The organism is Bradyrhizobium sp. UFLA05-125 (assembly GCF_059803515.1).
In genome coordinates this window covers 1-50166 of record NZ_JBANBJ010000060.1, presented here as the reverse complement: position 1 = coordinate 50166, position 50166 = coordinate 1, and the positions used below count along the sequence as shown (strand labels likewise).

Annotated in this window: 45 protein-coding genes; 30 read left to right on the top strand and 15 right to left on the bottom strand. The window is 64.1% G+C overall.

The genetic code is table 11. The features are described 5' to 3' along the window. Positions 1-345 precede the first annotated feature (345 nt). Complete coding sequence (locus SO156_RS34555) at positions 346-1020, top strand: Crp/Fnr family transcriptional regulator (RefSeq protein WP_458149493.1); 675 nt, start codon at positions 346-348, stop codon at positions 1018-1020. A gap of 19 nt (positions 1021-1039) precedes the next feature. Here the strand turns inward: SO156_RS34555 and SO156_RS34550 are convergent, their stop codons facing one another. Then, on the bottom strand, positions 1040-2302 hold the full coding sequence (locus SO156_RS34550; RefSeq protein ID WP_498537893.1) for an MFS transporter: 1263 nt from the start codon (positions 2300-2302) through the stop codon (positions 1040-1042). Between the two features lie 331 nt (positions 2303-2633). Here SO156_RS34550 and SO156_RS34545 point away from each other — a divergent pair, with 331 nt between their 5' ends. Next, entirely contained in the window at positions 2634-5951 is a 3318-nt protein-coding gene (locus SO156_RS34545; protein WP_498537892.1) for an adenylate/guanylate cyclase domain-containing protein, read from the top strand. A 21-nt stretch (positions 5952-5972) separates the two neighbouring features. Beyond that, positions 5973-6653: a peroxiredoxin-like family protein gene (locus SO156_RS34540; protein ID WP_498537891.1), complete on the top strand. Its 681-nt coding sequence runs from the start codon at positions 5973-5975 to the stop codon at positions 6651-6653. Positions 6654-6657: 4 nt separating this feature from the next. On the opposite strand, the gene SO156_RS34535 is transcribed toward SO156_RS34540, so the two are convergent. Next, a complete protein-coding gene (locus tag SO156_RS34535) occupies positions 6658-7497 on the bottom strand; it encodes a uroporphyrinogen-III synthase (RefSeq protein ID WP_498537890.1) in 840 nt (279 codons plus the stop codon). 141 nt (positions 7498-7638) lie between these two features. Between SO156_RS34535 and purU the strand changes: the two genes are divergently transcribed. After that, entirely contained in the window at positions 7639-8502 is an 864-nt protein-coding gene (purU, locus tag SO156_RS34530) for a formyltetrahydrofolate deformylase (RefSeq protein WP_458149459.1), read from the top strand. A 126-nt stretch (positions 8503-8628) separates the two neighbouring features. Here purU and SO156_RS34525 read toward each other — a convergent pair whose 3' ends face one another. Continuing rightward, positions 8629-8913: a hypothetical protein gene (locus SO156_RS34525; RefSeq protein WP_458149458.1), complete on the bottom strand. Its 285-nt coding sequence runs from the start codon at positions 8911-8913 to the stop codon at positions 8629-8631. Positions 8914-9429: 516 nt separating this feature from the next. Here SO156_RS34525 and SO156_RS34520 point away from each other — a divergent pair. The 6 genes from SO156_RS34520 to SO156_RS34495 all read left to right on the top strand — a co-directional run bounded on the left by SO156_RS34520 (position 9430) and on the right by SO156_RS34495 (position 15303). Then, the gene (locus SO156_RS34520; RefSeq protein ID WP_458149457.1) at positions 9430-10608 is read left to right on the top strand and encodes an ABC transporter substrate-binding protein; all 1179 of its coding nucleotides are present in this window, start codon (positions 9430-9432) and stop codon (positions 10606-10608) included. 134 nt (positions 10609-10742) lie between these two features. Continuing rightward, positions 10743-11612 carry a branched-chain amino acid ABC transporter permease gene (locus tag SO156_RS34515; RefSeq protein ID WP_498537889.1) on the top strand — a complete coding sequence of 290 codons (870 nt, stop codon included), beginning with the start codon at positions 10743-10745 and terminating at the stop codon, positions 11610-11612. Positions 11613-11621: 9 nt separating this feature from the next. Further along, the gene (locus SO156_RS34510) at positions 11622-12650 is read left to right on the top strand and encodes a branched-chain amino acid ABC transporter permease (RefSeq protein ID WP_498537888.1); all 1029 of its coding nucleotides are present in this window, start codon (positions 11622-11624) and stop codon (positions 12648-12650) included. Then, positions 12647-13402 carry an ABC transporter ATP-binding protein gene (locus SO156_RS34505; protein WP_458149454.1) on the top strand — a complete coding sequence of 252 codons (756 nt, stop codon included), beginning with the start codon at positions 12647-12649 and terminating at the stop codon, positions 13400-13402. Before SO156_RS34510 ends, SO156_RS34505 begins: the two co-directional genes overlap by 4 nt. Then, positions 13395-14111: an ABC transporter ATP-binding protein gene (locus SO156_RS34500; protein WP_458149453.1), complete on the top strand. Its 717-nt coding sequence runs from the start codon at positions 13395-13397 to the stop codon at positions 14109-14111. The genes SO156_RS34505 and SO156_RS34500 overlap by 8 nt, the downstream gene beginning before the upstream one ends. Positions 14112-14184: 73 nt before the next feature. Next, a complete protein-coding gene (locus tag SO156_RS34495) occupies positions 14185-15303 on the top strand; it encodes a cobalamin-independent methionine synthase II family protein (RefSeq protein ID WP_458149452.1) in 1119 nt (372 codons plus the stop codon). Between the two features lie 262 nt (positions 15304-15565). Here the strand turns inward: SO156_RS34495 and SO156_RS34490 are convergent, their stop codons facing one another. Next, a complete protein-coding gene (locus tag SO156_RS34490; protein ID WP_498537887.1) occupies positions 15566-17275 on the bottom strand; it encodes a caspase family protein in 1710 nt (569 codons plus the stop codon). A gap of 84 nt (positions 17276-17359) precedes the next feature. Here SO156_RS34490 and SO156_RS34485 point away from each other — a divergent pair, with 84 nt between their 5' ends. From SO156_RS34485 to SO156_RS34465, 5 genes are all read left to right on the top strand, one after another. Beyond that, positions 17360-17551, top strand: coding sequence for a hypothetical protein (locus SO156_RS34485; protein ID WP_498537886.1), 192 nt, complete (start codon positions 17360-17362; stop codon positions 17549-17551). A 188-nt stretch (positions 17552-17739) separates the two neighbouring features. Next, the gene (locus SO156_RS34480) at positions 17740-19095 is read left to right on the top strand and encodes a hypothetical protein (RefSeq protein WP_498537885.1); all 1356 of its coding nucleotides are present in this window, start codon (positions 17740-17742) and stop codon (positions 19093-19095) included. Between the two features lie 60 nt (positions 19096-19155). After that, positions 19156-20352 carry a methionine adenosyltransferase gene (gene metK, locus SO156_RS34475; protein ID WP_498537884.1) on the top strand — a complete coding sequence of 399 codons (1197 nt, stop codon included), beginning with the start codon at positions 19156-19158 and terminating at the stop codon, positions 20350-20352. A 123-nt stretch (positions 20353-20475) separates the two neighbouring features. Further along, a complete protein-coding gene (gene ahcY, locus SO156_RS34470) occupies positions 20476-21897 on the top strand; it encodes an adenosylhomocysteinase (RefSeq protein ID WP_498537883.1) in 1422 nt (473 codons plus the stop codon). A 160-nt stretch (positions 21898-22057) separates the two neighbouring features. Continuing rightward, positions 22058-23518 carry a flavin-containing monooxygenase gene (locus SO156_RS34465; RefSeq protein ID WP_498537882.1) on the top strand — a complete coding sequence of 487 codons (1461 nt, stop codon included), beginning with the start codon at positions 22058-22060 and terminating at the stop codon, positions 23516-23518. A 12-nt stretch (positions 23519-23530) separates the two neighbouring features. Here SO156_RS34465 and SO156_RS34460 read toward each other — a convergent pair whose 3' ends face one another. Genes SO156_RS34460 through SO156_RS34450 form a run of 3 tightly spaced genes read right to left on the bottom strand, consistent with a single transcriptional unit; the run spans position 23531 to position 25765 of the window. Further along, complete coding sequence (locus SO156_RS34460) at positions 23531-24766, bottom strand: MFS transporter (protein WP_498537881.1); 1236 nt, start codon at positions 24764-24766, stop codon at positions 23531-23533. Positions 24767-24798: 32 nt separating this feature from the next. After that, positions 24799-25035: a tautomerase family protein gene (locus tag SO156_RS34455; RefSeq protein ID WP_458151001.1), complete on the bottom strand. Its 237-nt coding sequence runs from the start codon at positions 25033-25035 to the stop codon at positions 24799-24801. Positions 25036-25054: 19 nt separating this feature from the next. Next, positions 25055-25765 carry an SDR family NAD(P)-dependent oxidoreductase gene (locus SO156_RS34450; protein ID WP_458150993.1) on the bottom strand — a complete coding sequence of 237 codons (711 nt, stop codon included), beginning with the start codon at positions 25763-25765 and terminating at the stop codon, positions 25055-25057. A gap of 216 nt (positions 25766-25981) precedes the next feature. Here SO156_RS34450 and SO156_RS34445 point away from each other — a divergent pair, with 216 nt between their 5' ends. The 5 genes from SO156_RS34445 (at position 25982) to SO156_RS34425 (ending at position 29930) form a co-directional block, all read left to right on the top strand. Further along, positions 25982-26905, top strand: coding sequence for a LysR family transcriptional regulator (locus SO156_RS34445; RefSeq protein WP_498537880.1), 924 nt, complete (start codon positions 25982-25984; stop codon positions 26903-26905). Between the two features lie 134 nt (positions 26906-27039). Continuing rightward, positions 27040-28089 (top strand): alpha/beta fold hydrolase, encoded by a 1050-nt coding sequence (locus tag SO156_RS34440; RefSeq protein ID WP_498537879.1) that lies wholly within the window; start codon positions 27040-27042, stop codon positions 28087-28089. Between the two features lie 144 nt (positions 28090-28233). After that, entirely contained in the window at positions 28234-28389 is a 156-nt protein-coding gene (locus SO156_RS34435; protein ID WP_254104764.1) for a hypothetical protein, read from the top strand. 120 nt (positions 28390-28509) lie between these two features. Continuing rightward, positions 28510-29439, top strand: a complete 930-nt coding sequence (locus tag SO156_RS34430; protein WP_498537878.1) for an aspartyl/asparaginyl beta-hydroxylase domain-containing protein — start codon at positions 28510-28512, stop codon at positions 29437-29439. A 32-nt stretch (positions 29440-29471) separates the two neighbouring features. After that, positions 29472-29930: a YybH family protein gene (locus SO156_RS34425; RefSeq protein WP_498537877.1), complete on the top strand. Its 459-nt coding sequence runs from the start codon at positions 29472-29474 to the stop codon at positions 29928-29930. 9 nt (positions 29931-29939) lie between these two features. Here SO156_RS34425 and SO156_RS34420 read toward each other — a convergent pair whose 3' ends face one another. From SO156_RS34420 to galE, 5 genes are all read right to left on the bottom strand, one after another. Continuing rightward, positions 29940-30767, bottom strand: a complete 828-nt coding sequence (locus SO156_RS34420; protein WP_498537876.1) for an amino acid kinase family protein — start codon at positions 30765-30767, stop codon at positions 29940-29942. Between the two features lie 13 nt (positions 30768-30780). Further along, positions 30781-31593 (bottom strand): amino acid kinase family protein, encoded by an 813-nt coding sequence (locus tag SO156_RS34415; protein WP_498537875.1) that lies wholly within the window; start codon positions 31591-31593, stop codon positions 30781-30783. A 227-nt stretch (positions 31594-31820) separates the two neighbouring features. Next, entirely contained in the window at positions 31821-32522 is a 702-nt protein-coding gene (locus tag SO156_RS34410) for a fumarylacetoacetate hydrolase family protein (RefSeq protein ID WP_458150986.1), read from the bottom strand. A 33-nt stretch (positions 32523-32555) separates the two neighbouring features. Next, positions 32556-34364, bottom strand: coding sequence for an ABC transporter ATP-binding protein (locus SO156_RS34405; RefSeq protein ID WP_498537874.1), 1809 nt, complete (start codon positions 34362-34364; stop codon positions 32556-32558). A 117-nt stretch (positions 34365-34481) separates the two neighbouring features. Next, entirely contained in the window at positions 34482-35495 is a 1014-nt protein-coding gene (galE, locus tag SO156_RS34400; RefSeq protein ID WP_498537873.1) for a UDP-glucose 4-epimerase GalE, read from the bottom strand. Positions 35496-35622: 127 nt separating this feature from the next. Between galE and SO156_RS34395 the strand changes: the two genes are divergently transcribed. Then, positions 35623-36660, top strand: coding sequence for a glycosyltransferase family 4 protein (locus SO156_RS34395; RefSeq protein WP_498537872.1), 1038 nt, complete (start codon positions 35623-35625; stop codon positions 36658-36660). A 271-nt stretch (positions 36661-36931) separates the two neighbouring features. Beyond that, on the top strand, positions 36932-37219 hold the full coding sequence (locus SO156_RS34390; RefSeq protein WP_458150981.1) for a hypothetical protein: 288 nt from the start codon (positions 36932-36934) through the stop codon (positions 37217-37219). Positions 37220-37517: 298 nt separating this feature from the next. Here SO156_RS34390 and waaF read toward each other — a convergent pair whose 3' ends face one another. After that, on the bottom strand, positions 37518-38588 hold the full coding sequence (gene waaF, locus SO156_RS34385) for a lipopolysaccharide heptosyltransferase II (RefSeq protein WP_498537871.1): 1071 nt from the start codon (positions 38586-38588) through the stop codon (positions 37518-37520). Positions 38589-38805: 217 nt separating this feature from the next. Here waaF and rfaD point away from each other — a divergent pair, with 217 nt between their 5' ends. The 6 genes from rfaD to SO156_RS34355 all read left to right on the top strand — a co-directional run bounded on the left by rfaD (position 38806) and on the right by SO156_RS34355 (position 46764). Next, positions 38806-39786 carry an ADP-glyceromanno-heptose 6-epimerase gene (gene rfaD / locus SO156_RS34380; RefSeq protein ID WP_498537870.1) on the top strand — a complete coding sequence of 327 codons (981 nt, stop codon included), beginning with the start codon at positions 38806-38808 and terminating at the stop codon, positions 39784-39786. A 13-nt stretch (positions 39787-39799) separates the two neighbouring features. Next, positions 39800-41284: a D-glycero-beta-D-manno-heptose-7-phosphate kinase gene (gene rfaE1 / locus SO156_RS34375; protein WP_498537869.1), complete on the top strand. Its 1485-nt coding sequence runs from the start codon at positions 39800-39802 to the stop codon at positions 41282-41284. Further along, a complete protein-coding gene (locus tag SO156_RS34370) occupies positions 41281-42567 on the top strand; it encodes an O-antigen ligase family protein (RefSeq protein ID WP_498537868.1) in 1287 nt (428 codons plus the stop codon). The genes rfaE1 and SO156_RS34370 overlap by 4 nt, the downstream gene beginning before the upstream one ends. Positions 42568-42683: 116 nt before the next feature. After that, positions 42684-44594, top strand: a complete 1911-nt coding sequence (locus tag SO156_RS34365) for an SDR family NAD(P)-dependent oxidoreductase (RefSeq protein WP_498537867.1) — start codon at positions 42684-42686, stop codon at positions 44592-44594. A 2-nt stretch (positions 44595-44596) separates the two neighbouring features. Continuing rightward, on the top strand, positions 44597-45817 hold the full coding sequence (locus tag SO156_RS34360; protein ID WP_498537866.1) for a glycosyltransferase family 4 protein: 1221 nt from the start codon (positions 44597-44599) through the stop codon (positions 45815-45817). Further along, the gene (locus tag SO156_RS34355; RefSeq protein WP_498537865.1) at positions 45814-46764 is read left to right on the top strand and encodes an NAD-dependent epimerase/dehydratase family protein; all 951 of its coding nucleotides are present in this window, start codon (positions 45814-45816) and stop codon (positions 46762-46764) included. The genes SO156_RS34360 and SO156_RS34355 overlap by 4 nt, the downstream gene beginning before the upstream one ends. A gap of 13 nt (positions 46765-46777) precedes the next feature. On the opposite strand, the gene SO156_RS34350 is transcribed toward SO156_RS34355, so the two are convergent. Beyond that, positions 46778-47779, bottom strand: coding sequence for an MraY family glycosyltransferase (locus SO156_RS34350; RefSeq protein WP_498537894.1), 1002 nt, complete (start codon positions 47777-47779; stop codon positions 46778-46780). A 29-nt stretch (positions 47780-47808) separates the two neighbouring features. Then, complete coding sequence (locus SO156_RS34345) at positions 47809-48768, bottom strand: lysylphosphatidylglycerol synthase transmembrane domain-containing protein (protein WP_498537864.1); 960 nt, start codon at positions 48766-48768, stop codon at positions 47809-47811. A gap of 185 nt (positions 48769-48953) precedes the next feature. On the opposite strand from SO156_RS34345, the gene SO156_RS34340 reads away from it, so the two are divergent. Both SO156_RS34340 and SO156_RS34335 read left to right on the top strand, forming a co-directional pair. Next, positions 48954-49943: an NAD-dependent epimerase gene (locus SO156_RS34340; protein ID WP_458150999.1), complete on the top strand. Its 990-nt coding sequence runs from the start codon at positions 48954-48956 to the stop codon at positions 49941-49943. A 7-nt stretch (positions 49944-49950) separates the two neighbouring features. Then, positions 49951-50166, top strand: a 216-nt coding sequence (locus SO156_RS34335) for a sugar phosphate nucleotidyltransferase (protein WP_498537863.1), incomplete at its 3' end; no start/stop codon positions are given.

Below are 50166 nucleotides of genomic sequence, written 5' to 3'. Positions count from 1 at the left end.
GTTGCCACCAATAATTCCCTCCCCGGCGACGGCGCTTTGGCGCTCTTTCGTCCATTCCCTTGGACCGATCCTATATCGGCCGTTCGGACGAAACCATGCAGCCGATGGTCCCGGCCCGATCACGCCAGGCGGCGTTGTCCCCATTGGGAACAAAAGCCGCTATTCGCGCGAGGTGGTCCTCAATAGGGTAACGCGCTATTTTGAAATGTCTTGTGCCTGACAATTCGTCGGCAAAGTTTTTCGCGGGGGCGGGTCCGGCTTCTTTTGCCGCACGGCGAATGAGGCGAATTTGTTGCGATGCAGCAATCGAGCGGGGTGACGGTACGTGCGGTTGGCTTCGAGATCATGATTTCTGAGGATCAATTGAAGCGCGTCGCCGCATGGTCGCGCGAACTCGCGACACGTGAGATTGAGGTCGCCCGCGCCGGGATCGTCGAAAAATCCTACGTCAACGGCGAGACCGTCTTCATGCGTGGCGACAAATTCGACTATTGGGCCGGCGTGGTCAGTGGGCTCGCACGGATGGGCGGGGTATCGCGCGACGGCAAGGAGACGAGTTTGGCGGGGCTCACCGCGGGAGCCTGGTTCGGCGAGGGCAGCGTGCTCAAGAACGAGCCGCGGCGCTACGACGTGGTCGCGCTCCGCGACAGCCGCCTTGCACTTATGGAGCGCAGCACCTTCCTCTGGCTGTTCGAGAACAGCGTCGGCTTCAACCGCTTCCTGGTGCGCCAGCTCAACGAGCGGCTCGGCCAGTTCATCGGCATGCTCGAGGTCAACCGCACGCTGGACGCCACCGCACGCCTTGCACGCAGCATCGCTTCACTGTTCAACCCGATCCTCTATCCGGATTCCAAGACGCATCTTGAGATCACGCAGGAGGAGATCGGCGCACTGTCTGGCATGTCGCGGCAGAACGCGAACCGCGCGCTGAATCGGCTCGAGAAGGAGGGGCTGCTGCGGCTCGAATATGGCGGCATCACCATCCTCGATGTCGAGCGGTTGCGCGGGTATGGGGATTAGGGCCTGGGGCGCCGTCCCTTCATCGCGCATTGGCTGGCGCGTGTGCCGGCCACAGATCGTCGCGCCAGCGCACTGCAATCGCCATCATCGCAATGAACCCCGAGATCGCATACAGCGAGCCTGTCGCCGAATAGCCGATGCGATCGATCAAACTGCCCGCCGCGAGCAACCCGAGCGGCAAGCCGTAGATCACCATCATGCGCACCCCCATCACGCGGCCCCGGAGGTGCGCGCTCGCCGCGCGCATCAGGATCACGGCGGCGGCAATCATCGACATGCTCTGGGCGATGCCGGCGAGCACGAGGCAGGCCATGGCGACCGGCATCGTCCTCAGTCCGACGAACACCAGCAACATCGCGTACCAGGCCAGTGTTGCGCCGATCAGAAGCCGGGCGATGCGCAAGCCGCCCACTAGGCTCAGCGTGATGGAGCCGATCAGCGAGCCTACGGCGAAACTCGCCGACAGATAGCCTAGACCGGTCTGGTCGGTATGAAAGATGTCGCGCGCGACGAAAGGCAGTAATCCGTTCGTCAGCGGAAATGCCGTGAGATTGGCCAAGAATGCGACGCAGAGCGCCGCCCTCATCCCGGGGCCATTCCAGGCATAAACCACGCCTTCCTTCAGGTCGCGCAGCAGTCCCGTGCCGGCGCGGCCGTCCACCGGGCGGTGGCTTGCAGCAGAGGACTTTGCCTGTCGGGTCAAGCCGAGCATCAGGATCGCGGCAACGAGATAGAGACTGGCAATCGCCACATAGACGAGGCCGATGCCGAGCGCGGCGAACAGTCCGGCGCCGGTCAAGGCGCCGGCGATGCGCGCGCTATCCTGGGTCGTGCGCGACAGACTTATGGCACCAACCAGTTGTTCGGCCGGCATGATGCTGGCGAGCAGCGCGCTGCGCATGCCGAGATCCGAAGGGCGGATCAGGCCCATGACCGCGACGACGATCATCACATTGAGTGGCGCCAGATGGCCGGTGAGGGCCAGCGCCATGATGGTCGAAGACAGCGCCGTATAGGCAAGGCGCATCGCGACGAGAAGATCCCGGTGACCGATGCGGTCTCCGACCATCCCGAACACCGGCGCAATCAGTGTCCCGACATATTGCAGCGATGCCAGGATGGTGAGCAGCAGCACCGAGCCGGTCTCCACCATGATGTACCAGCCAAGCACCAGTGTCTCCACCTCGAATGCCCAGGAGGTGAGCAGATCGGATGGCCATTGAAAGCGGTAGTTGCGGATGCGGAACGGCGCGAGTGCGGAAGGTCGTACGGCTGTGCTCAAGATGCGATGACGGGTTTCACGGCGATTCCCTGCCCTTATTATTTGTTCTGTTCGCCAGCGTAGTGCCGGCGATGCACGTGTCAATTGACGCTACCGCATGCCGCCATGCCCGCCGACATCAGGCAATGTGCCACGCGCTGTGCAACCCGTTTCGTGGACGGATAGATGAACCGCCGCTTGCTCTTCCGGCGTGCCGAGCCCATTCTGGTCCGCACCCCAGACCCATTCGGCGGGGCCAGGGGATCGCGCCATCGCGGTGTACGCGAGCGTCTGGGACCATGAAAGGTCTTGGACAGGGTCTTGGACAGGGTCTTGGACAGGGTCTTGGGCCATGAACTGCTCGGGTTGCGGTTTCGAGGTTCAGAGCGGCTTTGCCTTCTGCCCGAAGTGCGGCACGAAGCAGCCGAGCGCGTGCCCTGGCTGCGGCTTTCCATGCGCGCCGGATTTCGCATATTGCCCGAAATGCGGCGTCCTCGTCCGTGAGGCTTCCAAAGGCGGCGGGGAGGCATCGGTGCGGACGAGCCCGACGACAATTCCGATCAGATCCGCCTCGCCGCCGCTCGCGCCGGCGGTCGAGCCTCAATACGCGTTTCGACCGCAGTCGGACAAAATCGATGGCGAGGCAAATCGTCGTACCATCACCGTTCTGTTTGCTGATCTCAGCGGCTTCACTTCGATGAGCGAGCGGCTCGACCCCGAGGTCATGCAGACGCTTCAGAACGAACTGTTCGAGGAACTGACGGCCGCGGTGCAGAGCTTTGGCGGCTTCGTGGACAAGTTCATCGGCGATGCGCTGCTTGCTCTTTTTGGTGCGCCGGCCGCGCACGAGGACGATCCGGAGCGGGCGATCCGCGCTGCCCTGGACATGATCAGCCGGACGGCGCGCCTGAGCGAACGCGCGAAGGCGTATGCTGGTTCGCCGCTGCTGCTCCATGTCGGCATCAACACCGGGCACGTCGTTGCTGGAGGGCTGGGTGTGGGTGTTGCCAAATCCTATTCGGTGACCGGCGACACGGTGAATACCGCACAGCGATTGCAGTCGATGGCGCCTCCGGGCGAGGTCCTGGTCGGGCCGCTGACCCACCGTCTGACGCGGCATGCGTTCTCCTATGACTCGCTTGGCGAGGTCTCGCTCAAGGGCAAGATGGGCAGCGTCCTGGTCCATCGTCTGAAGGGGGCGCTCGACACGCCCCGTGCGGCAAGAGGTCTCGACACGCTGGGCCTCAGCGCGCCCCTGATCGGACGCGACGCCGAGCTTGCCCGCGTGATTGGCAGCCTTGATCGCGCGTGCAGTGGCGCGGCTCAACTGGTGCGCCTGGTCGGCGAAGCAGGAATCGGGAAGACGCGCCTGGTGAACGAATTCGTCGCCCGTCTCCGCGATGAGGATCGCTTCGCAGATGTGGCGATCCGGAAGGCCGTCTGCTCGCCATTGGGCGAACAATCCTACGGCACGCTCGCCGCGGTGCTGCGCAGTGCCTATGGCATTGCGCCGAAGGCCAGCGCCGCAGAGACCGAGGCCAAGCTGGCTGCAGCGCTGTCGGAGCTTGGCCTTGCGACTGATGAGGCACAGCGGCTGATGCCGCTCTATTTCCACGTCCTCGGTCTCGGCGACCCCGACGCCGTGTTGCAGCACGTCGAGCCCGAGCAGCTCCGGCGGCAGATATTCTTTGCGATTCGCACCGTGTTCGAACGACGTCTGGCCTTGTCGCCGCTTCTGATCATTGTTGAGGATCTGCACTGGGCCGATGCCGTGTCTCTCGAAGCGCTGCGATTCCTGATGGACCGGCTGGAGCGCACGCGGCTGATGCTGTTGTTCACGCATCGGCCAATGCTGGAGCTGGATCAGTTCGGTTCGGGTCGGATCAGCCACACAACCCTTCGGCTGCCTCCGCTTGGCGACGCCGACGGAGAAAGGCTGCTTGCAGCATACTTCAGTCACGGTTGGCGTGAATCGCCGGGATATCTGTTCAGTCGAATCCTCGAGCGTGCGGGCGGCAATCCACTTTTCTTTGAGGAGATCATTCGCGGTCTCATTGAAGCCGGCGCCCTGGAGCGTGACGGAGTGCAGTGGCGGATCAAGTCGGATGAAGCCGCCGCCGATATTCCGGCAAGCATCCAGGCGCTGTTGCTGGCACGCCTGGACCGGCTGCCGCACGAGGTGCGCCGGCTGACCCAGGAGGCCGCGGTGATCGGCCCGCGCTTCGATGCGGCTCTCCTCAGTGCGACCGCAACCGAGGGGGTAAAGGTAGAGGCGGGGCTCGAGCTTCTGTGCGACGCCGAGATCGTCGAGGAGGTCGCGGGCTCGAACTCGATTTCGCTGCGATCCTACCGCTTCACGCAAACCATGCTTCAGGACGTGATCTATCAGAACCTGCTCTTGCAGCGCCGGATCGAGCTCCACGGACGGATTGGTACCGCTCTGGAGCGTCTCCATGGCAATGAGCCACAGCGGCTCGAAGACCTCGTCCTGCTCGGACATCACTTCAGCCTGAGCGCGAGCAAGCCGAAAGGCGCGCGCTATCTGCGGGCGGCCGGCGATCGCGCACGCGCGACCTATGCCAATGACGATGCCATCCGCCTTTACCAGCAGGCCCTCGCCGTGTTGTTGACCGCCGGCGAAGGCGAACCTGAGCGCCTGGTCCTGTACGAGCAAATCGCGGATCTCTGTGGCGCGGCGGGCCGTCGAAACACGGCCGAGGAGCATTACCAGAGCGCGCTGGAAGGTCTCCGCGCCGCGGGGGACCGCATCGGCGAAGCGCGCATTCTTCGCAAGCTTGGCCGGATGTTGTGGGACGCCGGCAAGCGGATCAAGGCAGAAACCCACTACGCAGAGGCAGCTGAACTGCTTGGAGGGACGGACGCGCCTGTCGAGTGGGCGCACCTCTTGCAGGAGCGCGGCCGTCTCGCGTTTCGCATGGGTGACCACATGGCTGCCGCGAGATGGGCCGACGAGGCGCTTGGCTACGCCCGATCCGTGCCGGCGGACGCGGACAAGCATGCCGAGGCGGCGCGCGCCATTGCGGAGGCTCTCAACACCAAGGGGGTTGCACTTGCGCGGCTTGGACGACACCAGGAGGCGGTGCGCGAGGTGGAGCAAAGTGTCGCAGCCGCTGAGGCCGCGGGCCACCTCAACGTGGCCTGCCGCAGCTACACCAATCTTGGCGTGCTCTACACCACTGTCGACCCGGCGCAAGCCATGGAGGTTTGCCGGCGCGGGCTCGATGTTGCGCGTCGCATCGGCGATCTCGGCTTTCAGGCGCGTCTGCTAGCCAACTATGCCGTCGCTTGTTGCACCTTCACGGACAGATGTTCCGAGGAGGGGGTGCCGGCCGCCGAGAAGGCGATCGAGATCGACCGTGCGCTGGATCAGCGCGAGCATCTCCCGGTGCCCTTGATCGTGCTCGGGCAAATCCATCAGTGCCATTTCCGCCCCGACTTGGCCGCTCGCTGCTACAATGACGCAATCGAGGTGGCGAGCGAGACCGGCGAGCCGCAGCAGCTCTTTCCGTGCTATGATGGTCTTGCGACATTGAACCTTGATCGAGGCGACATGCCCGAGGCCGAGCGGTATTTCGCGCTGGCCCAAGATGTCTGCGCCCGGCACGGACTCGATCCCGCAGGGCTGATCGTACTGCCATTTCTTGACTAGCCAATGTGAGGGAGTTCAATCATGTCAGACCGCCATGTCGATGGACCACTTCAGCCCGGTGATCGCGCACCGAACATCGTGCTGGACGCCATCACACGCGAAGGAAAGATCGCGCTCCAGGACTATCGCGGTCATAGTCCGATATTGGTGGGCTTGTTTCGAGGCCTGCATTGCCCGTTCTGCCGGCGTCACATCGCGGCGCAGGCGCAGCTTGACACGGCCCTGCGCGAGAAGGGCGTCGAAAGCCTCACGGTCGTCAATACGCCGATCGACCGGGCGCGGCTCTACTTCCGCTATCATCCATTGCCCAACCTGCTCGCTGCATCCGACCCCGAGCGGGTCTCGCACCGCGCGTTCGGCCTGCCTAATCTCGAGTTCACGCAGAACGAGACCGAGTGGCCGCGCAAGGTGGGCATGGACGTGGTTCTGAGCATGCCAGTCGATATGCCCGGCGAATTGCCCGGCCCGATGAACCGGCCGGCGGCCGCCGAGTACCTCAACAACAAGGACGGCTACGAGATGACCGAAGCCGATCAGCGCATGGCGGCAGCCGGCACGGGCCAGCTGTTCGGCCAGTTCCTGCTCGATCGGGAAGGGATCGTGCGTTGGACGTTTACCGAGGTGCCTGACGGCGGCCAGCGCATGTTCGGAGCGCCGAGCCCACAGGAGTTGATGTCGGCCGCCTCGCAGTTGGCAGGCTAGGCGATCAACCCGTCACTTTCGGCCGTTTCTCTGCGAGCGCCGCTGCCATCGCCGAGATGAGCGGGCGCATGAAATAGTGGTCTTCCACCGGCGCGATGTCGGTGCGCAAGCCATGCGCTGTGAGCTCGCCGGAGACCGCCGGCCCCACCGATGCAATCAGCGTCCGCTGGAACCCAGCGCGCAGGCGCGCCTCGCTGCCATGCGCCTTTGCGGCTTCGATCAGGCGGCGGACCTGGCCGAGATTGGTGAGCGCGATGGCATCGATCCGCCCCTCCGCCATGTCGTCGATCGCAGTGACGATATTCGCATCCGCCGCCTTCGGGTCGTAGACGTAGGGCAACACGGCATCGACTTTGGCGCCTTGCGCCTCGAGCGAGCCGATCAGCGTGCTGTGATCCTTGTCGGGATAAAGCTGAAGCCCCAGCCGATGCCCCCTGAGATCGATCTTCGATAGCATCTCGATGACGCCCTCGGTGGTCGGCTTCTCCGTGGTCTGCTGCGAATCCAGCCCAATCTCGCGGAGGGCGCGCCCCGGCTTCGGGCCGCGGGTGAATTTTCGCGTTTTGGCGAGCGCTGTGACAAACGCTTGGTCGATCCCGCGCTCGCGCGCGAGCTTCATCATCCGCCGCAGGCCTTCGCCGGTCATCAGCACGAGGTCGTCGAATGGCCTGTCGATGCTGCGTCGGATCCAGGCCTCGACCGGCGCGGGGTCCGGCGCGTCGTGAATCGCGAACATCGGGCATTGCACGACGTCGGCTCCCTGTTCAGCGAGAAGCTTCGAAAATTGGGCCTCCTCGCGCGTTTCCAGGATCAGGATGCGGTAGCCGTTCAAGCGGTCGGCCATGAGCGTGCCTCGGTTTGGGATTGCAATGTTACGTTCATCCTGACTCCGGTCTTGGGATTGGCGCAAGGCCGGCTACGGTGATAGAGCAGGACGCAAATCGGCCTGTTCCGTATCCGTTTGCCCAAACCTTCATCAACGCCCATGCCCGACCCCCAATATGTTCTGACGCTATCCTGTCCGGATCGCCCCGGCATCGTCTCGGCGGTGTCGACCTTCCTCGCGCATAACGGACAGAACATTCTCGACGCCCAGCAGTTCGACGACGTCGAGACCGAGAAGTTCTTCATGCGGGTCGTGTTCACGGCGGCCGATCTCGCCGTCGAACTGTCGGCCTTGCAGACCGGCTTCGCCGCCATTGCGGAGCGCTTCGGCATGGAGTGGCAGATGCGGGACCGCGCCACGCATCGCCGCGTGATGCTGCTGGTGTCGAAGTCCGACCACTGCCTGGTCGACATCCTCTATCGCTGGCGCACCGGCGAATTGCCGATGATCCCGACCGCGATCGTCTCCAACCATCCGCGCGAGGTCTATGCCGGGCTCGATTTCGGCGAGATCCCGTTCCACCATTTGCCGATCACCAGGGACACCAAACGCGAGCAAGAGGGGCAAATCCTCGATCTCGTCGCGAAGACGAAGACAGATCTCGTGGTGCTCGCCCGCTACATGCAGATCCTGTCGGATGATCTTTCCGCAGAGCTATCGGGGCGCTGCATCAACATCCACCATTCATTCCTGCCGGGCTTCAAGGGCGCAAAGCCCTATCACCAGGCGCATGAGCGTGGCGTCAAGCTGATCGGCGCGACCGCGCATTACGTGACGCGCGACCTCGACGAAGGCCCCATTATCGATCAGGACGTCGAGCGCATCAGCCATCGCGATACGCCCGAGGATCTCGTCCGCAAGGGACGGGACATCGAAAGGCGCGTGCTGGCGCGCGCGATCCGCTACCATCTCGACGACCGCGTCATTCTCAACGGGCGCAAGACCGTGGTGTTCGTGGATTAGTCGGCCGTCGTTCCAGAGCGGGCGAAGCGCGAACCCAATGTGCAATTGCACACTCGAGATTCTCAGGTGCGCAATCGCGCACCTGAGTTCGACGCTGACGCATCGCCCGGAATGACGATGTGTCGCTCAATGCACCGCGTCGCTGGATGTCGAGCCCGTGGCGCCTTTCTGCGCCTGCTCTTCCTTCTCGCGATCCGCGGCCGGCATCATCCGCTTGCGTTCGCGTTCCTTCATCCAGGCGTCGTATTGCGGCGTGCCCGGGCGCGGAGGCGCGTCGGCCGGCAGGCCGCCGGCCCAGTGTGGGACATAGTCGCCCATCCCTGAGGAAAGCTTCTCGTTGACCGTGCCGCAGCCGGTCAGCCCCATAGCAAGTATGAGGAGGGTCAGGAGAGAGCTGAAACGTTGCGGCATCGTAAGTGGCGCAGAAAATTGGAGCGGGTTAGCCGGAGGCGTCGGGAGACTAGCCATCAACAAGGTAAAATAGACTTATTCGAGATAGGTAATATATTACCAAGTTCGAACGGGCTGGAAACTCCCGGATGTAGAAATTCTGCAAAAGAAAGACGAAATCCTCCATCCACGCCGCGCACGCGATTTCTAAACTGCCGTCCGGGCTCGCGACAATCTGGCTTGGTCGTCGAATGGGCTTTTTCGTTGACAAGTCCATTTTATTTGTACAAGCGTACAAATTGATGCGGTCAAGATCGAGGTGCGTAGTCACCTCGACGTAACCGAGACATCGCTCCTCGCTGCTGGCAACCGTAACGCGCGGTTTGCGCCGAATGGTCGCCAAACGTCCGATTGACAACAGGGGCGCGAAAGACGCCATGTGGCCCCCGCCATATGGTTCGGTCTGAGTTTTGGTGAGGCAAGAGCCGGGCACTCGGTTCAGGGCGCAAGAGAAGGAAGAAGGGGAGGGACATTTTGATGTTCGGACGTCGCAGATTGTCATGGGTCGCCACGCTCACGGCCGTCGCCGGCCTCGTGGCCGCAATGCCTGCCAGGGCTGAAGATACAGTGAAGGTCGGCCTGATCCTGCCGATGACCGGCGGCCAGGCCTCGACTGGCAAGCAAATCGAGAATGCGATCAAGCTCTACATGCAGCAGAAGGGCGACACCGTCGCCGGCAAGAAGGTCGAGATCATCGTCAAGGACGACGCTGCGATTCCCGACAAGACCAAGACGGCCGCGCAGGAGTTGATCGTCAACGACAAGGTCAATTTCATCGCCGGCTTCGGCGTGACGCCGGCAGCACTCGCCGCAGCGCCGCTTGCCACCCAGGCCAAGATTCCGGAAGTCGTGATGGCGGCCGGCACCTCGATTATCACCGAGCGCTCGCCCTATATCGTGCGCACCAGCTTCACGCTGGCGCAGTCCTCGACCATCATCGGTGATTGGGCGGTTAAGAACGGCATCAAGAAGGTCGCGACTCTCACCTCTGACTACGCGCCCGGCAATGACGCGCTCAACTTCTTCAAGGAGCATTTCACGGCCGGTGGCGGCGAGGTCGTCGAAGAGGTCAAGGTGCCTCTGGCCAACCCCGATTTCGCGCCGTTCCTCCAGCGCATGAAGGACGCCAAGCCCGACGCGATCTTCGTGTTCGTGCCGGCCGGCCAGGGCGGCAACTTCATGAAGCAGTATGCCGAACGTGGCCTCGACAAGGCCGGCATCAAGGTGATCGGACCGGGCGACGTCACCGACGACGATCTCCTCAACAACATGGGCGACGCCGTGCTCGGCACCGTGACCGCGCATCTCTACTCTGCCGCGCATCCTTCGCAGATGAACAAGGATTTCGTCGCGGCCTACAAGAAGGCCTTCGGCACCCGTCCGGGCTTCATGGCGGTGAGCGGCTATGACGGTATCCACCTGATCTACGAGGCGCTGAAGAAGACGGGTGGCGATACCGACGGAACCAAGCTGATCGAGGCCATGAAGGGCCAGAAGTGGGAGAGCCCGCGCGGCCCGATCTCGATCGATCCCGAGACCCGCGACATCGTGCAGAACATCTACATCCGCAAGGTCGAGAAGGTCGACGGCGAGCTCTACAACGTCGAATTCCAGACGTTCGAGAACGTCAAGGATCTCGGCAAGACCAAGAAGTGACGCGCGAAAGCGCGTCATCTCGGGGCGCGCCTAGCGCGAACCCGAGATGACCAAATTGTTGAAATGAGATTCCGGGTTCAGCGCTCACGCGCTGCCCGGAATGATGAGCGTCTACCAGGATCAATCCACTTCCGATGACCTCAATCCTCACCAACCTGTTCGACGGCGTTGCCTACGGCATGCTGCTGTTCGTGCTCGCCTGCGGACTCGCGGTCACGCTCGGCCTGATGAACTTCGTCAATCTCGCCCACGGCGCCTTTGCGATGACCGGCGGCTACATCTGCGCCGTGCTGGTCAACCAGCAGGGCTGGCCGTTCTTCGCTGCACTGCCGCTCGCCTTCGTCTCCGCCGCCGTGATCGGCATCGCGCTGGAGCGAACGCTCTACCGCCACCTCTATACGCGTAGCCATCTCGATCAGGTGCTGTTCACGATTGGCTTGACGTTCATGTCGGTCGCCGCCGTCGACTACATCATGGGATCGTCGCGGGTGTTCATCAACCTGCCGGCGGCGCTGCAGGGCCAGTTCGACCTGTTCGGCGTCGGCATCGGTCGCTACCGCCTGATGATCATCATCATCTGCGGGCTCCTCACCATCGCGCTCCAGCTCGTCCTCGCAAAAACGCGCTTCGGCAGCCGTCTGCGAGCCGCGGTCGACGATCCGCGCGCGGCGAGCGGCCTCGGCATCAACGTGCCGCAGGTGTTCGCCTTCACCTTTGCGTTCGGCTGCGGCCTCGCCGGCCTCGGCGGCGCGCTGAGCGCGGAGATCCTCGGGCTCGACCCGTACTTCCCGCTGAAGTTCATGATCTACTTCCTGATCGTGGTCACCGTCGGCGGCTCGTCCTCTATTACCGGTCCATTTCTGGCTTCGCTGCTGCTCGGCATCGGCGACGTGGCCGGCAAATATTACGTGCCGAAGATGGGCCCCTTCGTGATCTACACCATGATGATCGTGATCCTGATCTGGCGCCCGAACGGCCTGTTCGGCCGCACGGCTGCGCGTTGAGTTGAGCCGATGAGCGCTGCATCCGACGTAGGTTATCACGCCCAGCGCCATGCGCGCTGGCACTATGGCGAAGTCGCCTTCTGGCTCATCGTGCTGGCCTGCGGCTTCGTGTTTCCCTCGCGCTATCTGATCATGACCGACATCGTGCGGCTCGCGCTGTTTGCGATGTCGCTCGATCTCATCCTTGGCTATGCCGGTATCGTCTCGCTCGGTCATGCCGCCTTCTTCGGCGTCGGCGCCTATGGCGCGGGACTTCTTGCGCTGCATGGGATCATCAACGAACCCGTGATCGCGCTCGTTGTCGCAGGTCTTGCCGCGATGGTGCTCGGCTTTGCCACCAGCTTCCTGGTCATCCGCGGCGTCGACCTGACGCGTCTCATGGTGACGCTCGGCATTGCGCTGCTGCTTGAAGCGCTCGCCGAACGCTTCTCCAACATCACCGGCGGCACCGACGGCCTGCAAGGCATCGAGATGCAGCCAATCTTCGGAACGCTTGCCTTCGACATGTTCGGCAAGACCGGGTTCTTCTATTCGGTCGCCGTCCTGTTCGTCCTGTTTTTGCTCGCGCGCCGCATCGTGCATTCGCCGTTCGGGCTATCGCTGCGCGCCATCAAGAACAATCCGCTGCGGGCCGCCGCCATCGGCATTCCCGTCAACCGCCGCCTGATCGCGATCTATACGCTCGCCGCGTTCTATGCGGGCATTGCGGGCGCGCTGTTCACCCAGACGACCGCCATCGCCTCACTCGACGTGTTTGCTTTCGAGCGCTCCGCCGACCTGATGCTCGTGCTCGTGATCGGCGGCACCGGCTATCTCTATGGCGGGCTGATCGGCGCGGTCATATTCCGCATGCTCCAGGAATGGTTCTCGAGCTTCACCCCGCAGTATTGGCAATTCTGGATCGGCCTCGTGCTGGTCGTCATCGTGCTGGTCGGCCGCCAGCGCCTGCATCGCTGGGTCCTCTTCATTCCCAACCTGATCATCAAGCAGATTGCCGGTCGCAAGGCGGTCGTCGCCGTGCCGGAGGGCGACGCATGACCATCGCGCTCGAAACCAGGAATCTCGAAAAGCAGTTCGGCGGCCTGCGCGTGACGCGCGACCTGTCGCTCAAGATCGAGCAGGGCGCCCGCCACGCCTTGATCGGTCCGAACGGCGCCGGCAAGACCACGGTGATCAACCAGCTCACCGGCGTGCTCAAGCCGAACTCGGGACGCATCCTGCTGGAAGGCCAGGACATCACCGATCTGCCCGTGCACAAGCGCGTGCTGCGCGGCCTGTCGCGAACCTTCCAGATCAACCAGCTCTATCCCGACCTGACACCGCTCGAAACCATTGGGCTAGCGGTCTCCGAACGCCTCGGTCATGGCGGCGACTGGTGGCGGCGCATGGGTACCCGTGACGACGTCAATGGCGAGATCGCCGAGCTCCTCAAGCACTTCCATCTGCTCGACGTCATGAACGAGCAGACCGTGACGTTGCCCTACGGCAAGCAGCGCCTCCTTGAGATCGCGGTCGCGATCGCGGCCAAGCCGCGCGTGCTGCTGCTGGATGAACCCGCGGCCGGCGTGCCCGAAAGCGAGCGACACGACATTCTCGCCGTTGTCGCAGCGCTGCCCCGCGACGTCACCGTGCTCCTGATCGAGCATGACATGGATCTCGTCTTCTCTTTCGCCGATCGCATCTCCGTGCTGGTCTCGGGCGCGCTGCTCACCGAAGGCCCGCCCGACCAGGTCGCGCGCGACCCGCAGGTCAAGGCCGTCTATCTCGGCGAGGAGGCGGTCAATGTCTGACCTGCTCGCAATCGACTCCTTGCGCGCCGGCTACGGCGAGGCGGTGGTGCTGCCCAACATGTCCCTGCGCCTCGCCGAGGGGCAGGTGCTGGCGCTGCTGGGCCGCAACGGCACCGGCAAGACCACGCTGATCAACTCCATCGTCGGCGTCACCCGACGCTTTTCCGGCTCGGTCGCGCTCGCCGGCACCGACGTCACCTCGCTGCGGCCCGACCAGCGGGCGCGGGCCGGCATCGGCTGGGTGCCGCAAGAGCGCAACATCTTCCGCTCGCTCACGGTGGAGGAGAACATGACCGCCGTGGCCCAGCCCGGCCTCTGGACGGTAGAAAAGGTCTACGAGATGTTCCCGCGGCTGAAAGAGCGGCGGAGCAACTTTGGCAACCAACTCTCCGGCGGCGAGCAGCAGATGCTGGCGATCGGCCGCGCGCTGACCCTCAATCCGAAGGTCCTGTTGCTGGACGAGCCGACCGAGGGTCTTGCGCCCATCATCGTCGAGGAGCTCCTGAAGGCGATCGGGACCATCACCCGGGCCGGCGGCATCTGTTCGATCATCGTCGAGCAGAACGCCCAAAAGATTCTGGGGCTTGCCGACCGCGTTGTGATATTGGAGCGCGGAACGATCGTCCACGACGGCCCGAGCGCCGCGCTGAGGGCCGACCCCTCGGTCCTCGAGCGCCATCTGGGCGTCGCCGGGGCGGCCGCTCACTAGTCTGTCGGACGCGTCTTCTTCACGCGGTACCTACTTCGCTTGAAAGCGCTATTGAAAATTCGGGAGTGAACCAATGCAGCGAACCAAAGCCCCCTTCCGCGCCGACGAGGTCGGCAGCCTTCTTCGTCCGGCGAAGATCAAGGAAGCTCGCGCGAAGCTGGAGAAGGGAGAGATCTCGGCCGATGATCTGCGCAAGATCGAGGACGTGGAGATCGAGAAGGTCGTGCACAAGCAGGCCTCGATCGGCTTGAAGCTCGCGACCGACGGCGAATTCCGTCGCTCCTGGTGGCATTTCGACTTCCTGGCGAAGCTCACCGGGTGCGAAATGTTCCACCCGGACACCGGCATCCAGTTCGCAGGCGTCGAGACGCGGCATGATGCGGTGCGGGTGATCGGCAAACTCGACTTCCCCGATCACCACCCGATGCTCGACCACTTCAAGTTCCTGAAGAAATATGCCGACCAGGCCCACGTCACCGCCAAGATGACGATCCCCTCGCCGGCGGTGCTGCATTTCCGCGGCGGCCGCAAGGCGATCTCCAAGGACGTCTATCCCGATCTCGATGCGTTCTACGAGGACCTCGGCAAGACCTACCGCAAAGCCGTCAAGGCCTTCTACGACGCCGGCTGCCGCTATCTCCAGTTCGACGACACCGTGTGGGCCTATCTCTGCTCGCAGGACGAATTGAAGAAGGCGCGCGAGCGCGGCGACAATCCGGATGGTCTCCAGCAGATCTACGCGCGCATCATCAACTACGCACTGGCCGAGAAGCCCGCCGACATGGTGGTGACGACGCATGTCTGCCGCGGCAATTTCCGCTCGACCTGGATCTCCTCGGGTGGCTACGAGCCGGTCGCCGAGACCATGCTCGCCGGCACCAACTACGACGGCTACTTCCTGGAATATGACTCGGACCGAGCCGGCGGCTTCGAGCCGCTGCGCTTCCTGCCCAAGGGCAACAAGGTCGTCGTGGTCGGCGTCATTACCTCGAAGTTCGGCGAGCTCGAGAAGAAGGACGACATCAAGCGCCGTCTGGAAGAGGCCGCCAAATTTGCGCCGCTGGAGCAGCTCGCGCTCTCCCCGCAGTGCGGTTTTGCTTCGACGGAGGAAGGCAACATCCTTTCCGAGGAAGAGCAGTGGGCCAAGCTCAGCCTGGCTGTTGAGATCGCAAAGGAAGTGTGGGGCCAGTAGCTCTACGTCGTTCGTCACCTGAGCGACGGCAAGACCTCGCCACACCTTCGGTGTCGTCCCGGCCTAGTGGGCAATTGCGCACGGGGGCCGGGACCCATACCCTCAGGGAGAAGTTGTGGCGCGAAGCTGGTAACCACCTGTCTTCGCCAAACATCATCCTGTGGTTATGGGTCCCGGATCTGCGCTTCGCTTGTCCGGGACGACACTGAATTTGAGGCGAGTTACTTCCGCTTCGCGGCAGACGTCGCCGCAAGCCCGCCCGTCACTTCTCCGCCAGATAAACCTCGCCCAGCAGAGACGAGTTCGACCACGGCACCTGCTTGTTCTTGGTGGACGAGACCACCTCCGCACGCACGCGCGTCAGCATCTGCTGTACCTCGAGCCCCGGCGTGCCGATATGGCGGGAGAGGGCGGACGAGAACGGCGAGTTGGCGCCTTCCCCGTCGAGCGCAACCTGGCCCGGCGCCGTGGCGAATGCGATCAGCGTGCCGGCCCCCAGCGTTGCACCCGCGCCGAGACTGGTCGGTGCCGCCAGACCTGAAGCCCCCTCGATGCCGCGGTAGGCGCCGGCTCCCGCCACCTGCGGCGCCATCGGGTTGTTGCGGCAGGCATCGAAGATCAGGATGTTGGTGCGGACCTGGTCGTCGAGGCCGGCCATGATCGTATCCATGTCGATCATCGCGTCCGTCATGTTGGCGCCTGCCTTCAGCTCGACGTCGATCGGGATGAGATAGTTGCGGCCGTCGATCTGCACGCCGTGGCCAGCGTAGTAGACCACCGCGACCTGCGCCCGCGCCGCATCGCGCAGGAAGTCGCGCGTCATCTTCTGCATCGCCGCGCGGTCGAGATCGATGCCCTCCGACACCGTGAAGCCGATGTCACGCAGGCTCTTTGCGACCGCGCGCGCATCGTTGGGCGGATTTGGCAACGCCTTGACATGGGCATAGGCGCCGTTGCCGATGATCAGCGCCATGCGTTTGCCGCGGCCTGACGGAGCGGGCGAGGGCGAAGTGCTCGCCTGCTGCCCTGCAGGCGCACTCGTCTGCTGCGCCGTCGAGATCGGCGCATCGCGCGGTGTCGGCACGGTTGAATCAGATAGCAGCGACAGTCGCACCTTCGCGGTTGCCTGGTTGGACTTGCTGCCGGCATCTGACGCGGTGACGCCGAGCGCGCTCTTGTAGTCTTCCTTGGCGTGCGCGTAATCGCCCTTGGCCTCGTAGGCGAACCCGCGGAACGTGTAAGCCGAGATCAGCACGCTGTTCGGCGGCGTCATGATGTTGACCGGCGGCTTGTCCTTGGCGAGCCGGATGGCCTCGCTGCCGTCGGCAATGGCGTGGTTGAGCTCACCCTTGGCGCGCCAGATCGTAGTTCGGTGCACCAGCGGCTGCGACAGGCCCGGGTCGATGCGGATGGCCTGGTTGATGTCGGCGAGGGCGCCGTCGAGGTCGCCAAGCGCCTCCTTGCAGGCGCCGCGGTTCTGGTAGGAGAAGGCCGATTTCGGGTCGGCCTTGATCGCCGCGTCGAAATCCGCGATCGCCTTGGCATAGTCCTTCTTGCCCTGATAGGCGTTGCCGCGGTTGTGGAAGATGATTCCGCTTGGCGGCCCGAGCTTCAGCGCGTCATCGAAATCGGCGATCGCGATGTCGTACTCGCCTTTGTCGAAATAGGCCGATCCGCGCAGGTTGTAGACCGCCTGGCTCGGCTCAAGCCGGATGGCATCGGTCGCATCCGCGATAACTTTCGCGTAGTCGCCCTTCTTGTTCCACCCCACCGCGCGCCAGAAATAGATGGTGGCGAGCTGGCCGCCCTTGAACACCTTCAACGCGATGATCTTGTTGCAGGCGTCGATCTGCTGGTCCGCCGGTGTGGTGTCGGTGGTGCAGAGCGGCCCGAGCTGCGCGCGCGACCGCGCGAGGGCCGAAGCGTTCCATAGCGCTGTGACGAGCAGGCCGAGCGCAACAAGCAGGCGCATAGTCGGAAATCCCCGGGGGTGAGCGTCTCATGTTTGTTGTCGGTTTGTTGCCGGGTTGCCGATGATGGTTCAAGGGCAGAAACAATGACCGAGTTCGACATCGGCTGGATCAGCCGCGAAAGGCCAGCTCACGCTGTTTCCTCTGCGTCGCGCCTTCCCGATTTGACCGTCACCGAGACCAATCCGGTCGTGGTCGCGCCGAAGGCGGGGCTGATCGCCAGCCTGACCCGACCCGGCGACAACCTGGCCGGTATCACGCTCGGTTCGAACTCCTGATCAACCCGAAGACGGCCAAAGCGCTCGGCTTCGCCCTGCCGCCCGCGCTGCGGTCCAATGCCAATGAGATGATCGACTGAACTGTCAGGCAAGATGCAGCCATCCTATCCAAAACCCACGCTTTCCCCATTGGGCAGATCGTGGTAGCACCTGCCCGGATCAGCTCTCTGCCCACCTGCGTCCCACTCATGAAGAACGACGAAATCCTCAGCCAGATCACCGAGTTCTGCCGCAAGGCGGACATGGCGGAATCGACGTTTGGCCGGCGCGCGGTGAACGATGGGAAGCTGGTGCAGCGCCTGCGCGAAGGTAAGCGCATCACCATCGACACGCTCGAGCGGATCCAAGCCTATATGGCCGCATCGATGGCCGGAGGCCTGCCGCCGCCGCGAGGGCTTCAGGTGCCGCCGGAGAAGCGCGATCCGCGCGGTAATTTCCGCTTCTTCGAGAACCGGCAGAAATACCTGCTGTTCGTCCATACCTGCAGCGAGAAGCGCGTGGTGGCCGAGCGCGTGGCGCTCGAGCTTACCAGCATCCATCCGCGCCCACCGGCCCTGCGCATATTCGATGCGGGCGTCGGCGACGGCACGGTGCTGGCGCGGGTGCTGCGCGCCACGCACCAGCGCTTTCCGCACATGCCGTTCTATGTCGCCGGCAAGGAGCTCAGTCTCGAGGATCTGCGCCTAACGCTGGAGAAGGTCCCGGACCGCATTTTCGAGCATCCGGCGTCGGTTTTCGTCTTTACCAACATGTTCTACTCGGAGGCGCCCTGGCTGACGCCGGCCTCGCCAGCCGCGGCGGCCGCCACCGTCTGGCACGAGGTTCCGCTGCGGGGCGCTTCGTCGGGAGAGTTCGAGCAGCAGATCGCCGAACTGAGGCCGTTCCTGGAGCAGAACTGGCGCGCCGCGATCAGCCCGCGCACGGCCATGCCGCTCTACGAGCGGCCCGTCGTCCTCGTGCTCTATCGCGAGGATCACAGATTCTTGCTCGATTCGACCATTCCGCGTCCGGGTCAGGCGGAGGCCAATTTCGACCTCGTTATTGCATCCCAGCCATACCGCGCCTTGTCCTCGGTTAATTTTAGGGCAAAGCGGATCATTGCGCCGCTCGCGCGGGCATTGCGGCCGGGGGGGCGCCTGATCGGTATTCACTCTCATGGTCACGATCCGGGCATGGAAATGATCCAGGCGATCTGGCCCGGAGAAAATCCTTTCGCGGTGAGCCGTCATGAGCTATTGCGCGCAGTTAAGTATGAGCTCGGATCGTTGGGCCGCGACCTAAATTTTAATGCGTATGCTGATAACCGCTCGATCTTCAGGTATGATATGGAAGCGCTGCCCAACGAAGTGACGGGTACCATCGGAACCTCGACAGCCTTTGCAGCGTGGAATGCGGCGGTGTATGTCGCTCAGATTGAGGACGACCGGTTGACAGAAATGACTCAAAACGGCCGCACTCTGGATGCCGCTAGGGACGTGCTGCGAAAGTACAACGGGCTCTGGTTTTACGACGAATCCTACGTCATCTCGCGCCGGCGTGATTGACATCAACCAAAAGTAAACATCGCAAACGACTGCCCAATGGGGCGGGACAAGGGGTTACTGATGCGAGCGTCCTATCTCTTCACCAGCGAGTCCGTGTCTGAAGGCCATCCGGACAAGGTCTGCGACCGGATCTCCGATGAGATCGTCGATCTGTTCTACCGCGAAGGACCGAAAGCCGGCATTGACCCGTGGCAAATCCGCGCGGCCTGCGAAACGCTCGCGACCACAAACAAGGTCGTGATCGCGGGCGAGACCCGTGGTCCCGCATCGGTCACCAACGAGCAGATCGAGAGCGTCGTGCGCGGCGCGATCAAGGACATCGGCTACGAGCAGGAAGGTTTTCACTGGAAGACGGCGGATATCGAGATCCTCCTGCATCCGCAGTCGGCCGACATCGCGCAGGGCGTCGATGCGCTTCAGCCGGGCGAGGTCAAGGAAGAGGGCGCAGGCGACCAGGGCATCATGTTCGGCTACGCCACCAACGAGACGCCCGACCTGATGCCGGCACCGATCTTCTACGCCCACAAGATCCTGCGGCTGATCTCCGAAGCGCGCCACTCCGGCCGCGAGAAGGTCCTGGGCCCGGACTCCAAGAGCCAGGTCACCGTGCAATACGAGAACGGCAAGCCGGTCGGCGTGCGCGAGATCGTGGTCTCGCACCAGCATCTGGTCGAAGACCTCACCTCCAACCAGGTTCGCGACATCGTCGAGCCCTATGTGCGCGAGGCGCTGCCGAAGGACTGGATCAACGGCAAGACCATCTGGCACATCAACCCGACCGGCAAGTTCTACATCGGCGGTCCCGACGGCGACTCCGGCCTGACCGGCCGCAAGATCATCGTCGACACCTACGGCGGCGCGGCCCCGCATGGCGGCGGCGCGTTCTCCGGCAAGGATCCGACCAAGGTCGACCGTTCGGCGGCTTACGCTGCGCGCTACGTCGCCAAGAATATCGTCGCGGCCGGTCTTGCCGATCGCTGCACGCTCCAGCTTGCTTACGCCATCGGCGTGGCGCGTCCGCTGTCGATCTACATCGACACCCACGGCACCGGTAAGGTGTCGGAGGATCAGCTCGAGCAGGCCGCCGCCAAGGCGATGGACCTCACCCCGCGCGGCATTCGCACCCATCTCGATCTCAACCGCCCGATCTACGCGCGCACCTCGGCCTACGGCCATTTCGGTCGCACGCCCGACAACGAGGGCGGCTTCTCCTGGGAGAAGACCGACCTGGTCGAGCCGCTCAAGCGCGCGCTCTGATCATCGATGTCATTCCGGGGCGCCGCGTCAGCGGCGAACCCGGAATCTCGAACCGCTGGATTCCGGGTTCGCTCATTTCACGAGCGCCCCGGAATGACTTTTTCAAACAACAGGAAGTTCGACATGAACGCGAAGCCCGGCTTCACCGATTACATCGTCAAGGACATCTCGCTCGCCGATTTCGGCCGCAAGGAGATCTCGCTCGCCGAGACCGAAATGCCCGGCCTGATGGCCACCCGTGAGGAGTTCGGCCCCAAGCAGCCGCTGAAGGGCGCGCGCATCGCCGGCTCGCTGCACATGACGATCCAGACTGCGGTCCTGATCGAGACACTGGCCGCGCTTGGCGCCGACATCCGCTGGGTCTCCTGCAACATCTATTCGACGCAGGATCACGCCGCCGCCGCGATCGCCGCGGCCGGCATTCCCGTTTTCGCCGTGAAGGGCGAGACGCTGACCGAATACTGGGACTACACCGCAAAGCTGTTCGACTGGCACGGCGGCGGCACGCCGAACATGATCCTCGATGACGGTGGCGACGCGACCATGTTGGTGCATGCCGGCGTCCGCGCCGAGAACGGCGACACCGCCTTCCTCGACAAGCCGGGCTCCGAGGAAGAGGAGATCTTCTACGCGCTGATCAAGCGCCTCCTGAAGGAGAAGCCCAAGGGTTACTTCGGCGAGATCGCCAAGAACATCAAGGGCGTCTCGGAAGAGACCACGACGGGCGTGCATCGCCTCTACGAGATGGCCAACAGGGGCACGCTGCTCTTCGCCGCCATCAACGTCAACGACAGCGTGACCAAGTCGAAGTTCGACAACCTCTATGGCTGCCGAGAATCGCTCGTCGATGGCATTCGCCGCGGCACCGACGTGATGATGTCCGGCAAGATCGCGATGGTCGCGGGCTTCGGCGACGTCGGCAAGGGCTCGGCCGCCTCGCTGCGCCAGGCCGGTTGCCGCGTGATGGTGTCGGAAGTCGATCCGATCTGCGCGCTGCAGGCGGCGATGGAAGGCTATGAAGTCACGACCATGGAAGATGCCGCGCCGCGCGCCGACATCTTCGTCACCGCCACCGGCAACAAGGACATCATCACCATCGAGCACATGCGCGCGATGAAGGATCGCGCCATCGTCTGCAACATCGGCCACTTCGACAACGAGATCCAGATCGCATCTCTGCGCAATCTGAAGTGGACCAACATCAAGCCCCAGGTCGACGAGATCGAATTTCCCGACAAGCATCGCATCGTCATGCTGTCGGAAGGCCGCCTCGTGAACCTCGGCAACGCCATGGGTCATCCGAGCTTCGTGATGTCCGCGTCCTTCACCAACCAGACGCTGGCGCAGATCGAGCTGTTCGCCAACAACAAGGACGGCAAGTACGAAAAGAAGGTCTACGTGCTGCCGAAGTCGCTCGACGAGAAGGTCGCCCGCCTGCATCTCGCCAAGCTCGGCGTCAAGCTCACCGAATTGCGCAAGGACCAGGCCGACTACATCGGCGTCAAGCAGGAAGGTCCGTACAAGTCGGATCACTATCGCTACTGAGGTCCGATTGCCTCGCGCCATGCAGAAGCCCCGGAGCAATCCGGGGCTTTTGTTTTTCAGGCCGGAAACTACGGGATTCTCCTCCCGGTTGCATCGGAGGCCGATTAGCGATTGACGGGCGGCAGTGATGGTCGGACAATCCTTGGCGGCGGAGGAAACCATGCAACAAGAACATTTCGACGTCCTCATCGTGGGCGCCGGCCTGTCCGGCATCGGCGCGGGCTACCATCTGCAAACGAAATGCCCGGGCAAGAGCTACGTCATCCTCGAAGGGCGCGACTGCATCGGCGGCACCTGGGATCTGTTCCGCTATCCCGGCATCCGCTCCGACAGCGACATGTTCACGCTCGGTTATTCCTTCAAGCCGTGGACCGATCCGAAGGCGATTGCAGACGGGCCGCAAATTCTCAGCTACGTGCGCGAGACGGCATCCGAGAACGGCATCGACAAGAAGATCCGTTTCCGCCATCGCGTCAAGCGCGCGTCGTGGTCGACGCCTGATGCGCGCTGGACCGTCGAAGCCGAGCGCGTAACGGACGAAGGCGGATCCGAGGTCGTGCGCTTCACCTGCAATTTCCTGTTTATGTGCTCCGGCTATTACAAATACGAGGAAGGCTACACGCCGGAGTTCAACGGTACCGCGGATTTTCAAGGCCGCATCGTGCATCCGCAGAAGTGGACCGAGGACATCGACTACGCCGATAAGCGCGTCGTGGTGATCGGATCGGGCGCCACTGCCGTGACGTTGGTGCCGGAGCTTGCGAAGAAGGCCTCAGAGGTCGTCATGCTCCAGCGCTCGCCGACCTATGTCGTGTCGCGTCCGGCGCAGGATCCGCTCGCCAACAAGCTGCGCCGCAACCTGCCGGCGACGCTCGCCTATCATTTGATCCGCTGGCGCAATGTAATGTGGGGCATGTTCTTCTTCCAGCTCAGCCGGCGCCGGCCCGCCAAGGTGAAGGATCTGATTCTGAAGGGCGTGCAGATGGCGCTGGGACCGGACTACGACGTCGCGACGCATTTCACGCCGCGCTACAATCCCTGGGATCAGCGGCTGTGCCTGGTGCCCGACGGCGACCTCTTCACGGCGATCCGCGAGAAGCGTGCCTCCGTCGTCACCAACGAGATCGACACCTTCACGAAAGACGGGATTCGTCTCAAGGATGGCAGCCAGCTCGCTGCCGACATTATCGTCACCGCGACAGGGCTCGTGCTTCAGGTGGTCGGCGGGCTCGAGGTCAGTGTCGACGGCCGCGTGGTCGATTTCGCCAATACGCTGACCTACAAGGGCATGATGTATGCGGACGTGCCGAACCTTGCCTCGGCCTTCGGCTACACCAACGCGTCGTGGACGCTGAAATGCGACCTCACCTGCGAATATGTCTGCCGGCTCATCAACTACATGGACCGGCACAATTTCCGCCAGTGCGTGCCGCACAATGAGGATGCGACGGTCACCGCCCAGCCTTCGCTCGATTTCACCTCGGGCTATGTGCAGCGATCGATTGCAAAGATGCCGAAGCAGGGCTCGAAGCGGCCGTGGCGGCTGTATCAGAACTATGCGTTCGACATCGTCTCGCTGCGGTTCGGCAAGGTCGACGACGGCGTGATGCAGTATTCCTGATCGCCGCCGTCCTCACGCCTCTTGCTTGCGGAGAGTCAGTGCCAGGCCGAGATCGATGGCCAGCGCCAGCATCACGGCGCCTCCGCCGAGACCGAACAGGACCAGATAGTCACCGCCGGTCTGCGCATACAACCAGGAGAAGCCATAGGCCGCAGCCGCCTGGAACAGGGCAAAGCTGGTGGTCGCGTGGCTCCATGTGGCACGCTGCTGCTCGGCGCTGTGCGGGATGAGCTCATGGATGCGCCCGAGCACAAGCGGCACGATGCCGGGCGTGAAGGCGCCGACGACCATGCTCGAGACAATCAGGGAGACCGGTGCGGTGCTGACAGTCGGAAGCAGGACCGCGGCGGCCTCGATCAGGAAAGCCGCGCGCAAAGAGGGGCCAAATCCGCTCCGGTCGCCGAGATGGCCGGTGACGAGCGGACCCACGATCGCGCCGAGACCATAGAGCACCCAGTAGCGCGACCCCGCCGCGATGCCCTGGCCAAGGCCGCGCGCTACGAAATCGACGATGAAGACCATGTGCGGCACGAGCGCCACGGCGTTGAGTCCGTACTGGACCAGCAGGGCGCGCGCCGCGAGCGAGGTGCGACCATGCTTGGCATGGTGAGATGAGGACGCAGCTTGGGCCGGCGCGTCCGCGGGCCAGTTCCACCAGCTGAGAAGGGTCAACAGGCCAGAGAGAATCCCGAGCCCGTACCAGCTTTGCCGCAAACCCTGCTGCAGCAATAGCGGCACCAGCGTGCCCGAGGCGGCAACGCCGAGCCCGACACCTGCGAAAATCACGCCGCCTACGATGCCGCGCTTGGCGGGCGAGGTGTGCGGCAGCACGACCGAGGCAGCCAGCACCATGATGATGCCGCCGGTGAGGCCCGCCAGGAAACGCCAGGCGAAGAACCAGGTGAAAGATACCGGCACCGCGCAGGCAAAGCAGGACAGCGTGGCGAGCAGCATCATGACGCGCAGCGCACGGACCGCGCCAAGACGAGCAGCGGCCGGTCGCGCGATCAGCGCACCGGCGAGATAGCCGGCGAGGTTCGCAGCGCTGAGATAGACGACATCGGATGCGCTGAACCATTTGCCGGCGATCAGGGCTGGAATCAGCGGCGTGTAGGCAAAGCGAGCGAGGCCTAATCCAACCAGCGAAGCACACAAGCCCGCCATTGCAAATCGCCAGGCGGCGCCCGGCCGCTCATGCGGCCGAACGTGGGCGTGGGGCTTGCGAGTGTCCGCATTCAGTTCAGTCATGTCGTCCTCCTGCGCGCTTCATCGCGCACGGATCAGCCTGGTTGCGCCGCGCGGCGGCGCCGGAACTCGCGGACGGGCAGGCCGCCCCAGCCCCAATTGTCGGTGTCGACCTCTTCGATCACGACGAAGGTCGAATCCAGCGGCTTGCCGAGGACATCGAGCAGCAACTGGCTCGAGCCCTTGATCAGCGCGGCTTTCTCCTCCGCGGTGAGCGACGCCGCGCCCGGCGTCGTTCCCTCGCGGGTCACTTGAATGGTGACGATGGGCACGGTGAACCCTCCTGTCGGATCAATGGCCAGCGCTCTGGCCGCCGTCGACATGCAGGATCTCGCCGGTTACGAAGCCAGCCTGCTCGAGATAGAGCACGGCGTCGACGATGTCCGACGTCTCGCCCATGTGGCCGACGGGATGCATCGCGCCGAGCTGGGCATGTGTCTCGACGGAATGCATCGGCGTCTTGATGATGCCGGGCGAAACCGCGTTTACGCGAATGCCACGCTTGGCGTATTCGATCGCCAGCGACTTTGTCGCGGCCGCGAGCCCGCCCTTGCTTAACGATGCCAGCACTGATGGCACGTTCGAATTGGCCTGATCGACCAGGCTGGTCGTGATCTGGACGACGTGGCCCGAGCCCTGCTTTTCCATCTCGGCGATAGCGAGCTGTGTGATGCGGAAGAAGCCCGCGACGTTGATGCCCATCACCGCCGCGTAGTCCTCGGCGGTGTACTGCGTGAACGGCTTGGCGAGGAAGATGCCGGCATTGTTGACCAGCGTGTCGACACGGCCGAACCGGGCGACGGCCTGAGACACCACGCGCTCAGCGGTGTTCCAGTCGGCAATGTCGCCGGGAACGGCGAGGACTTCGTCGTCGCTCGACGGCTTGATGCTGCGGGCCGTTGCGACGACCCGATAATTGCGGTCGCGGTAGGCTTGGACGAGGGCGGCGCCGATACCCTGCGATGCACCGGTAATAATGGCGACTTTCTGCTCGATACCCATGATGGGCTCCTGATGTTGAAAGGATGCCGGTCGGCTGCGGAGCTGCGACTGGCCTGGACACTGAAGTACGCCGCGGCAGCTTGGTTGCGAATACGCACTGTCCGGCAGACACTCTTTCGCGGCGCGATCGAATGGCGGATCAGTCCTTGCGGCGGTTGTCGCGCCGCGCGTGAGCGCCTAGCTTGCAGTCGGACTTTGTGAGGTAACGGAAAGCGCATGGATCGTCTCGACGCGATGAAGGTGTTCGTCCTTGCGGTGGACGAAGGCAGCCTTGCTGCTGCTGGCCGCAAACTCGGCCGCTCGCCGGCCGCAGTGAGCCGGGCCATCGCCTTCCTGGAGGAGCGGATCGGCGCCGAGCTCCTGCACCGTACGACGCGGTCGATCAAGCTCAGCGAGGAGGGCGAGCGTTACGTGGCGATCTGCCGCCGCGTGCTGACCGAGCTGGAGGAGGCCGACGATATCGCGGCGGGGCCGCGTGCCGCGCCGCGCGGCACGCTTGCGATCACTGCGCCTGTGGTCTCCGGCGAGATGGTGCTGCGGCCGATCCTCGACACGTTTCTGGATGCCTACCCGACGGTGTCGGCCAAGCTCTTGCTGTTCGACAGGGCGGTCAATCTGATCGAAGAGGGCGTCGACGTGGCGCTCCGCATCGGTCCTCTCTCGGACTCCGCGATGGTGGCGATGAAGCTCGGTGACGTCCGCCGTGTCGTGGTGGCTGCTCCGCGATATCTCAACCAGCATCCACGCATCGTGGAGCCCGGCGATCTCGCCAAGCATCAGATCGTCGCCATGGCTCATCTGCCGAATTCCTGGACGTTTGCGCCGGAGCCCGGCTCCATGGTGCCGCGAACCGTTCAGTTCGCGCCGCGCCTCGTGATCAACAGCACCTATGCGGCGGTCGCTTCCGCCGTAGCCGGGCGCGGCGTCGCGCGGATGTATTCCTATCAAGTCGCCGAGCAGGTGCATCGCGGGGAGCTCGACATCGTGCTTGCGAGCGATGAGGATCCCGAAATGCCCGTCCACCTGATTTCGCCGCAGGGCCGACTCTCTGTGCCGAAAGTGCGAGCCTTCACGGATTTTGCCGTACCGCGGTTGAAGAAGCAGTTTGCGGTCCTCAAGAAGGCTATCGACACTCGCTGAATTGTGACTCGTTCGCCGCGCGAAGAGTGTTTATCGCAGACCGGCCACTCGCCGCCGTCTCGATTGCGCCTACCTCCGTCGTGATACAGCGGCTCGTCGGCCGCATTGCGCCTTTCCAGATGCAGGAGATGAAGATGTCAAAAGTGGTAAACAGAGATCGTCGTCGTTTCCTGACCACCGCCGCGATCGGCGTCGCCGCACCATTCGTTCTCGGCAGCGCCGCCTCCGCGCAGTCCGGCAAGGTGAGCCCCTCGACTGCGCCCGCGATAAAGCCAGGTACGAGCACGTCCTTTGCCACGATCAAGCAGATCAATGCCGGCGTCCTCAACATCGGATACGCCGAGGCCGGTCCGGCCGACGGTTCCGTGGTGATCCTGCTGCATGGCTGGCCCTATGACATCCACAGCTTCGTCGATGTCGCGCCTACGCTGGCGAAGGCCGGTTTTCGCGTCATCGTGCCGCATCTGCGCGGCTACGGCACGACGCGCTTCCTGTCGGCCGAGACGATGCGCAACGGCGAGCCCGCAGCGCTCGCTGCCGACACCGTCGCTCTGATGGATGCGCTCAACATCAAGCAGGCGACGCTCGCCGGCTATGATTGGGGCGGGCGGACCGCCAACATCATCGCGGCGCTCTGGCCGGAGCGCGTCAAGGCCATGGTCTCGGTGAGCGGCTATCTGATTTCCAGCCAGGCGGCGGGGAAAATGCCGCTGCCACCGAGCGCCGAGCTGCAATGGTGGTATCAGTTCTATTTCGCCACCGAGCGCGGCCGCGAGGGCTACGCCAAGAACACGCATGATTTCGCCAAGCTGATCTGGAAGCTCGCCTCGCCCAAATGGCATTTCGACGACGCCACCTTCGACCGCAGCGCGGCCTCGCTCGACAATCCCGATCATGTCGACATCGCGATCCATAATTATCGCTGGCGGCTCGGGCTGGCCGAGGGCGAAGCAAAGTATGCCGAGGTCGAGCAACGGCTGGCGGGCCTGCCGGTGATCACCGTGCCGACCATCACCATGGAGGGCGATGCCAATGGGGCACCGCACCCGGAGCCCTCCGCCTACGCGAAGATGTTTTCCGGCAAATACGAGCATCGGACGATCACTGGCGGCATCGGGCACAACCTGCCGCAGGAAGCCCCGCAGGCCTTTGCCCAGGCCGTCCTCGATATCGCCGCGAGCTGAATGCGGCCGGCACCGCGCCATGCGTTGTTTTGCGTATTCGAGGCCGGAGATGAATCGGCCATGCTGCCCAAACGGTTAACGCCGGATTAACCGGCACGTCCTAGGCTCTCTCGGCCGGGGTGCTCGCTAACTAAGGGTGGCCCAATGGAAGCCCAGAAGATCGCGGTCGACGCCGTTGTCGCGCTGACCGATTGTGACCGCGACGCGGTCACCACCTTCATCCGTCGGCTCTACCTCGAAGGCGTCAGGGACCCCAAGCGCCTGACCTTCAAGGGACTGCAGGCGCTCGCGCGGGCCTGATCGCATCCCAAACTGTCTCAACTGTCTGTGTCGAGAACGACGGAACCCGTCTGCGGCGCCTTGTCGCTGGCGCGGGGCCGGGCTACACGAGACTCGGCTGGGTCACTTGGGATCGGGGAAATGCTGAAACAGCTCTTTGCGCCGCAACTTGTCATTCTTTATGTGCTTGCGGCATCAACGATTTACGTCCACTTCCGGGGTAAGCAGCGGCTGCGCTTTGCGCGCCAGCTCGGCGATCATTCGACCTATCTCGCACCTTACAATGTGTTGATGTATGCCGGCTCGGCGGTGCCGAACAAGCCGGTGATCTCGGTCGACCAATTTCCCGAGTTGAAGCCGCTCAGCGAGAATTGGGAGACGATCCGCGATGAGGCGGTGCGCCTGTTCGATGAAGGCTTCATCCGCGCTGCGGCCAAGAACAACGACTGGGGTTTCTATTCGTTCTTCAAGAGTGGCTGGAAGCGCTTTTACCTGAAATGGTACAACGACTTCCTGCCCTCGGCGCGCACGCTGTGCCCGAAGACGGTGGAGCTTCTGAACTCGATTCCGTCGGTGCACGGCGCGATGTTCGCGATGCTGCCGCCGGGCGGCAAGCTCGGCGCGCACCGCGATCCTTTCGCTGGGTCGCTGCGCTATCACCTCGGCCTCGTCACGCCGAACTCGAACAAGTGCCGGATTCTCGTCGACGGCGTCGAATGCGTCTGGCGCGACGGTGAAGCCTTCATGTTCGACGAGACCTTCATCCACAGCGCCGAGAACGGGACGGACGTCAACCGCATCATTCTGTTCTGCGACGTCGAGCGCCCGATGAAGTTTGGCTTCATGACGGCGATGAATCGCTGGGTCAGCCATCACATCGTCAAGGCGTCGGCGACCCAGAACGTCGATGGCGAAAGCGTCGGCGTGCTCAACAAGGTGTTCGGCAAGCTCTACGAGATCCACCTTGCGAGCCGCAAGGTCAAGGAGTGGAACCGCAACGTCTACTACACGCTGAAATATTCGCTGACGGCGCTGATCCTCGGCCTGATCGTGGTGTCGGCGCTGCGGTGATCGCCGCAGTCGCGTCGAATTGGGAGTAGGCAATGGCCTCGTTGCCGGCCGCCGACGCCGAGACACAGCAATTCTTCCGCCAGTGGCTGGAAACCTTCGCGGGCTATGTCCGCGAGGTTGACTACGCCTCGGCGAGGCCGCTCTTTCACCCGGACGTGCTCGCCTTCGGCACGCACAACGACGTCATCCCTGGTCTCGATCAATGGGTCGCGACGCAATGGGACAACGTCTGGCCTAAGACGACGGACTTCCGCTTTGTCCTCGAGCAAACCGCGATCCTGACGTCCGCCGATGGCACGATGGCGACCGTGATCGCGCCATGGACGAGCACGGGCTACCATCCCGATGGCAGCCCGTTTGCGCGGCCGGGACGTGCCACCATGGTGTTCTCAGGGAATGCCGATGGCTGGCTGTGTGTGCATTCTCACATGTCGCTCAACCGCGGTGTCCCGCAGGTGAGCCATGCCAATCGACCGGTGAAGGCCTGGTAGATCGAATCTTCAGGCCGGGCGAGCACCGGTCTGAATGATTGACCCGACGTGCTGGCCGCGCAGCGCCGCGGTGAGCCGGCCAGGAACGAGGCCGTTCACGACCAGCACGCGCGCGATGTGCCGCGCGTTCGCCATCACCTCGAGCAGCGCGGGATCGAACGGCAGCGTACCCTTGAGCTTCGCAAGGTCGGCGACGTTGGTCTCGCGCAGCAACTGTGCTTGCGTCCCGTCAGCGCCATTCGGGTCGGTGCTGTAGACGCCATCGACATCCTCGACGATCGTGAGACCTGCGGCCCCTAGTGCGTCGGCGAGCAGGAAGGCGCCGGTGTCGGCCCGATGCAGCGGGATGCGCGAGGTCGGGAATTCATGATGGTGATAAGGCGGAAACGCGCTGCCGACGACCGCGCGAGCCGCGGAGAGGTGGATCGCGAGCTGGCTCGCGATGGTGCCGTGCTCGATGTAGGACACTCCCTCCGGAGCGAGCAGGCTTGCAAGGATATGGCCGTTCTGGCCGGCCTCGCTTGCGGCGAGCGGCGCGAGCGACCCGACGGGGAGCCCGAGGTCGAGGCCGACGCTGTAGAGATGGCGGGCGCGGACGCCGGCGCCGGTCAGGATCAGCAGGCGATGCTCAGGCAGCAGCGACCGCAGTTCGTCGACGAGCGGGAGGATCGCCTCATGACCGCGATCCATCAGGCGGCCACCGATCTTGATGACCTGCACCCAGGGCAACAGCTTGATCGGGCGGCTGCCTGCGACGGGGCGGGTGAGATCGCCGTCGAGCAGGGTCTGGCGCGCGAGCGGCGAGGCGACGTGCTTGATCTGGTTGGTGACAGCCATGGCGCTATTCTCTTCAGCTCGCAGTGATGATGGTGCCGACATGCTCGCCCGCGAGTGCGCGGGTCAGATTGCCGGGAACGAGCCCATTGACGATCTGCACCTCGCGGACGTGGCGCGCCGAGGTGAGGAGATCGAGCACCGGGAATTCGAGGATCGAGTCCTGCAGCCCCTTGGCCTTCATCTCGGCCACCGAGATCTTTGGGATGAAGGTAGCATTCTTCGCCGTCTTCGGGTTCGCGGTGTAGAGGCCGTCCTCGTCCTTCACATAGATCATCGCCTTGCAGCCGAACTGCTCCGCCACGAGGAAGCACCCGGCGTCGGTGCGGTAGGGCGGAATCACGCCCTCGGCCGCGGGACGCATCCACAGGCTATAGGGCGGCATGCCGCTGAAAATGACCGCGTTCACCTCGGCGAGGAACAGTGGCACGGACGAGAGCCCGGCGCTGCTGACCGCGGAGATGCCGTGCTTGGCAAGAAGCTGCCCCAGCATCGCGGCGTTCTGGTCGGCAACGGAGGCGCCGAGCTGCGAGAGCACGCCGGCCGGCAGGCGAAGCCCCGCCGCGATCGAATAGAGATGCCGCGCGCGGGTGCCGGCGCCGGTCCCGATCAGGAGCTTATGGGCCTTGCGCGCGGCGACGATCTCATCGACCAGCGGATAAACCGCGGCGCGGCCGCGATCGATGACGCTCTGTCCGCCGATCTTGATCACCGTGGCATCCGGCAGGATCCGGAAGTCCGGAGCCGCTTCCGATGCCGCGACGAGCTCGGGATCGGTGAGCGAACGCTGCATGAGGAGCGCTTCAAGCTCGGCCGTCGTGTTTGCCATGAGAGATGCCCTTCCTTCTTCGGTGATCGCCGAGCGGCTTGTTTAGCAAAACCGAGGCTTGCCGCAAAACAAAAGCCCCGGAGCGCGCTCCGGGGCTCTGATTTTGAGTGTGTAGGGTGGATTAGCGAAGCGTAATCCACCATTCGAGCCACAATTGACGTTCCGGATAGTCGCGCTTCCATTGTGGCGGATTACGCTTCGCTAATCCGCCCTACGAGTGGAGCTTGTTACTCCGGCTGGCCGATCGACACCTTCAGCGTGCCGACGCCGTCGACGCCGCATTCGAGCTTGTCGCCGGGCTGGAGCTGCGACACGCCGGCGGGCGTGCCGGTCAGGATGATGTCGCCGGCAGCGAGCTTCACCTGCTGCGAGAGCTGCCAGATGATCTCCGGCACGTTCCAGATCAGCTCGGTGAGGTCGCCCTTCTGGGCTTCCTTGCCGTTGACGGTGAGCCAGATCTTGCCCTTCGACGGGTGGCCGATCTTGGATGCCGGCTGCACGGCGGAGCAGGGCGCTGAACCGTCGAACGACTTGCCGATCTCCCAGGGACGCTCCTTCTTGCGCGAGGCGATCTGGAGGTCGCGGCGGGTCAGGTCGATGCCGACGGCATAGCCGTAGACATGGTCGAGCGCCTTCTCGGCGGGGATGTTGAGGCCGCCGCTCTTCATCGCGACGATCAGCTCGACCTCGTGATGCAGGTCCTTCGTCAGCGGCGGATAGGGGATGGTGGCGCCATCGGGCACCAGCATGTCGGCGTGCTTGGCGAAGAAGAACGGCGGGGCGCGCTCGTCATTGCCCATCTCGCGGATGTGTTCGAGATAGTTGCGGCCGACGCACCAGATGCGGCGCACCGGATAACGGCCGGTCTCGCCGACGACGGGAAGCGAAGCCTGAGGCGGAAGCGGGATGACGTAGGAGGCGGCGTTCATGAAGCGGTCTCGCTGCTCTTGGGTGATAAATTCCTAAGCGGTGGCGCTGACCGGCGCCAGCGCGACGGGGCTGGTGTCGTGGTGTTGGAGGCGGAAGAACGAGGCGTAGCGGCCGGGGCGGCGCAAGAGCTCGTCATGCCGTCCGCGCTCGACGATCTTGCCACCCTCGACCACCAGGATCGCGTCCGCGTGCATGATGGTGTGCAGACGATGCGCAATCACGATGGTGGTGCGGTTCCGGCAGAGATGCTCGATCGCCTCCTGCACCTGCTTCTCGGATTCGGAATCGAGCGCGGCAGTGGCCTCGTCGAGAAGGATGATCGGTGCGTTCTTGAGCAGTGCGCGCGCCACTGCGATGCGCTGGCGCTGGCCGCCGGAGAGCTGCGTGCCGTGCTCGCCGACCGGCGTGTCGTAGCCGAGCGGGAAGCTCATGATGAAGTCATGGGCGCAGGCCGCCTTGGCGGCATCGATGATCTCGTTTTCGGTGGCACCAAACCTGCCGAAGGCGATGTTGTTGCGGATGGTGTCGCGGAACAGATAGACGTCCTGGCCGACATAGGCGGTCTGGGCGCGCAGCGATTTGCGCGACACCGACGAGATCGACTGGCCGTCGATCAGGATGTCGCCCTGCGTCACCTCGTAAAAACGCAGCAGCAGCGCCAGCACGGTCGACTTGCCGCCGCCGGAGGGGCCGACCAGCGCGGTGACCTTGCCGGGCTCGGCCGTGAAGCTCATGCGGTCGAGCACGGTCTCGCCCGCGCGATAGGCGAAGCTGACGTCGTTGAGCTCGATCCGCGCATCCGACAGTTTCAGCGCCGGCTTGTCGTCATCGGATTGCTCGCTCGCCGGCCTGTCGACGACTTCGAGCAGCATGCGCGCGCCGACGAGCTGGCTGTTGAGGTCGATGTTGAGCCGCGCCAGCCGCTTGGCCGGCTCGGTTGCCATCAGGAACGCGGTCATGAACGAGAAAAACTGACCCGGGGTGGCGCCGAGTGCGACCACGCTGTAGCCGCCATAGAGCAGGCAGCCGGCGACCGCGAAGCCGCCAAGCATCTCCATCAGCGGGTTGGAGCGGTTGGCGACGCGCGCCATCTTGTTGGCGTTGCGCTCGACGACGGCGATGTTCTCGTCGATGCGGCTCTGCATCGCATCTTCCAGCGTGAACGCCTTGACCGTGCGGATGCCTTGCAGCGATTCCTGCATGGTCTCCAGAATGTCGGCGGTGCCGGTGAACTGGTTGTAGGCGAGGCCCTTGATGCGCTTGACCAGCTTGCGCAGCACCAGCATCGCCGGCGGCACCGCGACGAGGCCGATGAACGACATCAGCGGATCCTGCCACACCATCACGCCGATCATGGCGAGCAGCATCAACAGGTCACGCCCGACGGCGTTGACCAGCATGTTGAGGACGTCGGTGATGGATTTGGCGCCCGCGGTCAGCCGCGCCAGGAATTCCGAGGAGTGCCGCTCGGAGAAGAAGCCGATGCTTTCGCGCATCAGCTTGGCGAAGAGTTGCCGCTGGTTGGTGGCGAGGATGGCGTTGCTGATCTTGGTCAGGATCACCATGTGGCCGTAGGTCGCCACACCCTTGATGAACAAGAGAACCACCGTCACGCCGGACAGCATCGCGATGCCGGGAACGTTCTTGTCGACATAGGCCTGGTTGATGACCTGGCCGAGAACGTAGGTCGCAGCCGCCGTTGCGCCGGCGGCGACCGCCATCAGCGCGAAGGCGACGAGGTAGCGGCGCCAATAGGTGATCCCCTGTTCCGTGACGAGGCGGCGAATCAGGACCGCTGCCGCATAGGGATCGTCGGTGATTTTCTTTGGAAACTGGGCCATCCGTAGTCCATTGACGGCTAGGGACAAACCTGCCCGCGCGTCAGGGATCGAATGGCCTCTGTGCCCGCTCAGACGGGGTTTTTCAAGCCCAATTAAGGTCTTGCAAAGCCGGCGATTCTAGGCCGAGACCGCCTGGCGAATGTCGCCGTGGCGCTCGCGGAACAGTTGTTCCTCCCAGGCCAGCGCATGGGCCGCAATCGTCTCGAGATTCTCGTATTGCGGCTGCCAGTCCAGCACGCTGCGGATGCGGCTGGTGTCGGCGACCATGGTCATGATGTCGCCGGGCCGGCGCGGCGCGTACTGGACCGCAAAGCTGCGCCCCGAAACCCGGCGCACGGCATCGATGGTCTCGAGCACGGAGTAACCGCGGCCATAACCGCAGTTCAGCGTCGTCGAGGCGCCGCCGCGGCGCAGGTAAGTCAATGCCGAGTGATGCGCCTGCGACAGGTCGGTGACGTGGATGAAGTCGCGGATGCAGCTTCCGTCCGGCGTCTGATAGTCGGTGCCGAACACGTCGATCTTGGCGCGCTGGCCGGTCGCGGCCTCGACCGCGATCTTGAGCAGATGCGTGGCGCCGACGGTGGCGAGCCCGATTCGCGCCTGCGGATCGGCGCCGGCCACGTTGAAATAGCGCAGCACGACATATTGCATGCCGTAGGCCGAGGCGACGTCGTGCAGCATGATCTCGGTCATCAGCTTCGAGGAGCCGTAAGGCGAGAGCGGCCGCGTCGGCGCATGCTCGGGCACGGGGACCTGGTCGGGATTGCCGTAGACGGCAGCGGTGGAGGAGAAGATGAAGCGGCTGATGCCGCGCTTGACTGCGACGTTGAGCAGGTTGCGCGCGGTCATGAAGTTGTTGCGGTAGTAGCCGAGCGGATCGCGCATCGACTGCGGCACCACGACCGAGCCTGCAAAATGGATGATGCTTTCGATGTTGTGCTGGGCGATTACGCCCTCGACGAGGTTCTCATCGCCGGCATCGCCGATGAACAGCGGGACGCCTTCCGGCAAGCAGGCGGAGAAGCCGGTGGAGAGATCGTCGATCACGACGACGTCCTCGCCGGCTTCCGCCAGTGCCAGAACCGTGTGACTCCCGATATAGCCGGCACCGCCGGTGACAAGCACAGTCATGATCTCACCCGTCTTCCGATCATCCGGCGATGCTAACGTCTGCGTGGTGAAGAGGGGGTATCGGCGCGGCTTAACTGGTCACTATGCTTAATGTTGCGTATAGGAGCCTCACGAAACGGAGCGTGACGTGGCCAATTTCCCGGGCGATCTCGAACTGATCGTGCCAAACCTGCACAGGCGCTATTCCGGCGTGACCGCGACCAACCGGATGGTCGCGCCGCGCCTGGCGAAGCTGTTTCGCGCCGCCTGGTTCGGCTCCGACGCGCCAGAGGGGATCGAGCGGCTCGACGTTGCGGGTTTCCTGAAACTATGGCGGCGGCGCGCGCCGCTGATCTGGCACGCGCGGCGCAACAACGAGATGATCGCGGGCGTGCTCCTGCGCGCGCTCGGCTGGCCGTTGAAGCTGGTGTTCACATCGGCTGCGCAGCGGCATCACAGCTGGATCACGCGCTGGCTGATCCGGCAGATGGACGCGATCATCGCGACGAGCGACATCTCGGCGTCGTTCCTGAAAGTGAAGGCGACGGTGATTCCGCACGGCGTCGACACCGATGTCTATGCGCCGCCGCACGATCGCGCCGCGGCATTTGCGGAAGCCGCGCTGCCAGGCCGCTACGCGATCGGCTGCTTCGGCCGCGTCCGTGCCCAGAAGGGCAGCGACGTCTTCGTCGACGCGATGTGCCGCCTGTTGCCGCGCTATCCGGATTTCACCGCCGTCATCGTCGGTGCGATCACGCCGGAGCAGATGCCGTTCGCGAATGATCTGAAGAAGCGGATCGAAACCGCCGGCCTGCAGGCGCGGATCGTCATCACCGGCGAGCTGCCGATCGAACAGGTACAGCGCTGGTATCAGCGGCTGACGATCTACGCCTTCACCTCGCGCAACGAGGGCTTTGGCCTGACGCTGATCGAGGCGATGGCGGCGGGCGGCGCGCTTGCTGCGTCACGCGCGGGCGCAGCCGAGCTCGTGGTCGAGGACGGCGTCACCGGCGTCTTGATGCCGCCGGGCGATGCGGACGCCCTGGTCGCCGCGCTCGAGCCGTTGATGCGCGATCCCGCATCAGCGGAGGCTATGGGGCAGCGCGGGAGGGCGCGGGTGCTCGCGAAGTTCAGCCTGGACGCCGAAGCGGCGCGGATCGGGAACGTCTATCGTCCGCTGCTCTGAACCGGGGCTTTCGGGCCCAGACGAAAACCTCGAAAACAACCCCATGCAAAGTAGCCGATGACGGCTGGGGCGACGCGTTGACTGCGGACGTTGAGCTACGGATTTTACGAAATCAGCTTGACGCGTCGGGCAAATCAGTTGTAAACAGGCATTATCGCAGCAATGATCGAGCCCGCGCCGTCACCGGCCGCGGGCTTTGTTGTTTCTTCGACGTCCTTGACACATTGTTCATGATTTGTTCTTATCGTGCCATCCCTGAGTGGAGATGGCCATGGACAACCGCATCAACGAAATTCGACGACTTATCAGGGCGCTACGCGTGAGCATGCTCGAGGCTGAGGCCATCATGCGTGACCAGATCAATCGGGATGAGAGCTGCGCCTTCGTCGCGCAGGAGATCATGAAGATGCGCTCGGTCATGAGCCTTCTCGTCCAGGAGCGGACAACGCTCGGAGATACCGATCCGATTCTCGTCAACAGCTTCTTCATTCCGCGTCGGCGGTCGGCAGGGAAGTCCGCAGCCTTGCCGGTTAAGCGCGTCCTCGCTGGGAGGATCTGAGGAGAGGCGTTGGGCCGCTAGAACGGAATGGCTTTGGGTTGAATCGATCGGGCCGCGGGATCGCTCAACCTCTCCCGTTTGCGGGGGGCATAGGCGGCCTTCGGCGGCCGTTCTTCTAAGAAACGCCGAGGCAGAGCCTCGGCTGTGGCGAAGCGTCGGGTGGGGCCTCTCTCAACATCGGGAATGCTCATTGTGGAGACACCCCCACCCCAGCCCTCCCCCGCAAGCGGGAGAGGGAGCGCACCGACTTTGCGGATGCAACCAGACCTAGTTTCGTTTCATCATGCTCTGGCGCGCTTCACGTCATCGCCCGCGCGCCGCTTTCGCTGAGCACGCGCTCTGCGATGGCGACGACCTCAGAGGCGGCGATGTCGCGCATGCAGCGGTGGTCGTTCATCCGGCAGACCGTGCTCTGGCAGGGCTGGCAGGAGAGGACCGACTTGTTCTGCACGACGGTGGCGGCAAGGCCGTTGAGCGGCGCCCAGAGGTAGGGGCTGGTTGGGCCGAAGATGCCCATCGTCGGCGTGCCCAGCGCCGCCGCGATGTGCATGAGCCCGGAATCGTTGGAGATGGCTACGCCGGCCGCCGCCATCGCGAGCACCCCGTTGCGCAGGTCGGTGCCGGTCAGGTCGCGCACGCGCGGCCCTCCGGTCGCGACGATCTCCTGGGCCATGGCCTTCTCGCCGGGGCCGCCGACCACCCAGACATCGAGGCCCTTTTCCACGAACTGGCGGGCAGCTTCCGGATAGTAGGTCCAGCGCTTGGAGGCGCCGACGGATCCCGGGCCCAACGCGACCGCGGTGACCCCGGTCAGGCCGTTCGCCTGGCGCCAGCGTGCGATCTCCTCGGGCGGGACCCGCAACTGCGGCACCGGCCATTCTGGCGGCAGCGGCGCACCGTCGGGCTGGGCGAGCGAGGCGTTCTTGTCGATGAAGCGGGGCAGCTGCTTCTCGCCCCAACGCCAGCGGTTGATCAGGCCGAAACGGAACTCGCCGACGAAGCCAACCCGCTCGGGAATGCCGGCCAGCGCCGGCGCGATGGCCGCCTTCCACGTGCGGGGCAGCACCAGGGCAGTGCCATAGTTCCGCTCGCGCAGCAGCTTTGCGAGGCCGAATTGCCTGTTCACGGCGAGCCGGCTGCGCGGCAGGTCCCAGACGATCCCCTGGCGGACACCGGGCATGTAATCGACCAGCGGAGCGCAGAGCGGGGTGGTCAGGAGGTCGACCGGCCGATTCGGCCAGCGCTCCTTCAGGACCCGCACCACGGTGTGGTTCCGAACAAAATCGCCGATCCACATATAGGGGATGATCAGGATCGGGCGCGTGTCCGCCGGATCCTCAAATCCACTAAATCGCGAATCTTTGTTCATTTGTTAATAGGCGTCCAAACGATCTCGACAGGGTCCGTTCGGTAGCCGCTCTGCACAGGCAGGACAAGGCGGGATAGCTCGGATCCCAAAACCGCTTACACTTTGGCGGATCATGCGCTACGGCAGGGCTTGCGGCGGGTTCTTGGGCAGTTTCTTGAGCAGTTTCTTGAGCAGTTTCTTGGGCGCTGAATTTGGCAAATCGGGCGGGGACGGTGGAATGTTGCTGGTGACCGGCGGGGCCGGTTTTATCGGGTCGAATGTCGTGGCGGCGCTCAATGATGCCGGCCGTAGCGATGTGGTGGTCTGCGACCACCTCGGCCACGAGGGCAAATGGCGTAATCTCGCCAAGCGGCAGCTCGCCGACATCGTGCCGCCGGCCGAGCTGATCGACTGGCTGCAGGGGCGCAAGCTCGATGCCGTGATTCACCTCGGGGCCATTTCCGAGACCACCGCGACCGATGGCGATCTCGTGGTCGAGACCAATTTTCGCCTCTCGATGCGCCTTCTGGAGTGGTGCACGGCGAATGCCGTGCCGTTCATCTATGCCTCATCAGCCGCCACTTATGGCGACGGTGCGGAGGGTTTTGGCGACGACGCCTCGCTCGCCGCGCTGAAGACGTTGCGGCCGATGAATCTCTACGGCTGGAGCAAGCATCTGTTCGATCTCACGGTTGCCGAGCGCGTCGCGCGTGGCGACAAGCTGCCGCCGCAATGGGCGGGGCTGAAGTTCTTCAACGTGTTCGGCCCGAACGAGTACCACAAGGGCACGATGATGAGCGTGCTGGCGAAGCGCTTCGACGACATCAGGGCCGGCCGCGTCGTGCAATTGTTCAAGTCGCATCGCGAGGGCATCGCCGACGGCGACCAGCGTCGCGATTTCATCTATGTCGATGACGTCGTGCGGGTCATCATGTGGCTCCTTGCAACGCCCTCGGTCTCCGGGCTGTTCAACGTCGGAACGGGCAAAGCGCGCAGCTTCAAGGACATGATGCTTGCGGCCTACGCGGCGCTCGGCTCCAACCCCCACATCGACTATGTCGACATGCCCGAGGCGATCCGCGGCAGCTACCAGTATTTCACCCAGAGCGAGGTCGATCGCCTGTGCCGCGCCGGCTATAACGGCGGCTTCACGGCGCTCGAAGATGCGGTGACGGCCTATGTCAGGGGCTACCTTGACCGACCCGACCGTTTCCGCTGAGGCGTCGAGGACCATGCAAACGCCCGTCTTCGATTTCGATACGCTCGCCCAGGCCATCACGGGGCGCACCGTGCTGTGCATCGGCGACCTCATGCTCGACGAGTTCGTCTATGGCGAGGTGTCGCGAATTTCGCCGGAGGCGCCGGCGCCGGTGATCGCCGCGCAGCGCAGCGAGACCCATATCGGCGGCGCCGGCAACGTGGCGCGCAACATCGCCTCCCTCGGCGCGCGCTGCATCTTCGTCGCGCTCGTCGGCGAGGACGATGCGGGGGCACGGCTCAGGCGCGCGCTGGCAGAGATCGCCGGTATCGAAAGCGTGCTGGTCAGCGATCCCTCGCGCCCGACCACGCGAAAAGTGCGCTTCGTCTCCGAACATTTTTCCACCCACATGCTGCGCGCCGACTGGGAGCAGGCGACGCCGGCCTCCCCCGAGATCGAGCTGAAGCTGATCGAGGCGATCCTGCCGCAGCTTCCCCGTGCCGACATCGTGCTGCTCTCCGATTACGCCAAGGGCGTCCTGACCGCGCGCGTGATCCGCAACGTGATCGACGCCGCGCGCAAGCTCGGCAAGCGCGTGATCGTCGATCCCAAGAGCCTCAACTGGGCGATCTATCGCGGCGCCAGCCTGCTCACGCCCAACCGCAAGGAGTTTGCCGAGGCGACCCGCAGCCGCGCCGACTCGGTCGAGAGCATCACCGAGGCCGCGCAGGACGTGATGCGGCTTGCCGATTGCGAGGCGATCCTGGTGACGCAAAGCGAGCACGGCATGACCTTGGTGTCGCGCGAGGGCGAGGCGGTCCACGTGCCGGCCTATCCGGTGAAGGTGCGCGACGTCTCGGGCGCCGGGGACACTGTTGCCGCCGCGCTTTCCGCGACGCTCGCGGCCGGCGCCGATTGGGATACGTCGCTGCGCATGGCCAGCGCCGCCGCTGCGGTCGCGGTCGGCAAGCAGGGCACCGCGAACGTGAGCGCGGCCGAGTTGCGGCGAAAGATCCTGCCGCATGCCTATCTCGCAGCCGAGGAGAAGATCGTGCTCGCCCCTAGCGCGCTTGCCGCGCAGCTTGCGGACTGGCGCAGGCAGGGCCTGCGCGTCGGCTTCACCAATGGCTGCTTCGACATCCTGCATCCCGGCCACGTCAAGGTGTTGACCGCGGCGCGCGCCGCCTGCGACCGTCTCGTCGTCGGCCTCAACAGCGATGCCTCGGTACGGCGGCTGAAGGGTGAGGACCGGCCGGTGCAGAACGAGCGCGCGCGAGCCGAGGTGCTGGCCGCGCTCGAAGCCGTCGACCTCGTCGTCATCTTCGAAGAGGATACGCCGATCGATCTGATCACGGAGATCAGGCCGAGCGTGCTGGTGAAAGGCGGCGACTACACGCGCGAACAGGTGGTTGGTTACGATGTCGTCGAAGCCGCGGGCGGAACCGTGGTGCTGGTCGACATCCTCAGGGGGTTCAGCACGACGGCACTCGTCAACCGGGCGCGGGGAGGGACGACGTGACGGCGCTGGCGCGGGAAACCACCGGTGCGATGATGCTCCGCCGCTTGCGCAGCCCCGTCGCGTGGATCGAATGCGTGGACCTGTTCGCGGTGCTGACCGCGGCCTCGCTGCCGTGGTCGACCTCGCTGGCCGCGATCTTCAATGCCCTCATGCTCGTCTGCATGGTGCCGTTTCTCGACGTCAGGGATTTCCTGCAATCCCTGAAGCGGCCGGTCTGTGCGGCGCCGATCGCGCTGTTCCTGCTCGCGCTGGTCGGAACGCTGTGGTCGGATGCGGCGTGGGGCGCGCGGCTCTACGCCGTGAACCCGACCGTCAAGCTACTCGTGCTGCCGGTCCTGCTCTATCATTTCGAACGCTCCTCGCGCGGACGGTGGGTGTGCACCGCCTTCCTGGTCTCCTGCGCGCTGTTGTCGGTGATGTCCTGGCTGGTCGCCTTCAATCCCGCGCTCTCGATCAAGCCCGGAAACCTCGAGCGCGGTATTTTCGTCAAGAACTACATCGACCAGAGCCAGGAATTCACGCTGTGTGCGGTGGCGCTCGCCTATCCGGTCGTGACCCTTTTGCGGGACAGGCGATATTGGCTTGCGGGGCTCCTCACCGCGCTCGCGCTGAGCTTCCTCGTCAACCTGGCATTCGTCGTGGTGTCGCGCACCGCGCTCGTCACCGTGCCGATCATGCTCGCGGTGTTCGCGTTTCTGCACTTGAAATGGCGCAGCATCGCGGTCATCTCCGCCGTGCTGCTGGCTGGTGCTGCTCTCGCCTGGCAGGCCTCGCCGCAATTGCGCAGGACCGCCGATACCTTTGCCAGCGATTATTATCGCTACAAGGAGAAGGGCGAGCCGACCTCGCTCGGGCTACGGCTCGAATTCTGGCGAAAATCCCTCGGCTTCTTCGCGGAGGCGCCGGTCATGGGACACGGCACCGGCTCGACGCGCGGATTGTTCGAGCAGGTCGCAACGCATAGTGGCGAGTACCAGGCTTCCGCCGAGGTGATCGGCAATCCACACAACCAGACGCTGAATGTCGCCGTGCAATGGGGCGTCATCGGCATCCTCGTCCTCTATGCGATCTGGATCCTGCATCTGCTGCTGTTTCGCGGCGACGGACTTGCCAACTGGATCGGCCTGCTGGTCGTGGTGCAGAACGTCTTCACGTCGCTCTTCAATTCCCATCTGTTCGACTTCCATGAGGGCTGGATGTACGTCATCGGCGTCGGCGTTGCCGGCGGCATGGTGATCCGGGCGCGGCAAGCCGAGCCGAAGTTGGGGGAGGCCGGTTCCTGAGCCGCCAGCGCGGCTGGCAAAGTCTTGTACCGGCTAGTCTTGTACTGGAATGCCTTGTCGAGATGGGCTATCAGCGCGGTCAGGTTGTATCTAACTGGATTTTCATCGGTCGGCGGATGACGCGTCTTTCGCATCTCACATTGCGCAATTTCCTGATCGCGCTCCACGACCTCCTGGCGACCACGGCGGCGCTGTTTGCCGCCTTCTATCTGCGCTTCGATGGCGGCGACGAGTTTTTCGACCGTCTGCCGCTCCTGCTCCAGATCCTGCCCTGGTTCCTCGCCTTCAGCGTAGTCGTGTTCTTCATCTTCAACCTGACCACGACGAAGTGGCGCTTCATCTCTCTGCCGGATGCGCTCAACATCATCCGCGTCGCGACGGTGCTCACCGTCGCGCTACTCGCCCTCGACTACATCTTCGTCTCCCCCAACGTGCGCGGTGCCTTCTTCCTCGGCAAGGTGACGATCGTCCTCTACTGGTTCCTCGAGATCTCCTTTCTCAGCGCATTGCGGTTTGCCTATCGCTATTTCCGCTATACCCGCGTGCGGCGCCACGCCCGGATCGAGGATGCCTCGCCGACGCTCCTGATCGGCCGCGCGGCGGATGCCGAGGTGCTGTTGCGCGGCATCGAGAGCGGGGCGATCACGCGGGTCTGGCCGGTCGGCGTGCTGTCGCCGTCACGCGCCGATCTCGGACAGCTCATCCGCAACGTGCCGGTGCTCGGCGGGATCGACGACTTCGAGGACGTGATCGGCGACTTCGCAAAGCGCAACAAGTCGATCGCGCGGGTGGTGATGACGCCGTCCGCCTTCGAGCCGGAGGCACATCCCGAATCCGTGCTGATGCGGGCGCGCCGTCTCGGTTTGATCGTCAGCCGGCTGCCGTCGCTCGAGAGCGGTGATACGCCGCGCCTTACGGCCGTTGCGGTCGAAGACCTGTTGCTGCGGCCGAGTGAGAAGATCGACTACGCGCGACTGGAAGCTCTCATCCGGGGCAAGGCCGTCATCGTCACTGGCGGCGGCGGCTCGATCGGCTCGGAGATCTGCGAGCGCGTGGTCGCCTTCGGCGCCGCGCGCCTGCTGATCGTCGAGCATTCCGAGCCCGCGCTCTATGCCATTACTGAAGCGCTGGCCGCGCACGGCGCGGGTGCGGCGATCGAAGGCCGGATCGCCGATATCCGCGACCGCGAACGCATTATGCGCGTGATGGCCGAGTTCAGGCCGGACATCGTGTTCCATGCCGCCGCGCTCAAGCACGTGCCGATCCTGGAACGCGACTGGAGCGAAGGGGTCAAGACCAACATCTTCGGCTCGATCAACGTGGCGGACGCAGCCCTTGCCGCCGGCGCCGAGGCCCTGGTGATGATATCGACCGACAAGGCGATCGAGCCGGTCTCGATGCTCGGCCTGACCAAGCGCTTTGCGGAAATGTACTGCCAGGCGCTCGATCACGATCTGGGCTCACAGGGCGGAGACAAGTCGCCGATGCGGCTGATCTCGGTCCGCTTCGGCAACGTGCTCGCCTCGAACGGCTCGGTGGTGCCGAAATTCAAGGCTCAGATCGATGCCGGCGGTCCGGTCACGGTCACTCATCCCGACATGGTCCGCTACTTCATGACCATCCGCGAGGCTTGCGACCTCGTGATCACGGCTGCGACCCACGCGCTCGGGGCCGAGCGCTCGAACGTCTCGGTCTACGTGCTCAACATGGGCCAGCCGGTCAAGATCGTCGATCTCGCCGAGCGCATGATTCGCCTGTCCGGCCTGCAGCCCGGCCACGACATCGAGATCGTGTTCAGCGGCATGCGGCCCGGCGAGCGGCTGAACGAGATCCTGTTCGCGTCCGAGGAGCCGACGGTCGAGATCGGCATTGCCGGCATCATGGCGGCGCGGCCCAACGAGCCGCCCATGCAGACCCTGCGCAAATGGATTTCCGCGCTGGAGCAGGCGATCGCACGCGACGATCGCGCCACCATCAGGACCATCCTGAAGGACGCGGTTCCGGAATTCGGGTCGACTGCGGCCTGACCATGCAGTCTCAAGGCAAGGTCGTCGTCGCGAGCCAGCATTATCCGCCGGATCCCAGCACCACGGCGGCGATCATGGCGGAGATCGCGTGCCGCCTTGCCGTGGACCATGAGGTCGTCGTGCTGTCCGGTACGCCGGGCGAGCTGCCGGCCTCGCAGATCGGACCAGGCAAGCCGCGCGTCATTGCCGTCAAGAACCGGATGACCGGAAAGGCGGCGCTGGTCCGGCGCGCACTTGCCGAGATCCTGTTTGCGCTGCGCACCTTCTTCGCGTTGACGAAGGTGTTGAAGCGCCGCGACGTGGTGCTCACCGTGACGGCGCCGTTCATGCTGCCTTATGCGGTCGCGGCGGCCGCAAGGCTGAAGGGCGCGCGCTCGGCGCTGATCATGCACGATCTGTTTCCCGACGTGCTGGTGATGGCGGGTCTCTTGAAGCCCGGCTCGATCGTGACCCGGGTGATCCATGTCGCCAACGCGTTCATGTTCCGCGCGCTCAGTGCCGTCATCACCATCGGCCGCGACGCCGAGGGACCGCTGCTGCGCTACCGCGGCATGACCGCGAAAAAGATCCGCTTCATCCCGAACTGGGCGACGCTCGCTCCCGCGCTGCGTCCGGTCGAAGCGGACAACCCTTTCCGCCGCGCGGTGCCGGCGCGTTTCATCGTCGGGCTGTCGGGCAATCTCGGTTTCACGCACGATCCGGAGATCGTGTTCGAGGCCGCGCGGATGTTGCAGCAGGAGAGGGACATCCACTTCCTGCTCTCCGGCTGGGGGATCGGCTTCGAGCGGCTGAAGCAGTTGCAGGCGGAATCGAACCTGATGAACATCTCGTTCGTGCCGCGCGTCGAGGATGCCGAGCTCGAGGCGTTTCTCGCCGCCGCCGACGTCTGGATCATCCCCTATCGGAAGAACGTCGCGGGTGTGTCGGTGCCGAGCCGGTTCTATAATCTCCTGGCCGTGGGCCGTCCGGTGGTGCTGGTTTCGGAGCCGGAGGCCGAGGCCGCATTGACCGTCGTCGAGAACGGGCTGGGCTGGGTGGTGGCGCCGGGCCAGCCCGAGGAGCTGGCGGATGCGATCCGCGCGGCGGCAGACGCCGACGCCAAGGCCATGGCGGACCGGGCGGTGAAGGCCGCCGCAAAATTCGATCGCGTAACGGCCATGGATGCCTATGCTGGCGTGATCGACGAATTGTTGCGCAATCCGGAACTGGCGGAGCAACGATGAGCGGGCGAAACCGGGTTGTACTGGTGACGGGGGCCAGCGGCTTTGTCGGCCGCCACGTCGCGCCTGCCCTGATGGAGCAGGGCTGGTCGGCGCGTCGCGCGGTGCGCCGCCCCGGGGGACTGGGTGACGAGGTCGTCATCGGTTCGATCGGTCCCGAAACCAACTGGCAGGCTGCGCTCGACGGTGTCGATGCCGTCGTCCACCTTGCTGCGCGCGTTCACCACAAGCACGAGGAGGACGCGGTCCAGCTCTATCGCAACGTCAACATCGCCGGCACTTTGCATCTGGCGCGATCGGCGGCAGCGGCCGGCGTGGGCCATTTCATCTTCATCAGCACCGTGCTCGTGCACGGCCGCAGCAATGAGGGCGGCGCGCCGTTCAGCGAGGACCACATCCTGACCCCGCGCGGCCTCTACGGCATGTCCAAAGCGGCTGCCGAGGCAGGTCTGAAGACACTGGCGCGCGACAGCGACATGAAGATTTCGGTGATCAGGCCACCGCTGGTCTACGGCGCCGGTGCAAAGGGAAATTTTGCGCTGCTGAGCCGGGCGGTCGATCTCGGATTGCCGCTTCCATTCGGCGCGATCCGCAATCAGCGCGCCTTCCTTGCCGTGCAAAACCTCTCGTCCTTCATCGTGCGCCGGCTCGCCTATCCCGATGCCGCGAGCAATTTCGATATCTTCCTGATCGCCGACAAGGAGCAGGTCTCGACGCCCGAATTCATCGAGAGACTGGCCAAGGCCGCGGGCAAGCGGCCACGGCTGTTTGCGGTCCCGCAGGATCTTTTGGGCTCGGTTCTCGGGGCGATCGGCCGCCAGGACACCCATGACAGCCTGATCGGCTCGCTCGAACTGAACTTATCGAAGGCGATCGCGACCGGCTGGCGGCCGGAGGTGTCGCTCGACGAGGGATTGCGACTGGCATTGTCGCCTCGGGAGGCCCGATAAGCTGTGAGCCGCGTCAGGTCGCCCGCACCTGAGAAAACCTGCGCAGCACGAAGCTGACCGCGACGGCGCCCGCGAGCAGCGCCAGCGTCGTGACCGTGGTCGACGGGATGCGGATCGTGAGAATCGCGAGCAGCGCAAGCAAGAGATTGAGCGCGAACACCTCGCCGACCACGCGGGACACCGTGAAGCCATTGTCGGTGGCGTGCTGATAGAAATGCGAGCGATGCGCCGACCAGAACGGCTCGCGCCGCGCGATGCGCCGGAACAGCGTGACGGTGGAATCGGCAAGATAGTAAGCCGGCAGCAGCAGCGCCGCGGCGATCTGCTGATGCCAGGCAAGCCCGAGCAGGCACCAACCGAGGAGGAGCCCGATCGGCAGGCTGCCGACATCGCCCAAAAACACCTTTGCGATGGGTCGGTTGAACGGTGCAAATCCGACCATGGCGCCGCACAGCGCCGCCGCGACGAGCGCGGCCGGCAACGGCAGGTCGCCGAGCCATCCAAGCAGGGCGAGCGCGGCGGTGATGGGGACCACCTCCGAGACCGTCATCAGATCGAGCCCGTCCATGAAGTTGACGAGATTCACGAACCACACGCCGGCGAGCAGGATGAGGCCGCGCTCGACCGCCAGCGGCAGCGCCGGGATGATCCGGAGCGTATCTGATGTCGTGAACACGACGGCTCCGACGGCGGCGGCCTGCAGCACGAGACGAACCAGGACGGGAAGGGATTTGATATCATCGGCAAAGCCGACCAGCGCAGTCACCACCGTGGCGGCGATCAAAACCAGCGGAACGGAGGCATTCAACCAGGTTGCCCAAAGCGAGGCGACCAGCAGGGTTGCGGCAACAATGGCGATGCCGGCACCCTGCGGCGTCGGAATCCGATGCGAGGAGCGCGCGTTTGGCCGAGCCAATGCATAACGTTGCAACAGGGGCATGCTCCGCCAGGTGATACAGGCCGAGAGCAGGGCGGCCAGGGCGGCAGGCAGGAGGGCGAGCAGAAACATCCCCATCGTCGTCGCGGGTCCGGAAGCGAACGTGCTCACTCCGGCACCCCTATCGGGGCCGATCCCTGCTGAGCCTTCTCCGCGCTGAAGATCCAGACCAGTCCGCCGAATGCGCCGACGATGAACGACACGGCGCCGTACAGCAGCGAGATGTTGACGCCCTCATTGGCGGCAAGGCCCGCAAAGCCGAAGGCGAGGCCCATGGTCGCTTCGCGCACGCCCCAGCCGGCGATCGAAATCGGCATCATGGTGATCAGCATCACCGGCGGAATGAGCAGGAAGGTCTCGCCGAAACTGACGGGCGCTGCGATCGATTGCACCACGCACCATGCGATCACGACGGTGAGCACGTGGACGAGCAGCGACAGGATCGTGACGGCCGGACCGCGCGAACGATTGAAGATGGCGCGGTTGGCGATCACCGCGCAGGCATGAATGTGGTGGGTGGCCCACCAGCGCTTCAGCCACGGCCAGTTCAATGCACCGAGCAGCAGGAAGCCGAGGCCGGCCCCGAGCGCGGCAAAGTCCAGCAGCAACAGCGCCGAGCGCCCCTGCGCATCGTTGATGAGGCGATAGCTCCAGGGCAGGCTGGCGACGATGACGATCGCGAGCGCGATCAGGCCGATCGCGCGATCGACGAAGATCGAATAGGTCGCTGCACGCCAGCCGGCGCCAGCGCGGGCGACGAGCCAGAGCCGGACGGCATCGCCGCCGATCGCCGAGGGCAGGGTCTGGTTGAAGAAGGTTCCGATCACGTTGTAGCGCATGGCGCGTTCGAGCTCGAGCGGCGCGCCGCACTCCGCGCTGATCTCGCGCCAGCGCAGCACGCCGACGAAGATCTGGAGGAACGTCACCGCGATCGCGAGGGCGATCCAGTACAGGCTGCTCACGGTGAAACGCGAGAACAGATCGGACGGGTTCACCTTGCGCAGCGCCAGATAGAGCAGCGCCCCGGAAACGATGATCTTGGCCGCAGAAAGCAGGATTCGGCGCATCTCGCCCGCGTTTGAACAGGAGTTTCTTCAGAGTTGGCGTAACCCGACGCCCCGCGCCGAATTCGGCCGCTTTGGTATGGTCTTGGCGCCGATCTTGCAATAGCTGTCATCTGAGGGCGTGGTAGCTATTGCCGCCCCCTCGACGCGGCGGCTAAAGAGGCTGCGGCGGACGATTTGGGAACATGATGGCAGATCAGGCAATTTTGCTCACGGGCGCGGCCGGCTTCATCGGTTTTCACGTCGCCCGGCAGCTTCTGGCCGAAGGCCGTCCGGTCGTCGGGCTCGATAATCTCAACACCTATTACGATCCGGCCTTGAAGCGGGCGCGGCTGGACGTGTTGCAGCGGGATGGCGGCTTTTCCTTCGTCCGGGCCGATCTTGCCGATCGCGACACGATCGCGAAACTGTTCGCTCAGCACCAGTTCGCGACCGTGGTGCATCTCGCCGCGCAGGCCGGCGTGCGCTACTCGATCGACCATCCGCAGACTTACGTCGATTCCAATCTTCAGGGCTTCCTCAACGTGCTCGAGGGCTGCCGGCACAATGGCTGTCGTCATCTCGTCTATGCCTCGTCATCCTCCGTTTACGGCGCCAACACAAAACTGCCATTTGCAATCGAGGACAAAACCGACCATCCCGTGAGCTTCTACGCCGCGACCAAGAAGGCCAACGAGGTGATGGCGCAGTCCTACAGCCACCTCTACCGGCTGCCGGTCACGGGTTTGCGCTTCTTCACCATCTACGGCCCGTGGGGCCGGCCCGACATGGCCATGTTTCTGTTTGTGAACGCCATCATGGAGGGCAGGCCGATCCGGCTCTTTAACCATGGCAAGATGCGGCGCGACTTCACCTATGTTGACGACGTCACTCGTGTAGTATCCAAGCTGATTGATCGGGTGCCTGTGGACAATCCGGCCGCCGCAAATGCGCCGTCTCGGCTCTACAATGTCGGTAACCACCATCCGGAAGAGCTGATGCACGTCGTCGGACTTCTGGAACGTGAGCTGGGCCGGACGGCGGTCAAGGATCTGTTGCCGATGCAGCCGGGAGACGTGCCGGAGACTTTCGCCGATGTCGGGGATCTGATGCGCGATACCGGGTTCGCGCCGTCAACGCCGATCGAGATCGGTGTCCGAAACTTCGTGGGCTGGTATCGCGACTACTACAAGGTTTGAAAGCACGATGGACAAACGCATTATTCCCCTGATCATGTGCGGCGGTGCCGGCACGCGGCTGTGGCCGGCTTCGCGCGAGGTGCGCCCGAAACAGTTTTTGCCGCTGTTCGGCACGCGCTCGACGTTTCAGGACACGGTCTTGCGCGTCTCCGATGGCGCGCTGTTCGATCGTCCGATCGTCATCACCAATGCGGCCTATCGCTTCATGGTGCTGGAGCAGCTC

What these genes read in the sequence shown, in the direction of transcription:
- SO156_RS34540 (WP_498537891.1), top strand. Translation starts at nt 5,973, where the DNA reads ATGTCAGACCGCCATGTCGATGGACCACTTCAGCCCGGTGATCGCGCA.
- SO156_RS34425 (WP_498537877.1), top strand. Translation starts at nt 29,472, where the DNA reads ATGGCCTCGTTGCCGGCCGCCGACGCCGAGACACAGCAATTCTTCCGC.
- SO156_RS34445 (WP_498537880.1), top strand. Translation starts at nt 25,982, where the DNA reads ATGGATCGTCTCGACGCGATGAAGGTGTTCGTCCTTGCGGTGGACGAA.
- galE (WP_498537873.1), bottom strand. Translation starts at nt 35,495, where the DNA reads ATGACTGTGCTTGTCACCGGCGGTGCCGGCTATATCGGGAGTCACACG.
- SO156_RS34495 (WP_458149452.1), top strand. Translation starts at nt 14,185, where the DNA reads ATGCAGCGAACCAAAGCCCCCTTCCGCGCCGACGAGGTCGGCAGCCTT.
- SO156_RS34355 (WP_498537865.1), top strand. Translation starts at nt 45,814, where the DNA reads ATGAGCGGGCGAAACCGGGTTGTACTGGTGACGGGGGCCAGCGGCTTT.
- SO156_RS34350 (WP_498537894.1), bottom strand. Translation starts at nt 47,779, where the DNA reads ATGGGGATGTTTCTGCTCGCCCTCCTGCCTGCCGCCCTGGCCGCCCTG.
- SO156_RS34520 (WP_458149457.1), top strand. Translation starts at nt 9,430, where the DNA reads ATGTTCGGACGTCGCAGATTGTCATGGGTCGCCACGCTCACGGCCGTC.
- SO156_RS34345 (WP_498537864.1), bottom strand. Translation starts at nt 48,768, where the DNA reads ATGCGCCGAATCCTGCTTTCTGCGGCCAAGATCATCGTTTCCGGGGCG.
- SO156_RS34525 (WP_458149458.1), bottom strand. Translation starts at nt 8,913, where the DNA reads ATGCCGCAACGTTTCAGCTCTCTCCTGACCCTCCTCATACTTGCTATG.
- SO156_RS34450 (WP_458150993.1), bottom strand. Translation starts at nt 25,765, where the DNA reads ATGGGTATCGAGCAGAAAGTCGCCATTATTACCGGTGCATCGCAGGGT.
- SO156_RS34505 (WP_458149454.1), top strand. Translation starts at nt 12,647, where the DNA reads ATGACCATCGCGCTCGAAACCAGGAATCTCGAAAAGCAGTTCGGCGGC.
- SO156_RS34430 (WP_498537878.1), top strand. Translation starts at nt 28,510, where the DNA reads ATGCTGAAACAGCTCTTTGCGCCGCAACTTGTCATTCTTTATGTGCTT.
- SO156_RS34340 (WP_458150999.1), top strand. Translation starts at nt 48,954, where the DNA reads ATGGCAGATCAGGCAATTTTGCTCACGGGCGCGGCCGGCTTCATCGGT.
- SO156_RS34365 (WP_498537867.1), top strand. Translation starts at nt 42,684, where the DNA reads ATGACGCGTCTTTCGCATCTCACATTGCGCAATTTCCTGATCGCGCTC.
- rfaE1 (WP_498537869.1), top strand. Translation starts at nt 39,800, where the DNA reads ATGCAAACGCCCGTCTTCGATTTCGATACGCTCGCCCAGGCCATCACG.
- SO156_RS34435 (WP_254104764.1), top strand. Translation starts at nt 28,234, where the DNA reads ATGGAAGCCCAGAAGATCGCGGTCGACGCCGTTGTCGCGCTGACCGAT.
- SO156_RS34440 (WP_498537879.1), top strand. Translation starts at nt 27,040, where the DNA reads ATGTCAAAAGTGGTAAACAGAGATCGTCGTCGTTTCCTGACCACCGCC.
- SO156_RS34515 (WP_498537889.1), top strand. Translation starts at nt 10,743, where the DNA reads ATGACCTCAATCCTCACCAACCTGTTCGACGGCGTTGCCTACGGCATG.
- SO156_RS34360 (WP_498537866.1), top strand. Translation starts at nt 44,597, where the DNA reads ATGCAGTCTCAAGGCAAGGTCGTCGTCGCGAGCCAGCATTATCCGCCG.
- ahcY (WP_498537883.1), top strand. Translation starts at nt 20,476, where the DNA reads ATGAACGCGAAGCCCGGCTTCACCGATTACATCGTCAAGGACATCTCG.
- SO156_RS34535 (WP_498537890.1), bottom strand. Translation starts at nt 7,497, where the DNA reads ATGGCCGACCGCTTGAACGGCTACCGCATCCTGATCCTGGAAACGCGC.
- SO156_RS34545 (WP_498537892.1), top strand. Translation starts at nt 2,634, where the DNA reads ATGAACTGCTCGGGTTGCGGTTTCGAGGTTCAGAGCGGCTTTGCCTTC.
- waaF (WP_498537871.1), bottom strand. Translation starts at nt 38,588, where the DNA reads ATGAACAAAGATTCGCGATTTAGTGGATTTGAGGATCCGGCGGACACG.
- purU (WP_458149459.1), top strand. Translation starts at nt 7,639, where the DNA reads ATGCCCGACCCCCAATATGTTCTGACGCTATCCTGTCCGGATCGCCCC.
- SO156_RS34460 (WP_498537881.1), bottom strand. Translation starts at nt 24,766, where the DNA reads ATGACTGAACTGAATGCGGACACTCGCAAGCCCCACGCCCACGTTCGG.
- SO156_RS34480 (WP_498537885.1), top strand. Translation starts at nt 17,740, where the DNA reads ATGAAGAACGACGAAATCCTCAGCCAGATCACCGAGTTCTGCCGCAAG.
- SO156_RS34410 (WP_458150986.1), bottom strand. Translation starts at nt 32,522, where the DNA reads ATGAACGCCGCCTCCTACGTCATCCCGCTTCCGCCTCAGGCTTCGCTT.
- rfaD (WP_498537870.1), top strand. Translation starts at nt 38,806, where the DNA reads ATGTTGCTGGTGACCGGCGGGGCCGGTTTTATCGGGTCGAATGTCGTG.
- SO156_RS34420 (WP_498537876.1), bottom strand. Translation starts at nt 30,767, where the DNA reads ATGGCTGTCACCAACCAGATCAAGCACGTCGCCTCGCCGCTCGCGCGC.
- SO156_RS34390 (WP_458150981.1), top strand. Translation starts at nt 36,932, where the DNA reads ATGGACAACCGCATCAACGAAATTCGACGACTTATCAGGGCGCTACGC.
- SO156_RS34490 (WP_498537887.1), bottom strand. Translation starts at nt 17,275, where the DNA reads ATGCGCCTGCTTGTTGCGCTCGGCCTGCTCGTCACAGCGCTATGGAAC.
- SO156_RS34465 (WP_498537882.1), top strand. Translation starts at nt 22,058, where the DNA reads ATGCAACAAGAACATTTCGACGTCCTCATCGTGGGCGCCGGCCTGTCC.
- SO156_RS34415 (WP_498537875.1), bottom strand. Translation starts at nt 31,593, where the DNA reads ATGGCAAACACGACGGCCGAGCTTGAAGCGCTCCTCATGCAGCGTTCG.
- SO156_RS34485 (WP_498537886.1), top strand. Translation starts at nt 17,360, where the DNA reads ATGACCGAGTTCGACATCGGCTGGATCAGCCGCGAAAGGCCAGCTCAC.
- metK (WP_498537884.1), top strand. Translation starts at nt 19,156, where the DNA reads ATGCGAGCGTCCTATCTCTTCACCAGCGAGTCCGTGTCTGAAGGCCAT.
- SO156_RS34405 (WP_498537874.1), bottom strand. Translation starts at nt 34,364, where the DNA reads ATGGCCCAGTTTCCAAAGAAAATCACCGACGATCCCTATGCGGCAGCG.
- SO156_RS34510 (WP_498537888.1), top strand. Translation starts at nt 11,622, where the DNA reads ATGAGCGCTGCATCCGACGTAGGTTATCACGCCCAGCGCCATGCGCGC.
- SO156_RS34500 (WP_458149453.1), top strand. Translation starts at nt 13,395, where the DNA reads ATGTCTGACCTGCTCGCAATCGACTCCTTGCGCGCCGGCTACGGCGAG.
- SO156_RS34555 (WP_458149493.1), top strand. Translation starts at nt 346, where the DNA reads ATGATTTCTGAGGATCAATTGAAGCGCGTCGCCGCATGGTCGCGCGAA.